This is a genomic window from Shewanella sp. GD04112 (assembly GCF_029835735.1).
Classification (GTDB): domain Bacteria; phylum Pseudomonadota; class Gammaproteobacteria; order Enterobacterales; family Shewanellaceae; genus Shewanella.
In genome coordinates this window covers 4,841,330-4,884,353 of the sequence record NZ_JAOEAL010000001.1, presented here as the reverse complement: position 1 = coordinate 4,884,353, position 43,024 = coordinate 4,841,330, and the positions used below count along the sequence as shown (strand labels likewise).

The window sequence follows — 43,024 nt, the reverse complement described above, 5'->3', positions numbered from 1 at the left end:
TAAGTTATCCCCAAAAGATCATCAAAAAGAGGTGTATTCTATAGCGAGATCTCAATGATCGCTATCCTTAAAAAATAATTATCCCCAACAAGATCATTCTATGGAGATATCCCCGATCATCAAAGATCAAATTCGATCCTTTTATTCAACAAATAGGGCAAATCCCGCTTTATTAAGCGATCCACATTGATCTATAATGGCGCCCCTTTGATCTCTTGATAGATCCCCTTCACTACTACATGTAGTGCCAATACACAGAGTTATCCACATCTTCTGGTGTATGCGGGAAATTGATCAAAGGATATACGGGCAGAAATAAGCCACTTGCTGACTTTCGTTGTTGACGGGGACAGGTAAAGTGATTACAATTCGGCCTCTTTTTTACCCTTACCTCTGTCACCAGAGATAAGGATATGTTCACTTATAACAAAGACGGATTGCCATCATGAGTAAACGTACTTTTCAACCTAGCAACCTGAAGCGCAAGCGTTCTCACGGCTTCCGCGCTCGTATGGCTACTGCAGGCGGCCGTAAGGTGCTTGCACGTCGTCGTGCGAAAGGTCGCGCTCGTTTATCTGCTTAATAAGTTAAGTAGGTAACTAGTTGACTAGCTATACCTTTACGCGGGAGTTACGCTTGCTAACTCCCGCGCAATTTAAATCTGTATTCTCCAATCCCATCAAAGCTTCTTCTGCTGAAATCACTCTGCTTGCCATTCCTAATTCGGAACAACATCCGCGTTTGGGTCTTACTGTAGCTAAACGCTATGTAAAACGCGCCAATCAGCGTAATCGCATTAAGCGAGTTATCAGAGATAGTTTTCGCCTCAATCAACACGACATCCCTCACCTTGATATTGTTGTGCTGGTCAGAAACGGGGTGATGGAAATGGAAAATGCAGAGATCAACAAGTTGATAGAAAAGCTATGGCGCAAACTCAGTCGCCGCTACAATGGCTAGCGACCACGTTTATTCGTGGCTATCAAATCTTCATCAGCCCCCTCTTAGGGCCTCGATGTCGTTTCAATCCCACATGCTCGCATTACGCCATTGAGGCAATAAAAGTGCACGGAACCGCGAAAGGTTGTTGGTTTGCATTGAAACGCATATTAAAATGTCACCCTTTGCATCCCGGCGGTAGTGATCCCGTCCCCCCTAAAAATGACAGGTGTAATAAATAGGCTATGGAATCTCAACGCAATATATTGCTAATAGGACTACTGTTTGTCAGCTTTTTGCTGTGGCAACAGTGGCAAGCAGACAAAGCTCCAAAACCCGTTGCAACCGAATCGTCTGTAGTGGCGAATGCAACCACAAATCACAGTGCTGATGTTCCAGAAGCAGACACAGGTGTCCCAGCAGCCTTAACGGCAACGCAAAATCTGATCACAGTTAAAACCGATCAGCTCGATGTACAAATCAACCCAGTGGGTGGTGACATCGTTTTTGCGGCTCTGGTTTCACACAAACTGGAACAGGGTAAAGACCAGCCATTTGTTTTGCTTGAGCAAACCAAAGATTTCACCTATATCGCTCAGAGTGGTCTGATTGGCCGTGATGGTATCGATAGCAGTGCTAAAGGTCGCGCCGCATTTGCTGCCAGCAAAACTGAATTTACCTTAGCCGATGGCCAAGACACCTTAGAAGTACCACTGACCTATGTGGCTGATAATGGTGTGACTTACACAAAAGTGTTTGTCTTCCATCGTGGCAAGTTTAACGTTGATATCGATTACAAAATCAACAACACCTCAGCTGCTCCATTGCAAGTTCAGATGTACGGTCAGATTAAACAGACCATCAAGCCATCTGAAAGCAGCATGATGATGCCAACTTACCGTGGCGCCGCGTTCTCGACTCAAGATGTACGTTACGAGAAGTACAAATTTGAAGATATGAGCAAGAGCAACCTCAATCAACCGACTCTCGGTGGTTGGGCGGCGATGCTGCAACATTACTTCGTATCAGCTTGGATCCCACCAGCAACCGATAGCAACACCATTTTCTCGAGTGTAAGTGCAGGCGGTTTAGCTAACATTGGTTTCCGTGGCGCGGTATATGATATTGCACCAGGTGCGACTCAAGAGATTAGCTCACAGTTTTATGTTGGTCCTAAGGATCAAAAAGCGCTATCTGCGTTATCTGATACCTTAAACCTGGTTGTTGATTACGGTTTCCTTTGGTGGTTAGCCGTTCCTATCCACTGGTTATTGATGTTCTATCAATCATTTGTGGGTAACTGGGGTGTGGCAATTATCCTGATCACCTTAACCGTTCGTGGTTTACTGTTCCCGCTGACTAAAGCGCAGTACACCTCAATGGCGAAGATGCGTAACCTACAGCCAAAACTGCAGGATCTGAAAGAACGCTTCGGCGATGACCGTCAAAAGATGGGTCAAGCCATGATGGAACTGTACAAGAAGGAAAAAGTGAACCCTATGGGTGGCTGTTTACCTATCCTGCTACAGATGCCAATCTTCATTGCCTTGTACTGGGTATTGTTAGAAAGCTTCGAGCTGCGTCACGCGCCATTTATGTTATGGATCCACGACTTATCTGTACAAGATCCATACTACATTCTGCCGCTGCTGATGGGTGCGTCTATGTTTGTGATGCAAAAAATGCAACCCATCGCACCGACCATGGACCCAATGCAAGTGAAGATGATGCAGTGGATGCCAGTGATCTTTACCGTATTCTTCCTGTGGTTCCCATCGGGTCTGGTACTGTACTGGTTAGTGGGTAACATTGTTGCCATCATCCAGCAGAAGATTATTTATGCAGGTCTAGAGAAAAAAGGCTTAAAATAAGCCCAAGCGCTAGATAAGAGCTAACGGCTCAGCATATGCAAAAAGGCGGCTTAATTAGCCGCCTTTTCCTTTAGATGATTTGATCGAATTAATGGGTATTTCCGTGACAACTGACACTATCGTGGCACAGGCCACCGCGCCCGGACGGGGCGGCGTGGGTATCATTCGTATCTCTGGTGATAAGGCAACCGATGTGGCAATGGCCGTATTGGGTCATTTACCTAAACCCCGTTACGCCGATTACTGCGACTTTAAAAATGCCTCAGGCCAAGTGATAGACCAAGGTATCGCACTGTATTTTAAAGGCCCTAATTCTTTCACTGGTGAAGATGTATTAGAGCTGCAGGGCCACGGTGGTCAAATCGTCCTCGATATGCTGATCAAGCGCGTATTAGAAGTCGAAGGCATTCGTATCGCCAAACCAGGCGAGTTTAGCGAACAAGCCTTTATGAACGACAAGCTGGACTTAACCCAGGCCGAAGCGATTGCCGACCTTATCGATGCCACCAGTGAGCAAGCCGCCAAAAGCGCGCTGCAATCACTGCAAGGTGAATTTTCGAAGGAAGTCCATGAGTTGGTGGATCAAGTCACCCATCTGCGTTTATACGTCGAAGCCGCGATTGATTTCCCCGATGAAGAAGTCGACTTTTTAAGTGATGGCAAAATTGCCAACGCACTCTACAAAATTATCGACAAACTCAGCGCCGTTCAAGCCAGTGCCAAGCAAGGCTCGATTATCCGTGAAGGCATGAAAGTGGTGATTGCCGGTCGCCCCAATGCCGGAAAATCCAGTCTACTTAATGCGCTCGCGGGTAAAGAATCGGCGATTGTCACCGAAATTGCCGGCACCACCCGCGACGTATTACGCGAGCATATCCATTTAGATGGGATGCCACTGCATATTATCGACACCGCAGGCCTGCGTGACACCACTGATACGGTTGAACAAATCGGTATCGAGCGCGCGTGGAACGAAATCAACAGCGCCGATCGCGTGTTATTTATGGTCGATGGCACCACCACGGATGCGGTCGATCCCCACGATATTTGGCCCGATTTTATCAATCGCCTCCCCGCCAATTTAGGCGTGACTGTTGTCCGCAATAAGGCCGATCTCACCGGTGAGAACCTCGCTATGACCGAAGAAAAAGGTTACAGCGTGTATCGGATCTCGGCCAAAACCGGTCTTGGCGTCGAGGAATTAAAGCAACACCTTAAATCCTTGATGGGTTACCAGAGTAATCTCGAAGGTGGCTTTATCGCCCGTCGTCGTCACCTCGAAGCATTAGATGTTGCCGCAAGCCATCTGCAACTCGGTAAAGAACAATTAGAGATTTACCTCGCAGGTGAACTGTTAGCGGAAGAACTAAGAATGGCGCAATTAGCCTTGTCCGAAATAACTGGCCGCTTCACCTCAGACGATCTGCTGGGCAAAATTTTCAGCTCATTCTGTATCGGTAAATAATTTCGCGTTAGCGGTTAGTTAAACTATCCATAAAAAAATCAGCCCACTAAGTTCACTTAGGGGCTGATTTTTTATTTAAAGGCGCTTTGTCTTAAATGGTTAACCTAGACTTGGCGATAATGGTCTTGCATCTGATAAGACCTAGCATAGAGCGCGAAGATGACTGCTGCCAAGATCGCAAATCCCGCGAAGAAGAACATTTGGAATGCCGTCACACTCATCCCAGTTTGAACAATTTGTTCCGTCACCGCAGGGCTTTTTACGCTCACATTGGCCAGTAATACCCAAAGGTTACCGACGGTAACCGATAAGGTCCAAAAGCTCATAATCGTGCCCTTCATCGCTTTAGGTGCTTGGCTGTAGGCAAATTCTAAACCCGTCGCCGAAACTAATACTTCACCAAAGGTCAATAACGCGTAGGGTAAGATCTGCCAGAAGATAGACAGCGCCGAACCACCGTCCATCATCAACTGAATCGTCCCAACTACAATCCAGCTTAAGCCAGTTATCGCGATCCCCGCCCCCATTTTACGCAGCGCGGTTAATTTCACGCCCATACGCTCAATCGCAGGATATAAAACGAAGTTATTAAATGGGATCAACAGCATCACTAACAGCGGGTTTAATGCCTGCATCATCGCGGGTTCAAACCACGAAGGTTTAACCATATCGTTAGCCTGCAAAATCCAGGTCGACGCCTTTTGATCGAATAAGGACCAAAATGGCGTCACTAAGGCGAACAACACTAAAATACGCAGCACTGAACGTACACCATCCACGGCCGCATCAGGATGAATCCCTCGCGCGCGCTCAAGCTGTAATGAAGCTCCAAGGCCAACAAATCCCATCAGCAGCACCATAGCGCTACATAAACCTGCCACAATCCCGAGCGTCGGAATATTCACCAGCGCATAAGCCGCTGAAACACCACCAATTAAGGCTAACACTAAACCGATATTAGCCTTGCCTTCGACCTTAGTAAGCAAGGCAATGCGGATCACGGGTAAAAATCCATGGGGATCCTTTGGTTCTGGTGGCATATGCACATAACGTTTGCGACCCAACCAGAAAAATACCGTGGCGATAAACATCAACACACCGGGGATCCCGAAAGCCACTGCAGCGCCAAAGTTTTTGAGTAACAATGGCATAGATAAGGATGCGAAGAAGGAACCAAAGTTGATCGTAAAATAGAACATATCGAAGGCTTTTTGCGCCAAAGACTTGTTGCTCTGATCAAACTGATCGCCCATAAACGAAGAAACTAAAGGCTTAATCCCGCCCGAACCTAAGGCAATTAAAAATAAGCCAGTGTAAAAGCCTTGCACGCTGTGCTCAAAAATCGCCAAGAACGCATGGCCCACACAGTAAAGTAAGCTTAGCCACAGAATCGTGTTGTACTTACCAAAGAATCTATCTGCAATCCAACCACCGAGTAAGGGGAAAAAATACACCCCAATCACGAACGAGTGGAACACATCCTTGGCCACAGCTCCGCGAAGATCTTCGGGAATAGAGAGCAAAAGTGCCGTCATCAAGAATGGTGTTAGAATGTTACGCATGCCATAAAAACTGAAACGCTCACACGCTTCACTGGCAATAATATAGGGTATTTGGCGTGGCCACTTTGGCGCATCAGCAGGAGTAGTCATCAGTTATCCTATTATAATTGTTATAAAAACCTTACGGCCTATGTATAAAACAAGGATTGCAGCCAAGGATACTAGCAGACTGCAAATCAATAGTGAGTAAATTTATACAGCAAAACACTGTAAGTAGATGTAAGCCCCAAAAATGATAGAAATTAACGACCACAGAGAGCAGTAACAATGACCAAGATCGCGATATTAGTCGGAACCACCCTCGGCAGCAGTGAATATATAGCGGATGAAATGCAGGCCCAGCTCACTCCATTAGGCCATGAAGTCGATACCTTTTTGAGCCCAACTTTGGATGAATTGCAATCATATCCCCTTTGGATCATCGTTTCGTCGACCCATGGTGCCGGCGATCTGCCCGACAATTTACAGCCATTTTGTAAAGAACTGCTGCTAAACACACCGGATCTAACCCAAGTTCAGTTAGCCTTATGCGCGATTGGCGATTCGAGTTATGACACCTTTTGCCAAGGTCCAGAAAAGTTAGTTGTAGCGCTGGAATATAGCGGTGCAAAAGTCATTGTGGATAAGATCCAGATCGATGTTCAACAGGATCCTGTGCCAGAAGACCCAGCTTTAGCGTGGTTGGCACAATGGCAAGATCAAATTTAAGATCCTCTCTTGGAAAACATACCAAACCACCCACAGTTTAGATCTTATTTATCCACAAAAAGCTACTTAGATGTATATTTTTGTGGATAAACTATTATTTAGATCTGATCAACCTCTGTGCTATTCACAACCTGATCTGCTTAAAGATCCCCCTTGTGGATAAATAGCCGATCTATCCCCACCTTTTCTGGCAGTAGATCTCGGCTAGATCACAAGAATAAAAGCTCATTACTTCTTGATATAAATAAGAAAATAAGCTTACCCACAGGAAAGTGCGATCCTAATAGTAAACATAGTAAGAAGATCTATATAAAGATCTTAAGATCTATTAGTTCCGATCCTATGGATCCATTTTCTAAAAATGATCATTCACCTCATTCAAAGCAAATGCTAAAATGATCGGCTCACGTTGGGTCTCTTAAGTTACTAAAGGTAGGGTCATGCATTTTCATGAACGGTTTGATGTTATTGTTGTAGGTGGTGGTCATGCCGGAACTGAAGCCGCATTGGCTGCAGCAAGAATGGGCTCTAAGACATTATTGCTGACGCATAATCTTGATACTTTAGGGCAAATGTCATGTAACCCTGCGATCGGCGGTATTGGCAAAGGTCATCTGGTAAAAGAAATCGATGCGTTAGGCGGTGCAATGGCGATCGCAACCGACTATGCTGGGATCCAATTTAGAACCCTAAACTCAAGCAAAGGCCCAGCAGTAAGAGCGACTCGTGCTCAGGCTGATCGCGCTTTGTATCGTCAGAAGATCCAAAATATTCTGCAAAACCAAGCCAACTTACGTATTTTCCAACAAGCCGTAGATGATCTGGTTGTTGAGAACGATCGCGTAGTCGGCGTAGTGACCCAAATGGGCTTAGCCTTCGAAGCGCCTGCAGTGGTCTTAACCGCGGGGACTTTCCTCAGTGGTAAAATTCACATTGGTTTAGAAAACTATAGTGGTGGTCGTGCTGGCGATCCGCCATCTATCGCACTCGCACACCGTTTACGCGAGTTACCAATCCGTGTTGGCCGCTTAAAAACCGGTACGCCACCGCGTATCGATGCCAACACCATCGATTTTACCCAGATGACAGAGCAGAAAGGCGATACGCCATTACCTGTGATGTCGTTTATGGGCGATGTGAGCCATCACCCGAAACAAATTTCTTGTTGGATCACCCATACCAATGAAAAGACACACGATATTATTCGTGGTGGCTTAGATCGCAGCCCTATGTATTCAGGCGTGATCGAGGGGATTGGTCCACGTTACTGCCCTTCTATCGAAGACAAGATCCATCGTTTTTCAGATAAATCATCACACCAGATCTTTATCGAACCCGAAGGCTTAAACACCAACGAGATCTACCCTAACGGTATTTCCACCAGCTTGCCTTTCGATGTACAGTTAAATCTGGTTCGTTCGATCCAAGGTATGGAAAATGCTGAGATTGTTCGCCCAGGTTATGCGATTGAGTACGACTATTTCGATCCAAGGGATCTCAAAAACTCGTTAGAAACCAAAACTATTAATGGTTTATTCTTCGCGGGCCAAATCAACGGTACCACGGGTTACGAAGAAGCTGGTGCCCAAGGTTTACTCGCGGGGATGAATGCTGCATTGCAGGTTCAGGGCAAAGAAGCTTGGTGCCCTCGCCGTGATGAAGCCTACATCGGTGTATTGGTTGACGATTTATCAACCTTAGGGACTAAAGAACCCTACCGTATGTTTACCAGCCGCGCCGAATACCGCCTCTTGCTGCGTGAAGACAACGCCGATCTGCGTTTAACGGCAAAAGGTCGTGAACTGGGTCTGGTGGATGATGCGCGCTGGGCCTCTTTCAGCGAAAAAATGGAATCGATCGAGTTAGAACTGCAGCGTCTACGTAGCCAATGGATCCATCCAAATTCTCCATTGGTGCCAGTGTTAAATCCGCATTTAAACACGCCGATCTCCCGTGAAGCGTCGTTTGAAGAGTTGCTGCGTCGTCCAGAAATGGATTACAGCAAGTTGATGCAGATTGAAGGTTTTGGTCCTGGACTTGCCGATCCACTCGCTGCCGAGCAAGTGCAGATCCAAGTTAAATACTCTGGCTATATCCAACGTCAGCAGGAAGAGATCAACAAAGCGGTACGCAATGAGAACACAGGTTTGCCATTGAACCTTGATTACAAAGAGGTTCCAGGGCTTTCAAATGAGGTTATTGCTAAATTAAATAGCCATAAGCCCGAAACTATTGGCCAAGCATCGCGTATCTCAGGTATCACTCCGGCAGCGATTTCAATTCTGCTGGTGCATCTGAAAAAACGCGGTTTATTACGCAAGAGCGCGTAAAAGCTAGCTTAATCGCCAGTTTGGTCGCAGAAGGGAAGCATTCAGGCTTCCCTTCGACGTTTCAGGGCTTCATAATAGCCAGCGAGTTTATAATCGTATCTTTATTGAGGTTGTTCAGTGTTATCTGCCCAGTTAGAGGCCTATTTAGCCGAAATTAATCTGCCCGCCACGGCTGAGCAGAAAAAACAACTGCTTGATTTTGTTGGTATGCTCAACAAATGGAATAAAGCCTATAACTTAACCTCGGTCAGAGATCCTGAGGCGATGCTTGTCCGCCATATCATGGACAGCTTAGTGGTGTCGCCCCATTTGCAGGGCGAGCGCTTTATCGATGTAGGCACTGGTCCAGGGCTTCCCGGCATTCCCTTAGCGATTATGAATCCAGATAAAACCTTTGTGCTGCTCGATAGCTTAGGCAAGCGTATCCGTTTTCAAAAGCAAGTGGCCTTTGAACTCGGGATCCACAATATTAGTTCGATAGAGAGCCGAGTCGAGGCCTATCAACCCGAGCAAAAGTTCGATGGAGTGCTCAGCCGCGCCTTTGCCTCAATCCATGATATGTTGACATGGTGCCATCATTTGCCTGCCGAGCATGGACAATTTTATGCGCTCAAGGGACTACTGAGTGATGAAGAGATGCAACAAATCCCCGCTGGATTTGTGGTGACCGAAACCATCGAACTCCAAGTGCCTAGACTCGATGAGCAAAGACATTTACTCAAAATAATCAAAGAATAACAGGCTTAAAGCTCCTCATTTAGCATGGATTTTTAAGTAGGCAATAAACCAGAATTTACATACAGGGTGACATTGTGGGTAAAGTAATTGCCGTGGCCAACCAGAAAGGTGGCGTAGGGAAAACAACAACTTGTGTCAACTTAGCCGCCTCTTTAGCCGCGACTAAGCGTAAAGTGCTGCTGATCGATCTCGATCCTCAGGGCAATGCCACCATGGGCAGCGGTGTCGATAAATACGAAGTCGAAAATACGGCTTACGAACTGCTGGTTGAAGAAAAGCCCTTCGATGAGATTGTGGTTAAAGACACCACGGGGAAATACGATCTGATTGCCAGTAACGGCGATGTGACCGCGGCAGAAATTAAACTCATGGAGTTTTTTGCCCGTGAAGTGCGGTTACGTAATGCGCTCGCACCGATAAAAGATCAATACGATTATATCTTTATCGATTGCCCGCCTTCGCTCAACATGTTGACGGTGAATGCCATGTCGGCAGCGGATTCCGTACTGGTGCCAATGCAGTGTGAGTACTTTGCATTGGAAGGCTTAACCGCCTTGATTGATACCATCACTAAATTAGCGGCGGTGGTGAATCCTGGTTTGGGGATTGAAGGGATTTTGCGAACCATGTATGACCCGCGTAATCGCCTGTCTAATGATGTGTCCGATCAGCTAAAACAGCATTTTGGTGATAAGGTTTATCGCACAGTGATCCCACGTAATGTGCGTTTGGCCGAGGCGCCGAGCTTTGGTGCACCCGCCATGTACTACGACAAATCGAGTGCGGGGGCTAAGGCATATTTAGCGTTAGCGGGCGAGATGATCCGCCGTTCCGAACAGAAAACTCAGGCTAAGCGAGCGTAAAGGATAACCATGACGTTAAAGAAAAGAGGGTTAGGCAAAGGCTTAGATGCGTTACTGAGTAACAGCCACGCCGCGAGTAAAAAACACACGGAAGAAGTGGTTGTTGTCGATAAAAAAGAAGAACTTATTCATCTGGATCTCGACCTGCTACAACCGGGTAAATACCAACCTCGTAAGGACATGTCTCCCGAGGCGTTAGAAGAACTCGCCCATTCCATCCGCAATCAAGGCATTATTCAGCCGATTGTGGTGCGTCCTGTCAGCGATAGCCAGTATGAAATCATCGCCGGTGAGCGCCGTTGGCGTGCTTCCCAATTGGCGGGTGTCGAAAAAATCCCTTGTATCGTTAAACCAGTTCCCGATGAAGCGGCGGTTGCCATTGCGTTGATTGAAAACATTCAACGTGAAGACTTAAATGCCATGGAAGAAGCCATTGCATTACAACGTTTGATGCAAGAATTTGAGCTGACTCACCAACAGGTTGCCGATGTTGTGGGAAAATCTCGCGCGAGTGTATCTAACTTGTTACGGTTAAACGGGTTAAATGAACCGGTTAAGCGTTTACTCGAGTATGGCGACATTGATATGGGCCATGCACGCGCTTTGCTCGCAATTGAGGGTGAAGAACAAACAAATCTGGCGAGATTAGTGGCTGCCAAGGAATTAACCGTTCGCGAAACTGAACGATTGATTAATCAAACCTTAAATCCGCCCAAACCCGTCGAAACTACGACTAAAGATCAAGATGTTTGTCGTTTAGAGCAACAGTTAATTGAAAGATTAGGTGCTAAGGTTTCGATCGCTCATAGCAGTAAGGGTAAGGGTAAAATTGTAATTAACTATCAGAATCTGGCTGAATTAGACGGAATTCTTAGCAAAATTCGTTAATGTCTGTAGATTAACAGTTTTTAATGTAAATTTGTGACATATGTTAATTTTGGATTTTGACTGTTTTGGCGCTATATCACGTTAAAAGTGCTGTTTTTCCTTATCTCAAAGTTGCAATGAAGGCGTGAAAAGGTATACTTTCGCAAGCTTTTTGTGCATCGACAAAAATACGGATATTTGTCATCCGGTCATCGAAACAAAAAGTATGAATGCGGAGAGGATGAGTTGAGTAAGGTTTTAGCGCGTCGTGGCCGGTGGTCAGCCTATAAATTGGTGATGATGCAGGCGGCGGTGGCTGGGGGTGCTTCAATTCTCTTTTTCGTCGTGTGGGGAGTTCAGTTTGGCTATTCTGCGTTAGCAGGTGGTTCAATTGCTGTGCTCCCTAATTTTGTATTCGCAACCCTCGCTTTCTCTCATACGGGAGCAAGTTCAGCAGCAAAAGTGATTAAAACTTTTTACTGGGGGGAAGCGGTAAAGTTGCTGTTAACCATCGCAATGTTTTCATTGGTGTTTAGCAAGCTTGAGGTGGCATTTATGCCGCTTTTTGTTTGTTATGTGCTGACGTTAATAGTGCATTGGACAGCTCCTTTATACTTCAAGCAAAGTTAAGTGGGATGAATCATGGCTGCACCTGGTGAAGCGTTAACACCGCAGGGCTATATCCAGCATCACCTTACCAACTTACATGTTGGTGAAGGTTTCTGGACATGGCACATTGATTCGTTGTTCTTTTCGGTTGGTCTTGGTGTTCTGTTCCTGTGGATTTTCCGTAGTGTTGGTAAAAAAGCGACTTCAGGGGTTCCCGGTAAGCTGCAATGCTTTATCGAGATGATCGTTGAGTTCGTTGATAACAGCGTGAAAGAAAGTTTTCATGGCCGCAATGCCCTGATCGCGCCTTTAGCTCTGACCATTTTTGTATGGGTATTCATGATGAACTTCATGGATATGCTTCCTGTTGACTGGCTGCCTTGGTTAGCAAGTTTAGCGGGCGTTCCATACTTGAAAGTGGTTCCGACAACTGACGTAAACATCACCTTCAGCTTAGCTATCGGTGTGTTTGTGCTGATTATTTACTACAGCATTAAGGTCAAAGGCGTGTCTGGTTTTGTTAAAGAACTGACGCTACAGCCCTTTAACCATAAGGCAATGATACCCGTCAACCTCCTATTAGAGACTGTTACTTTAGTTGCTAAGCCAATTTCATTGGCATTGCGTCTATTCGGTAACTTGTACGCAGGTGAGTTGATCTTCATCCTTATTGCGCTGATGTATGGTACCAACTTGTTATTATCTTCCCTGGGTGTGACTCTGCAACTAGGTTGGTTAATTTTCCACATTTTGGTTATCACGCTGCAGGCGTTTATCTTCATGATGTTGACCATTGTTTACTTAAGCATGGCGCATGAAGATCATTAAGGATTGCTGAAGAAATTTTAAACTAAATCATCAACTAATTAGATTTAGATTTTAGATACTGGAGATACAGATGGAAACGATTTTAGGCATGACAGCTATCGCTGTTGCTCTGCTGATTGGTATGGGTGCTCTTGGTACTGCAATCGGTTTCGGCTTATTAGGTGGCAAGTTCCTGGAAGGCGCTGCGCGTCAACCAGAAATGGCTCCTATGCTGCAAGTTAAAATGTTCATCGTAGCGGGTCTGTTAGACGCCGTAACAATGATCGGTGTTGGTATCGCATTATTCATGCTGTTCACCAACCCACTGGGTGCAATGCTGTAAGAAAACGCTTCTGTCTTAACTCTAAATAGGAGGCTGTTGTGAATTTCAACGCTACCCTAATCGGTCAGACGGTCGCCTTTATCATCTTCGTGTGGTTCTGCATGAAGTTTGTATGGCCCCCTTTGATGAATGCCATCGAAGCGCGCCAAAAAAGGATTGCTGACGGTCTAGCTGATGCTGATCGTGCGGTAAAAGACCTAGAGTTGGCTCAAGCGAAAGCGACTGACCAACTAAAAGAAGCCAAGGTGACTGCTAACGAAATTATTGAGCAAGCTAACAAGCGTAAAGCTCAAATAGTTGAAGAAGCTAAAGCCGAAGCAGACGCTGAGCGTGCAAAAATCATCGCTCAGGGTAAAGCAGAAATTGAAGCTGAACGTAATCGCGTGAAAGAGGATCTGCGTAAGCAGGTTGCTACTCTTGCCATCATGGGTGCTGAGAAGATCCTTGAGCGTTCTATTGATCCAGCCGCCCACAGTGACATAGTTAATAAACTAGTCGCTGAAATTTGATAAGGGAGTTTGAGTTATGGCTGAATTAACCACCATCGCTCGCCCTTACGCAAAGGCAGCTTTTGACATTGCTGTTGAACACAATGCAGTGGATACCTGGGCAGAAATGCTCACGTTTGCCGCACTGGTTAGTGAAAACGAAACCATGCAGCCACTGCTAACTGGCTCTTTAGCCAGTACTAAACTTGCCGCACTCTTCATTAGTGTTTGTGGTGAGCAAATCAATGAGCAAGGTCAGAACTTGATAAAGGTAATGGCTGAAAACGGTCGCTTAAAGGTACTACCTGCTGTATCTGAGCTTTTTGCTCAATACCGTAATGAGTGGGCAAAAGAAGTGGAAGCCGATGTGGTTTCTGCAGCTGAGCTCAGCTCTGAACAACAGCAGCAGATCAGTAATTCTTTAGAGAAACGTCTCGCACGCAAAGTTAAGCTGAATTGCAGCACTGACGCCGCGCTCATCGCCGGTGTAATTATTAAGGCAGGTGACTTAGTCATTGATGGCTCTGTCCGCGGTAAGTTATCGCGTCTGTCTGAAAAGCTGCAGTCGTAATTGGGAGTTTGAGCATGCAACTGAATTCCACTGAAATCAGCGATCTGATTAAGCAGCGGATCGAGCAGTTCGAAGTCGTTAGCGAATCTCGTAACGAAGGTACTATCGTTGCGGTAAGTGACGGCATTATCCGCATCCACGGCCTAGCCGATGTGATGCAAGGTGAAATGATCGAACTGCCTGGTAGCCGTTTTGCAATCGCGTTGAACCTTGAACGTGATTCTGTCGGTGCCGTAGTAATGGGTCCTTATGCTGATTTAGCAGAGGGCGTAAAAGTTAAAACTACTGGCCGTATTCTGGAAGTTCCAGTCGGTCGTGGCCTGTTAGGCCGTGTAGTTAACACTCTGGGTGAGCCAATTGACGGAAAAGGCGCTATCGATAACGATGGTTTTTCTCCTGTTGAAGTTATCGCTCCAGGCGTTATCGACCGTAAGTCAGTAGATCAACCAGTTCAAACTGGTTATAAAGCCGTTGACGCTATGATCCCAATCGGTCGTGGCCAACGTGAATTGATCATTGGCGACCGTCAAACTGGTAAAACAGCTATGGCGATCGACGCAATCATCAACCAGCGCGACTCTAGCATCAAGTGTGTGTATGTAGCGGTAGGCCAAAAGGCTTCTACCATCGCTAACGTGGTACGCAAGCTAGAAGAGCACGGTGCATTAGCTAACACTATCGTTGTAGTTGCAACAGCTTCTGAAGCTGCAGCACTGCAATACTTAGCACCATACTCTGGTTGTGCTATGGGTGAATACTTCCGCGACCGCGGTGAAGATGCTCTGATCGTATACGATGACCTGTCTAAGCAAGCAGTTGCTTACCGTCAGATCTCGTTACTGCTGAAGCGTCCACCAGGCCGTGAAGCTTATCCTGGTGACGTATTCTATCTACACTCTCGTTTATTAGAGCGTGCTTCACGCGTAAACGAAGATTATGTAGAGAAGTTCACTAAGGGTGCTGTAACAGGCCAAACCGGTTCTTTAACCGCGCTGCCTATTATTGAAACTCAGGCGGGTGACGTATCTGCATTCGTACCGACCAACGTAATTTCTATTACTGACGGTCAGATCTTCCTTGAGACCGATCTGTTTAACTCTGGCTTACGTCCAGCGGTTAACCCAGGTATTTCTGTTTCTCGTGTTGGTGGTGCGGCTCAGACTAAGATCATCAAGAAACTGTCTGGTGGTATCCGTACCGCTCTAGCACAGTATCGTGAACTTGCTGCGTTCTCACAGTTTGCATCTGACTTAGACGATGCAACTCGTGCTCAACTTGAGCATGGTGTGCGTGTTACCGAACTGATGAAGCAAAAACAATATGCTCCTATGAGCGTAGCCGCTCAAGCTGTGTCAATTTTCGCAGCTGAAAAAGGTTACCTGAAGGGCGTTGAGCTGAACAAAGTCGGTGATTTCGAAGCCGCTCTGCTCTCGTACATGAACAGCGAGCATGCTGCTTTAATCAAGCTTATCAACGAGACTGGCGATTATAACGCCGATATCGAAGCTGAATTAAAAGCTGGCCTCGACAAGTTCGTAGCAACCCAAACCTGGTAACAATGATAGAGGTGTCTTAAGGCACCTCAGGTCCAGATTGGAGAGTAGAGATGGCCGGCGCTAAAGAGATTAAAACCAAGATCGCGAGTGTGAAAAACACTCAGAAGATCACGTCCGCCATGGAAATGGTGGCAGCCAGCAAAATGCGCAGAGCGCAGGACCGCATGGCTGCAAGCCGTCCATACGCGGAAAGCATGCGTAAGGTGATCGGTCACGTAGCGCAAGGTTCTCTCGAGTATAAACACCCCTACTTAGAGGTGAGAGAGGCTAAGCGGGTTGGTTACATTGTTGTAGCAACCGACCGTGGCCTTTGTGGTGGTCTGAACGTCAACCTCTTTAAAAAGGTTGTCGCAGACGTGAAAAGCTGGAAAGAGCAAGGTGCAGAATTTGAATTTTGCCCAATTGGTGCTCGTAGTGTTCAGTTTTTCAAAAGCTTTGGCGGTCATGTATCTGCCCATGCTTCAGGTTTAGGCGATGCGCCAAAGCTCGCTGACCTGATCGGGACAGTACGTGTAATGCTAGATGCTTACAACGAAGGCAAACTGGATCGTCTGTACGTAGTGTTCAACAAGTTTGTAAACACTATGACGCAGACTCCTGTGATCGAGCAGCTGCTACCTTTGCCTAAATCGGAAGAAGATGAGGTTGCTCATCGTTGGGACTATATCTACGAGCCAGATCCAAAAGCCCTTTTGGATACCTTATTGGTTCGTTATGTAGAATCTCAGGTTTACCAAGGTGTTGTTGAAAACATTGCTTCTGAACAGGCTGCCCGTATGGTGGCGATGAAGGCGGCAACAGACAACGCGGGTACACTGATTGACGATTTGCAATTGGTCTATAACAAGGCTCGTCAGGCTGCGATTACGCAGGAACTGTCGGAAATTGTTTCTGGTGCCTCTGCGGTTTAGGTTAGGTAACGAATACAAGTTTTAGAGGATTAATCATGAGCACAGGTACTGTTGTCCAAGTGATTGGCGCGGTTGTGGACGTAGAGTTTCCACAAGATGCCGTACCTCAGGTATATGACGCTCTGAAGATCACAGGTGAAGGCTCCTGTAATGGTTTGGTGCTGGAAGTTCAGCAACAACTAGGTGGTGGTGTAGTTCGTACCATCGCTATGGGTACTTCTGATGGTCTGCGTCGTGGTCTTGAGGTAGTAAACTCAGGTTCACCTATTTCTGTTCCTGTTGGTACCGCCACTCTTGGCCGTATCATGAACGTATTAGGCGACCCTATTGATGAAGCTGGCGCAATTGGCGAAGAAGAACGTTATGTGATTCACCGCAGCGCTCCTTCATACGAAGAGCAATCAAACACGACTGAACTGTTAGAGACTGGTATCAAGGTTATCGACCTTGTATGTCCATTCGCTAAGGGTGGTAAAGTAGGTCTGTTCGGTGGTGCGGGTGTTGGTAAGACAGTTAACATGATGGAACTGATCAACAACATCGCTAAAGCTCACTCAGGTCTTTCTGTATTCGCCGGTGTAGGTGAGCGTACTCGTGAGGGTAACGACTTCTACTACGAGATGAAGGATTCTGGCGTTCTCGACAAAGTAGCCATGGTTTATGGTCAAATGAACGAGCCACCAGGAAACCGTCTGCGTGTAGCACTGACCGGTCTGACTATGGCTGAAAAATTCCGTGACGAAGGTCGTGACGTTCTGTTGTTCGTTGACAACATCTACCGTTACACCCTAGCCGGTACTGAAGTATCAGCACTGTTAGGTCGTATGCCTTCTGCAGTAGGTTACCAACCCACTCTGGCTGAAGAAATGGGCGTTCTGCAAGAGCGTATTACTTCAACTAAGACTGGTTCTATTACCTCTGTACAAGCGGTATACGTACCTGCGGACGACTTGACTGACCCGTCACCAGCAACAACCTTCGCTCACTTAGATGCGACTGTTGTATTGTCACGTCAAATCGCTTCTCTGGGTATTTACCCAGCGGTTGACCCACTGGATTCTACTTCTCGTCAATTAGATCCATTAGTAGTTGGTCAAGAGCACTATGACGTAGCTAACGGTGTACAAACTGTTCTGCAACGCTACAAAGAGCTGAAAGACATCATTGCGATTCTCGGTATGGACGAACTGTCAGACGAAGATAAGATGACCGTTTCCCGTGCACGTAAGATTGAGCGTTTCTTGTCTCAGCCTTTCCACGTAGCAGAAGTCTTTACTGGTTCTCCTGGTAAGTACGTATCTCTGAAAGACACTATCCGTGGCTTCAAGGGAATTCTGAGTGGTGAGTTCGACCACATTCCAGAACAAGCGTTCTACATGGTTGGTTCTATCGACGAAGCTGTCGAGAAAGCTAACAAAAAGAAATAACTAAGTAGTCATACTTAGTTTTTTAAGGAGAACGGGATGGCAGCCATGACAGTACAGCTTGATATAGTAAGCGCAGAGAGCAGCATCTTCTCAGGTCGCGTAGCTAGCCTACAAGTGACCGGTTCTGAAGGTGAGTTGGGCATCATGCATGGCCACGCTCCACTGTTAAGCTATATCAAACCTGGCATGGCGCGCATCGTCAAACAAGACGGCAGCGAAGAAGTGTTTTATCTTTCTGGTGGTTTACTGGAAGTACAACCTTCTTCTGTTTCTGTGTTGGCTGATGTGGTTATGCGTGCCAAAGATATTGATGAGCAGGCAGCATTAGAAGCCAAGCGTCGTGCAGAAGCCCATATGGCGACTGCGGGTGCGGACTTCAATTATGACGCCGCTATGGTTGAGTTAGCGAAAGCAATGGCTCAACTACGTGTTGTTGAAACCATCAAGAAAAACATTGCCAGATAAAGGTTATTGTTTGTGATAAAAGGCGGTTATCGAAAGATACCCGCCTTTTTTGTTGGTTTTTTCGCTGCATTTTGAGTTCTGCCTTTCGCTTTGCTGCGCCTTTCCGTTAAAATTGCGCCATTAAATCGAGCTCAGTTTATCCCTTTGGGATGTTAATCAAGGATATGGCAATGGCATTAAATGTAGTTATCTTAGCGGCAGGAAAAGGAACTCGCATGCGCTCGGATCTTCCCAAGGTATTACATCCTATCGCCCACAAGAGCATGGTGCAGCATGTTATCGATACCGCCCACTGCATCGGCAGCGATGCCATTCAACTAGTGTACGGCTATGGCGCCGACAAATTAAAATCCGCACTGGGTGAGCAGCAGTTAAATTGGATGTTGCAAGCCGAGCAGTTAGGTACAGGCCATGCGGTCGCTCAGGCGATTCCCAATATCGATGATAATGACACTGTGCTGATCCTTTACGGTGATGTGCCGTTAATCCAAGCTTCAACCCTCGAAGCTCTGCTTGCCGCGCGTCCTGATCAGGGCGTGGCGATTTTAACCGTCAATCTAACCAATCCAACTGGCTATGGCCGCATCGTGCGCGAGCAAGGTAAGGTTGTTGGTATCGTCGAGCAAAAGGATGCCAATGCTGAGCAGTTAGCCATCAATGAAATCAATACCGGCATTATGGCGGTGCCTGGTAAGGCATTAAAAACCTGGCTTGGCCGCCTATCGAATAACAATGCTCAGGGCGAATACTACCTGACTGATATTATCGCCATGGCTCACGCCGATGGCGTTGAGATTAATACCGCTCAGCCACAATCAGCCATTGAGGTGGAAGGCGCCAATAACCGCGTGCAGCTTGCACAACTCGAGCGCGCTTATCAGGCCCGTGAAGCCGAAAAATTAATGATTGCTGGGGCTAATCTACGTGACCCAAGCCGTATCGATATCCGTGGCGAAGTGACTGTGGGTATGGATGTGATGGTCGATGTGAACGTTATTTTCGAAGGTAATGTGGTGATTGGCAATAACGTTAGCATCGGCGCTGGCGCGATTCTTATCGATTGTGAAATTGCCGATAACGCTGAGATCAAACCTTACTCTATTATCGAAGGCGCTAAGCTAGGCGTTGCCGCCAGTGCGGGGCCTTTTGCTCGTTTACGCCCAGGAGCAGAGTTAATGCAAGATGCCCATATCGGCAACTTTGTTGAGATGAAAAAAGCTGTTTTAGGTGTGGGTTCTAAGGCGGGTCACTTAGCCTATTTAGGCGATGCGCAAATCGGTGCGGGTGTGAATATTGGTGCTGGCACTATTACCTGTAATTACGATGGTGCCAATAAACACTTAACCGTGATTGAAGATAATGTGTTTGTGGGGAGTGATACTCAGCTGGTGGCGCCAGTGACCATTGGTAAAGGCGCGACGCTCGGTGCGGGGTCAACAATTACCCGTGACGTGGGTGAGGATGAGCTAGTGATCACCCGTGTTAAGCAAAAACATCTAACTGGCTGGCAACGTCCGGTAAAGATTAAGAAATAACGGCGCTGTACCCAGTAAACATAAAGCGGCTTATTGCCGCTTTATGACTTTTTTGTCAAAGCTAAAAATCCCTATCAAATAAAAATCAGCTAAATTAATGTTCAATTAAGACTGTGATGTTATGGCTAATTCATTGTTTTTATTCAAAGTTGATCCAAGTCACGCTAGATTGTAAATTCGTGTAAAGATAGTTAAATAAAAACAATTCTTATTTATATTGCCTGCAATTCTAAGACGAAAGGTCTACTTGAGGTGTTGGCAATGGTATTTAAATATTCAGTGGTTGGTTTGGCCGTAGGGTCTGCATTAATGGCGATGCCTGTTATGGCTGAAGCGCCAAATGATGAGAACATTGAGCGCATTAATGTGACTGGCCGTACGTTTAACGACTATAAAGTCGGCAGTGCATCCGGTGCTATGCGTGGTGATATCGATTTAATGGATACACCACAATCTGTAAATGTTATCCCCGACTTTGTGACCGATGAGCAATTAGCGACTAACCTTGCGGAAGTCTTAGTTAATGACTCGAGCGTAACGGCGGGAACCACTCGCTGGAACCGCCAAGTCTTTAGTATTCGTGGTTTTGAATTAGATTCAGGCAACGGTTATCTGATCAACGGCCACCAGCAATGGTCTCACTACGTTCAACCTATCGAAACTCTGCAACAAGTCGAAGTGCTGAAAGGCCCTTCGAGCATGTTGTATGGCCAATCTGGACCTGGCGGTTTGGTGAATATGGTCACCAAGAAACCCACCTACGATTCTATGCTCAACTTAGGGTTTGATACCGACGGTTACGGCTCTACCCGCGCACAGTTAGATGCTGGTGGCAGCTTAAACGAGGCGCAGAGCATTCGTTACCGCGGTGTGTTAGTCAAACAAGACACTAAATACTGGCGTGAATATTCAACGACCGATGAAAACCAAGAGCGTGATCGTTGGTTAGGTTATTTGAACCTAGAATTTGATATCAGTGATGATTTGTTATTGTCACTGAAATACGACCATACCCAAGATAAAACCGGTATCGATGCTGGCAGTTGGTTAGATAAGCAAGGCAATGTTGTCGGCCAGCGTAAAACCATCTGGGATGCGCCTTGGGCCTTTACCGATAACACGGTTTCAAACTTAGGTGCCGATTTAACTTGGCATATGAATGACGATTGGAAAGTTAAACTGGGTTATAACGATCAACAGTTTAATCGCCAGCGTTTCGATTCTGCACCGCAATATAATGAAGATCCATTCACCTCGGGATACAGTATTAGGCCATTCGATCGTTACGATGATTGGCAGCATAAAACCGCCTATGTCGATTTTACGGGTGAGTTTGCATTGGCGGGTATGGAGCATCAGTTGCTGATCGGCGCTAACTATCTCGATTATTTCTACCAGCAACAAATCGCTCGTGGCGCAGCTCAAACCGTTATTCCTGGTCAGCCGGTGATTCAGCCGGATCTTGATTACCATACAGGTAAAAAAGGTACTCCAAGTGAATACAAATACTATGGTTTCTATCTGCAAGATTTAATGACCATCAATGAACAATGGAAGTTGCTCGCAGGGGTTCGTTATGACGAACAGAAAAAAGATGGCGAAGGTGAAAACAGTTATGCCGTATCGCCTAAATTTGGGGTGATCTACTCACCTACAGATAACGGCAGTGTTTATGTTAACTACTCAAAAAGCTTCACCCCGCAAGGTGCGGTGAATAATGAATACGATATCAATAATAAACTTAACCTAAAGCCTGAATACGGCATTCAATATGAAGTGGGAACAAAGTGGGAACTGTTTGACGACAGCTTGCTATTAACGGCAGCGGTATTTGATATCACACTTGAAAACATTACTATTTCAGAAAAATTGCCTACACCTATCGGTGATTTCACTGATATCACCACCCAAGGCGGAGAGCAAAAGCACCGCGGCTTTGAAGTAGGTGCCCAAGGTAAGCTAGGCGATAGCTGGTTTGTGACTTCATCTATGATGTACCTCGATGCTGAGTATCAAACGGGTGATGAGCGCGAAGGTAAAACTCCTATCGATGCCCCTGAATGGTCGGCTAATATCTGGACTCGTTATGAAGTAACCGATAACTTTGCAATGAACTTCGGTGCTATCTATGTTGGCGAGCGTTTTGCAAACGTGGATAACACTATCAGTAAAGACGGTTATGTCCGCTTCGATATCGGTGCTGCCTACACTATTGATATTATGGGTAAAGATGTAAGCATCCGCGCGAACGTGAGAAACCTGTTTGATACCGATTATATTGATGGCGGACAATACAATATGGTGACTCTAGGCCAAGACCGTAACTTCAGCGTGGCACTTGAAGCTAAGTTCTAACTTCACTTTCTATGCTTAAGTTTTAGCTCCCTTAAAGCAGTTCACCGATAGGTGGACTGCTTTTTTATTGCTTTTCATTAGGTTAATTTTAAAAACTCATCTATTTCATCACTTTCATTCCAAAAACACCTTTCGAATACTAGTAAAAATGTTTCGTTTCTCTATAATGTAACTTTCGAACCGAAAGTTAACTGAAAGGTTTTATGAATAAACGAAACACACAGCAACGACGCCACAGTATTATCAGCATTCTGAATGAACAGGGTGAAGTGAGTGTCGATGAGTTGTCATTACGTTTCGAAACCTCAGAAGTGACTATTCGTAAAGACTTGGCCGAACTTGAAAAAACCGGATTACTGCTGCGCCGCTATGGCGGTGCTGTGGCTATACCTGATGAAGTCACGCAACAGTTTTCTGCCAAGATTGCCCCTAATAAGTTATCCATTGCTAAAGCAGCGGCGCAGCTGATCAAAGATCACAATCGCATCATCATCGACAGTGGCACCACCACTTCTGGCCTGATCGCCGAGCTGAATCACAAGCGTGGGCTGGTGGTCATGACCAATGCCTTACATTTGGCTAATGCGATTCATGAGCTTGAAAATGAGCCCACCCTATTGATGACTGGCGGAACCTGGGATCCGCATTCAGAGTCGTTCCAGGGGCAAGTGGCCGAGCAAGTATTACGCTCCTATAACTTCGACCAACTCTTTATCGGTGCTGACGGTATCGATTTAGCGCGCGGCACCACCACCTTTAATGAGCTGACGGGGTTAAGTAAGGTGATGGCAGAGGTTTCCCGCGAAGTGATCGTTATGGTGGATTCGGACAAAATTGGTAAGCGGATCCCTAACTTAGAACTACCTTGGTCGCAAATCAGCGTACTAGTTACCGATGCTCGCATCGAAGAGAGCGCCCTTAACCAAATTACCGAGCAAGGCGTGAAAGTCATCTTAGCGCCCTACTCGTCTTAGGCATTTGCCCGTGATAAGCCAAAGCAAATGTCTCAAACAACTTCATTTTTATTTTTCATTTTATAGGTAAAAACTATGTGCGGAATCGTTGGCGCAGTGGCGCAAAGGGATGTGGCCGAAATTCTGGTCGAAGGTTTACGTCGTTTAGAATATCGTGGATATGACTCCGCTGGTGTTGCCGTTATCCACAATGGCGAACTTAATCGTACTCGTCGCGTGGGTAAAGTGCAGGAGCTCTCTGCCGCTCTCGAAACCGACCCGTTAGCGGGGGGCACTGGTATTGCACATACTCGTTGGGCTACCCATGGTGAGCCAAGCGAGCGCAATGCTCACCCACATTTATCTGAAGGCGATATTGCCGTGGTGCACAATGGCATTATCGAAAACCATCATAAACTGCGCGAAATGCTAAAAGAGCTGGGCTATCACTTCAGCTCTGATACCGACACCGAAGTGATTTGCCACTTAGTTCATCACGAATTAAAAACGCACGACACCTTACTGGCCGCTGTGCAAGCCACAGTTAAACAACTCGAAGGCGCTTATGGCACTGTGGTTATCGACCGCCGCGATAGCGAGCGTATGGTCGTTGCGCGCTCAGGCAGCCCATTAGTGATTGGTTTTGGTTTAGGTGAAAACTTCGTTGCATCTGACCAATTGGCGCTGCTGCCTGTGACCCGTTCTTTCGCGTTTTTAGAAGAAGGTGACGTGGCAGAAGTGACTCGTCGCACCGTGAGCATTTTCGATGTGCATGGCAATAAAGTTGAGCGCGAAGTTAAAGAATCAGAAATCACCCATGATGCCGGCGACAAAGGTGAATATCGCCACTATATGCTCAAAGAGATTTATGAGCAGCCATTGGCACTGACGCGCACTATCGAAGGTCGCATTGCTAACAAGCAAGTGCTCGACACGGCTTTTGGTGATAACGCCGCAGAGTTTTTAAAAGATATTAAACACGTACAGATTATTGCCTGTGGTACTAGTTATCATGCGGGGATGGCGGCGCGTTATTGGTTAGAGGATTGGGCTGGCGTTTCATGTAATGTCGAAATCGCCTCCGAATTCCGCTACCGCAAGTCGCATTTGTTCCCTAACAGCCTGTTGGTGACCATTTCTCAATCCGGCGAGACTGCCGATACGCTGGCGGCGATGCGCCTAGCCAAAGAAATGGGCTACAAGGCGACGCTAACTATCTGTAACGCACCTGGCTCTTCCTTAGTCCGTGAGTCTGACATGGCATACATGATGAAAGCGGGTGCTGAGATTGGCGTTGCCTCTACCAAAGCCTTTACTGTGCAGTTGGCTGGTTTGTTAATGCTGACGGCGGTGATCGGTCGCCATAATGGCATGTCGGAGCAAATGCAGGCGGAGATCACTCAAAGCCTACAGTCTATGCCAGCCAAAGTGGAACAAGCATTGAGCTTAGATGATGCGATTGCTGAATTGGCGGAAGATTTTGCCGACAAACACCATGCGCTATTCCTTGGCCGTGGCGATCAGTATCCGATTGCGATGGAAGGTGCGCTGAAACTTAAAGAGATCTCTTATATCCATGCTGAGGCGTATGCCTCTGGCGAGCTGAAACATGGCCCACTGGCGTTGATTGATGCCGACATGCCCGTCATCGTAGTCGCGCCAAACAACGAACTGTTAGAAAAGCTGAAATCTAACGTTGAAGAAGTGCGTGCCCGTGGTGGTTTAATGTATGTCTTTGCCGATGTGGATGCTGAGTTTGAATCTGACGAGACCATGAAGGTTATCCCAGTTCCACACTGCGATATCTTTATGGCACCGCTGATTTACACTATCCCATTACAGTTGCTGTCGTATCACGTTGCCTTAATTAAGGGCACGGATGTGGATCAACCGCGAAACCTCGCTAAATCGGTGACGGTGGAATAAATCGGAAGTCATAAAAAACCGCCTGAATGGCGGTTTTTTATTGGGGCTTTATTAGAGTATATGCTGGTGGCTAAGTGTGTTAAGCCGTTATAGCATTAAGTGCGTTTTGCTTTTTTTCTTCGAAACGCTTCCACACTTTATCGTGGAAATAAAACACTACCGTGTTTATTGCGGGTTCAACTAAGGCAACGGCACCACCTACCAAAACACTACCGGTTAATAAATAGGTAACGGTGAAGGCGACGCTGAAATGTAATACGGCAAAAGTAAATGTCTTGGTCATGATCTTATCCTCTAATGTAAGCCCCAATTGGGAATGGTTAGATGATAACAGTTCTCATTAAAATTTAAACCCGTATTTTGAGATTAGTTTAAACGGTTTTTTCTATCTATAAGCGCTAAAAAATATAAAGCCCTCAAATGAGGGCTTTATATGACAATCAGCTTCGATTAGTAATGCCAAGGAAACGCTGAAAAGTCCTGATCGCGTTTTTCGAGGAAAGCATCGCGCCCTTCCTGAGCTTCTGCGCTGGCATAGGCTAAGCGTGTCGCTTCACCCGCAAACAGTTGCTGACCGACCATGCCATCGTCTGTCATGTTAAAGCCGTACTTCAACATACGCATCGCTGTTGGCGATTTGGAGTTAATCTCTTTGGCCCATCTTAATGCTTCGACTTCGAGTTCTGCATGGGGAACCGATTTATTGACCATTCCCATGGCAAAGGCTTCATCGGCACTGTAGTTAAAGCCGCAGAAGAAAATTTCTCGCGCGCGCTTTTGGCCAATCATTTTGGCAAGATAAGCACTACCATAGCCAGAATCGAAACTCGCGACATCGGGATCGGTTTGTTTGAAGACGGCGTGTTCCTTCGAGGCTAAGGTTAAGTCGCAGACAACGTGTAAACTATGGCCGCCACCCACCGCCCAACCCGGCACGACGGCGATCACCACCTTAGGCATAAAGCGGATCAATCGTTGGACTTCGAGGATATGTAAACGCCCCATTCTGGCTAAATCGGCTTTGCCTTCTTCTGCGCCTTCATATTTATAACCATCTTTGCCGCGAATACGTTGATCGCCACCGGAGGAAAACGAATATTGTCCTTTGGCGGAGGGGCCATTGCCTGTGAGTAACACACAACCTACATCGGACCATTGGCGAGCGTGATCGAGGGCGATATACAACTCGTCGACCGTCTTTGGGCGGAAGGCATTGAGGCAATCTGGACGGTTGATGGCGATACGCACTGTGCCGTGGGCTTTGGCTCTATGGTAAGTGATATCGTCGAAATTAAATCCGCTGACTTCATCCCACAGTGCGGGATCAAAAATATCTGATACTGGTTTAGTCATGATACAAGGCCTATGTAATTGAAGTTCAAAGGCTAGGCGGAATCATGTCTTTGGTCAATCGCCTAAGCGTCATGCTTAGTGATGGGCTGCAAAATTCCGTTTGCCTGTAAGTGGGATTAGAGGTTATCGCAGATAAAAAACAGGTTATCTCGGCTAAAAATGGGGTGCTCGGGCGCTTTAGTGCCGCAATAGCTGTCTTTAAAATCGGCAATGCCGTCTTCGGTAAGTGGGATTTTATTAAATTCTTCGACTTCAGGAGCCGATAGTCGCTCCAAAATCTCTTTTCGAGCCTTAGTGCGTTTCTGATCGATCTTAATAATTTGGGTGCCCGTCATCGAACCCATTTTATTTTCTATCTTCTGAACCATTTCCTCTGTTTTAGCTATAGGTGCATCTAATTTGTCTGTTTCGGTGTATAAGTAATATAATGCACCACACAGGAGCGCTAATATGATCCAACCTTTCATCTTTTAGTCCAACATAAGTGAATAACCATTAATAATATGGGTATAATAAGCCAGTTTTCGTCCAATATTAAAGCAGTAAAAGGCTGTCACGATGAACGCAGAATCTAATAACAAGGACTATTCGAAAACCAATCGAATTAAGATTCACCAGCCAGATGAAAATAAGGCTGATCGCTTTAACCCCCGCAACCGGATTTATGTCCGGGCAATCGATGGATTATGGAGTAGCGTACGCCGCCGTATGGGTTGGGTCGCAATGCTCTTCTTCCTTATTCTGCCGTGGATCCCTTGGGGAGATCGTCAAGCCGTTTGGTTCAATCTGGGCGAGCAGAAGTTTCATGTCTTTGGCCTCACCATTTGGCCTCAGGATCTCACCTTACTCGCGGCTCTCTTTATGATAGCTGCCTTTGCACTGTTTTTCGTCACAACCTATCTTGGCCGCGTTTGGTGTGGTTATACCTGCCCGCAAACCGTGTGGACGTTTATGTTCATTTGGTTCGAGGAAAAACTCGAAGGTGCACGTAATAAACGCATCAAGCTAGATCAAATGCCATGGAACTTTGACAAACTTTGGCGCAAGACGGCAAAACACACTGCGTGGATTTTATTGTCGCTGCTCACAGCCATGACCTTCGTGTCTTATTTTGTGCCGAGCCGCGAAGTGTATGTCGATGTCTTTACCCTTAACGCATCAGGCGCAATCTACTTCTGGGTGGTGTTTTTTACCTTCGCAACATACGGTAATGCGGGTTGGATGCGTGAAATTATGTGTATCCATATGTGCCCCTATGCCCGTTTCCAATCGGCGATGTTTGATAAAAACACTTATATCGTAGGTTACGATGCAAAACGCGGTGAGACCCGCGGCCCGCGCTCACGCAAAGCCGACCCGAAAGAAATGGGATTAGGCGACTGCATCGACTGCGACCTCTGTGTCCAGGTTTGCCCAACGGGTATCGACATTCGTAACGGCTTGCAATACGAATGTATTAACTGCGGCGCCTGTATCGACGCTTGTGATCAAACCATGGAGCGGATGGGATATCCTCTGGGGCTGATTAGCTATACCACAGAGAATAAACTCGAAGGTATCAAAGAGAAGGTATTGCGTCCTAAGCTGGTGGGCTATGGCGTGGTGTTGGCTGCCATGATCCTGATCTTTATCTACGCGAGCGCGACGATTGCACCCGTGCGTATGGATATCATCCGCGACCGTAACCAACTTTATAGGGAAAACAATCAAGGGCTGATTGAAAACACCTTCACCCTGAAAATTCTCAATAAGACAGAACAAGCCCATGAATACACCATGAGTGTTGAAGGCCTCAACAACTATAAATGGTATGGACCAACCTCAGTGACGATTGCGGGTGGAGAGGTGTTAACTCTACCTATCAGTGTCGGGGTCGATCCGGTCGAACTTTCGCGCTCAGTGACTAACATCGAGATAAAAGTGAAAACCCATATCGATGGTGAAGAAGTCGAAGTCGAGCAAGAATCGCGTTTCTTCAGTCCGTAGTAAGTTTTTTGTTAAGTAAATGCATTCAAAAAGGGGCTGTTTAGCCCCTTTTTTATTCATATTGCTGGATATCTAGGCGTCTAGATGATTAATCGAAACTTTCTGTCAAAAAGCCCTTGCGTAAAAAGTTCTGCTGCCTATAATGCGCATCCACTGACACGGCAGACAGCGAAAGCAAGCGCGGTGACAGTGCGAATCGAATGCAAAATGTGCAGTTGATTCGAAAGCCTCAAGAAGTTTGCAAAAACGCCTTGACGCGACAAGGGAAATGCGTAGAATACGCAGCCCTGACCCGCTGAGCGGTAACGCGAAGTGAATGGTCAAATGCTCTTTAACAATCTAAACAAGAAATCTGTGTGGACACTCACAGGTGTTGAGTTAATCGAAATTACTCTGCCGTTTGGCGAGTAATCAAAATTTACATCAATGAATGAGTGTTCATAGCAATATGTACAACGACTTATTAAGTTAAGTCGATTCAGAATTCATTGAGCCGAATCTTCGGATTCACAAAACTTTTAATTGAAGAGTTTGATCATGGCTCAGATTGAACGCTGGCGGCAGGCCTAACACATGCAAGTCGAGCGGCAGCACAAGGGAGTTTACTCCTGAGGTGGCGAGCGGCGGACGGGTGAGTAATGCCTAGGGATCTGCCCAGTCGAGGGGGATAACAGTTGGAAACGACTGCTAATACCGCATACGCCCTACGGGGGAAAGAGGGGGACTTTCGGGCCTCTCGCGATTGGATGAACCTAGGTGGGATTAGCTAGTTGGTGAGGTAATGGCTCACCAAGGCGACGATCCCTAGCTGTTCTGAGAGGATGATCAGCCACACTGGGACTGAGACACGGCCCAGACTCCTACGGGAGGCAGCAGTGGGGAATATTGCACAATGGGGGAAACCCTGATGCAGCCATGCCGCGTGTGTGAAGAAGGCCTTCGGGTTGTAAAGCACTTTCAGTAGGGAGGAAAGGTTGTAAGTTAATACCTTGCAGCTGTGACGTTACCTACAGAAGAAGGACCGGCTAACTCCGTGCCAGCAGCCGCGGTAATACGGAGGGTCCAAGCGTTAATCGGAATTACTGGGCGTAAAGCGTGCGCAGGCGGTTTGTTAAGCGAGATGTGAAAGCCCCGGGCTCAACCTGGGAATTGCATTTCGAACTGGCAAACTAGAGTCTTGTAGAGGGGGGTAGAATTCCAGGTGTAGCGGTGAAATGCGTAGAGATCTGGAGGAATACCGGTGGCGAAGGCGGCCCCCTGGACAAAGACTGACGCTCAGGCACGAAAGCGTGGGGAGCAAACAGGATTAGATACCCTGGTAGTCCACGCCGTAAACGATGTCTACTCGGAGTTTGGTGTCTTGAACACTGGGCTCTCAAGCTAACGCATTAAGTAGACCGCCTGGGGAGTACGGCCGCAAGGTTAAAACTCAAATGAATTGACGGGGGCCCGCACAAGCGGTGGAGCATGTGGTTTAATTCGATGCAACGCGAAGAACCTTACCTACTCTTGACATCCAGAGAATTCGCTAGAGATAGCTTAGTGCCTTCGGGAACTCTGAGACAGGTGCTGCATGGCTGTCGTCAGCTCGTGTTGTGAAATGTTGGGTTAAGTCCCGCAACGAGCGCAACCCCTATCCTTATTTGCCAGCGCGTAATGGCGGGAACTCTAGGGAGACTGCCGGTGATAAACCGGAGGAAGGTGGGGACGACGTCAAGTCATCATGGCCCTTACGAGTAGGGCTACACACGTGCTACAATGGCGAGTACAGAGGGTTGCAAAGCCGCGAGGTGGAGCTAATCTCACAAAGCTCGTCGTAGTCCGGATTGGAGTCTGCAACTCGACTCCATGAAGTCGGAATCGCTAGTAATCGTGGATCAGAATGCCACGGTGAATACGTTCCCGGGCCTTGTACACACCGCCCGTCACACCATGGGAGTGGGCTGCAAAAGAAGTGGGTAGCTTAACCTTCGGGAGGGCGCTCACCACTTTGTGGTTCATGACTGGGGTGAAGTCGTAACAAGGTAGCCCTAGGGGAACCTGGGGCTGGATCACCTCCTTACCTATACGACTAACTCGATGTTTGTTGAGTGTTCACACAGATGGCTTGTTGAACTTCTCGAAAGAGGAGGGAGAGCGAAATGCACCGCGAGCCGGTAAGCATTGTTCTTTAACAATTTGGAAAGCTGATAGTAATTAACGCAATGATGTCTGTCGTTGTGTTAATACGAAAAAAATTGAGTTCTTAAAACACTTTTTAAGTGTCTTGAATATTCAAGTCTAAGGCGAGTCCATCTTCTTGGTCGAAGATGAGACAAGTAAAACCAGCTGGTCGCAACAGCGCAAGTGATGTGAAACTCATTTGGGTTGTATGGTTAAGCGACTAAGCGTATACGGTGGATGCCTTGGCAGTCAGAGGCGATGAAGGACGTAGTAACTTGCGAAAAGCGTTGGCGAGCTAGTAACAAGCATTTGAGCTAACGATGTCCGAATGGGGGAACCCAGCAGCATAAGCTGTTATCACTGCATGAATACATAGTGTAGTGAGGCAAACGAGGGGAACTGAAACATCTAAGTACCCTTAGGAAAAGAAATCAACCGAGATTCCCCTAGTAGCGGCGAGCGAACGGGGATTAGCCCTTAAGTCAGAGGGGTGTTAGTGGAATGGTCTGGAAAGTCCAGCGGCACAGGGTGATAGCCCCGTACACGAAAACTAACCTTTGATGAAAACGAGTAAGGCGGGACACGTGATATCCTGTTTGAATATGGGGGGACCATCCTCCAAGGCTAAATACTCCTGACTGACCGATAGTGAACCAGTACCGTGAGGGAAAGGCGAAAAGAACCCCTGTGAGGGGAGTGAAATAGAACCTGAAACCGTATACGTACAAGCAGTGGGAGCGGTTCTTGAGACCGTGACTGCGTACCTTTTGTATAATGGGTCAGCGACTTACGTTTTGTAGCGAGGTTAAGCGAATAGCGGAGCCGTAGGGAAACCGAGTGTTAACTGCGCGTTTAGTTGCAAGGCGTAGACCCGAAACCCGGTGATCTAGCCATGGGCAGGTTGAAGGTTGAGTAACATCAACTGGAGGACCGAACCGACTAATGTTGAAAAATTAGCGGATGACTTGTGGCTGGGGGTGAAAGGCCAATCAAACCGGGAGATATCTGGTTCTCCTCGAAAGCTATTTAGGTAGCGCCTCGGACGAACACCTTTGGGGGTAGAGCACTGTTAAGGCTAGGGGGTCATCCCGACTTACCAACCCTTTGCAAACTCCGAATACCAAAGAGTGCTATCCGGGAGACAGACGGCGGGTGCTAACGTCCGTCGTCAAAAGGGAAACAACCCAGACCGTCAGCTAAGGTCCCAAAGTGTATGTTAAGTGGGAAACGATGTGGGAAGGCTTAGACAGCTAGGATGTTGGCTTAGAAGCAGCCATCATTTAAAGAAAGCGTAATAGCTCACTAGTCGAGTCGGCCTGCGCGGAAGATGTAACGGGGCTAAACATACCACCGAAGCTACGGGTGCAATCCATTAGGGTTGCGCGGTAGAGGAGCGTTCTGTAAGCCGTTGAAGGTGAAGGGGTAACCCACGCTGGAGGTATCAGAAGTGCGAATGCTGACATGAGTAACGATAAAGGGGGTGAAAAACCCCCTCGCCGAAAGACCAAGGGTTCCTGTCCAACGTTAATCGGGGCAGGGTGAGTCGACCCCTAAGGCGAGGCCGAAAGGCGTAGTCGATGGGAAACAGATTAATATTTCTGTACTTCCGCTAACTGCGATGGAGAGACGGAGAAGGCTAGGCTAGCGCGGCGTTGGTAGTCCGCGTTTAAGGTGGTAGGTGGGTGACTTAGGCAAATCCGGGTCACTATACACTGAGAGCTGATGACGAGTCCCCAAGGGGATGAAGTAGTTGATGCCATGCTTCCAGGAAAATCTTCTAAGCTTCAGGTTAGCGGGAATCGTACCCCAAACCGACACAGGTGGTCGGGTAGAGAATACCAAGGCGCTTGAGAGAACTCGGCTGAAGGAACTAGGCAAAATGGTACCGTAACTTCGGGAGAAGGTACGCTGCTGTTGGTGATGGGACTTGCTCCCTAAGCTGACGGCAGTCGCAGATACCAGGTGGCTGCAACTGTTTATCAAAAACACAGCACTGTGCAAAATCGCAAGATGACGTATACGGTGTGACGCCTGCCCGGTGCCGGAAGGTTAATTGATTGGGTTATCGCAAGAGAAGCTCATGATCGAAGCCCCGGTAAACGGCGGCCGTAACTATAACGGTCCTAAGGTAGCGAAATTCCTTGTCGGGTAAGTTCCGACCTGCACGAATGGCGTAATGATGGCCACGCTGTCTCCAGCCGAGACTCAGTGAAGTTGAAATTGCGGTGAAGATGCCGTATACCCGCGGCTAGACGGAAAGACCCCGTGAACCTTTACTATAGCTTGGCACTGAACATTGACCCTACATGTGTAGGATAGGTGGGAGACTTTGAAGCGGGAACGCTAGTTCTCGTGGAGTCGTCCTTGAAATACCACCCTTGTAGTGTTGATGTTCTAACTTGGGCCCCTAATCGGGGTTAAGGACAGTGCCTGGTGGGTAGTTTGACTGGGGCGGTCTCCTCCCAAAGAGTAACGGAGGAGCACGAAGGTTGGCTAAGTACGGTCGGACATCGTACGGTTAGTGCAATGGCATAAGCCAGCTTAACTGCGAGACAGACACGTCGAGCAGGTACGAAAGTAGGTCATAGTGATCCGGTGGTTCTGAATGGAAGGGCCATCGCTCAACGGATAAAAGGTACTCCGGGGATAACAGGCTGATACCGCCCAAGAGTTCATATCGACGGCGGTGTTTGGCACCTCGATGTCGGCTCATCACATCCTGGGGCTGAAGTCGGTCCCAAGGGTATGGCTGTTCGCCATTTAAAGTGGTACGCGAGCTGGGTTCAGAACGTCGTGAGACAGTTCGGTCCCTATCTGCCGTGGGCGTTGGATGATTGAGGGGAGTTGCTCCTAGTACGAGAGGACCGGAGTGAACGAACCGCTGGTGTTCGGGTTGTCATGCCAATGGCATTGCCCGGTAGCTATGTTCGGAATCGATAACCGCTGAAAGCATCTAAGCGGGAAGCGAGCCCCAAGATGAGTCATCCCTTGGACTTTAAGTCCACTAAAGAGCCGTTCGAGACTAGGACGTTGATAGGTCAGGTGTGTAAGCGTTGTGAGGCGTTGAGCTAACTGATACTAATGACTCGAGAGGCTTAACCATACAACCCAGATGGGTTTTACTAAGTAATCCTTAGACGAATACAAACACTTAAGAAGTGGAACTCAATCCAGCTTTCCGAATTCATTTACTGCCTGCATGAGATAAGCCGGGTAAGTAAATAGCAAATTTGCTTGGTGACAATAGCATTGTGGTCCCACCTGATCCCATCCCGAACTCAGAAGTGAAACGCAATCGCGCCGATGGTAGTGTGGGGTCTCCCCATGTGAGAGTAGGTCATCGCCAAGCGCCTAATTAAACAATGAAGCCAGCTGAATAAGCTGGCTTTTTTGTTTTTGTTATTTTCTGTTTTATTAACTTATTTTCTATTCTTCACTTTATCGTCTCGTTTGCTAGCGGTTCTTTCAATCGATTAGCGTATTTAGTCTAAAATAACTCCACTTATGTTAAGTCTTTTTGCTTAGTAACGGGTTTCCCGTTAGCATACTGGGCGTCCATCTTTTTATTAAAGACATTTGGCTACCCATGCTTCGTAAACTCTCGCTCGCAGTATTGATACCTGTCTGCATGCTGGCACTTTATTTAGTGTTGGTTACGGCTGAGTATTTCTATGAGAGCGAGCTGGTACGTAATGAACTGGCGGATCGCCAGGTGAACCAGATAAAGCAGCAACTTTTACGTATGCAAACGATAGTGCAGTCGGCACAAGCGTTACAAGATGTTGAACGTATCGAGCAGGAAGTCTCTCTGGCAACCTTAGATATGAATGTCATGGTTTATATCTTGCTGGATGCGAATAGCCGGATTCGATTTGCAAATCATACTGTTTGGCGTGATAGCAATGCCATTGAAGTGATTGATGGTTACGATGTGGTCCGGCATCATGCCGTGGTGCAATCTGGACAGGCGAGTGTTTCAATTAATCCAGACCGATTATCGATTCAAGCCTATTATCCCGTCGATGCTCAATATCCTGGAGCGACAGAGCTTATCTATCTTGAGTCTGATCTCGCGCCGTTAGTGGCTAAAGCTTCAACCGAATTACAACAACGATTTATGCGTGTCTGGGGACTCGGGGCGCTGTTGTTAATCGGTTTTACCTTTGTTCTATATTACCTCTTGATCCGTCCATTCAAGATGTTAAGCGAATCGGCGAAGCATGTAGGCACTCCTGAGTTTTCGACTCAAGTGCCTTGGAGTGCCTCCGAGGTCTTGTCTCTACAAACGACACTGCAGCAGGTTCATGAACATTTAGGACGTGCAGTTAAGCAGCTTAACGATAGTGAGCAACGTTGGTTGTTTGCGGTTGAAGGTTCACGCAATGGGATCTGGGATTGGAATATTCGTTCTGGCGAAGTTTTTTTGTCCGATCGTTGGAAGGAAATGATTGGCTATCAACCCGACGAGCTAGAGGAAGTGTTCCAGACCTGGGAAACGCGTTTGCATCCCGATGATAAGCAAGCCGTGTTGGACTGCCTGCAAGAGTATGTCTGTGGCAAGACTAAAGAATTTGAGAGTGTCCATCGCTTACAACATAGAGATGGGCATTATGTTTGGGTATTTGACCGTGGCATGTTAGTCGACTGGGACCACCTTGGTCGACCGACTCGAATGATCGGCATTCATGTCGATGTTTCGGAGAGTGAGCGAAACCATGCTGCGATCGCCGAATTAGTGAAGCAATCTGTGGCTGGGCCTAAGATGCTCCCCGAAACCTTTATGGCGCAGTTATCCCAATACCTTAATCAGCGAACCAGTGCGGGGCATTGGGGGGCTTTGTTATTACTCAATGTTGAAACCCTTGGGGCGAATAATACTCTTACATCCCATGAGCTTGAGCGATTGTTGTCGCAATTAAGTGCAAGGCTATCGAGTTATTTTGCTGAAAATATTGTCGTTGCTCATCTCGAATTGGGTCGGTTCGCCTTGTTAGCTAAGGAGTTGGCTGCCGATGCGAATATGGCCGGACGTCGAGCCTTGGCGTTGGCTACTGAGCTTAAACAAATCGCCACTCGTCCCTTCCATTATGGTGAACATGATTTTCGTTTAAATGCGAATATTGGGATTTGCTTATTAGATTCTGTGGATACGCTTGCGCCAGAACTCGCAGTGCGACGTGCCGAACTGGCGATGCAGCATGCTCAGTCTAGTGAACACGCAGGTTGCGCTTTCTATCACCCAGATTTAGAACGCTCGCAGGATACTGAGTCGTCTTTATTGAACAGATTAGAGCGTGCAATTGCCGAAAATCAGTTGTCGTTAATGTTCCAGCCAGTGGTGGATATGCAGGGCAAGATAGTGTCGGCCGAGGTTTTATCCCGCTGGCATTTAGCGGATGGGGAAATTGTCCCGGTCGCTAAATTTATTGATTTAGCCGAGCGCCATGGTTTGATTGCATCGCTCGATTTAAATGTGGCTACGCGCGTTTGCCAGTTGATTAAGCAATTGAAACAACAGGGTATTAACCTGCCACGTTTAACTTTGAATATTAGTACCTTATCTTTCTGCCAAGCCGATTTTGTCGAGCAATTGGTTGCGTTAACCCGTCGCTACGAGCTGGATGACAATCAGCTGGGTATTGAGTTAACCGAGAGTGCATTACTAACATCAACCTCCTTTATTCAGCCGAGGATGAGTCTGCTCGCAGAAGCAGGGGTGGCAATAACCCTAGATAACTTTGGTGCGGGACAGGGCGCCTTGAGTTGCTTGCGTCACTATCCCTTGCATGAGGTGAAACTCGATTTACATTGTGCCGCTAACTTAACGAACGATGCGAGCTGGAGCCAAGCGCTGATTCAGTCTGTACAATCCTTTAACTTGCCTATCGTGGCCAAAGGTGTCGAATCACCACAGCAACAGCAACTCTTTAGCCGCTTAGGTTGTACCCGCTTCCAAGGCTACAATATTGCTCGCGCCTTAAGTGTTAATGACTTTAAACAGCTTGTTTGTCCACGTCCCTTGTTGCGTAGCGTTTAAAAAAGTCGAGTGCGTAATTAAGCGCTTGATTACGGTAGCTATCTTTCTCCATAAAAATCTCATGGGCAGCCCCTGCAATCACTTTTAATTGGCAATTTGAGCTTACCGCCAGATTTTGGGCGGCATTGTCGACAATCTTATCCTCACTGGCTTGCAGGATCAGAATGGGCGTACGGATATGTGCCGTGGCCAAGACACAGGCATCGGCCGCATCTAAGGATTCAGTCAACCAGCGGTTAGTCGGTGAGCCTAATTGCAGCTTTGGCGCCGCATCGTACAACTCTCTATAGGCTTGATAACGGCTCTGGCAGTGGGTGAGATCATTGCCCTTAAAGGGAGCGGCCTTATAGTTTTGCCCGCTGAGCACGTAGTTAGGTTCTCCACCATTGAGGCTGGCATCGAGCTTACTCGCAAGCCAACGGACAAACCCTTTTGGCATAGGTAACTTAATGCCATACATGGGGGCTGAGAATGCCGCCGCCGTAAACACATCTGGATGTTGTTTTAGATACAAGGTACCGATGGCGCCGCCCATAGAATGCCCGAGCAAGAATAATGGCGAAGTGGCATGTTTGAGTACAACGGTTTGCATAAACAGGGCAAAGTCGTCGATATAGTCGTTGAACCGCCGCACGTGGCCTTGATGGGGATTGGCCGTCATGCGGCTTGATAATCCCTGGCCGCGGTGATCGATGGCAAACACCGAATAACCTTGCTGATACAAGTCAAATACCAATTCTTGATACTTTAAGTAGGACTCTACTCGACCACTGCTGATTACAATGCTGGCATGGGCCTTGGGATGCTTGACCATCATATAGGCTAAGGTTAATCCATCGGGCGTTTTGAGTGTGTCTTGGACAACGGTCTGCCAGAAGGCTTGCTGTTCAGAAGTATTTAAATCGTGTTCCGTTGAAAAAGCTACCTTGGAAAACTCTTCCCTTGGAAAGTTTAGGGGCGTTTGGCTCATACTCTGTCGCACATCTCGGGCAAAAAGGTTTGCTAGAGTGTATCAGAGAACTGGGGCGGGCAGGAAAGGGAGCTGGAAAATACCCGCTCCCTTGGATGAGCTTAAATCGCGGCTTTTTGCGCTTCGATAAAGTCGTTTATTTGCTGCTCCAGCACCGACATAGGCACAGAACCATTCTCTAATACGGCGTCGTGGAAGGCGCGAATATCAAATTTATCGCCTAAGGCTTGCTCGGCTTTCGCGCGTAGACGTTTAATGGTGAGCTCACCAATCTTGTAGGAGAGCGCTTGCCCTGGCCAAGTAATGTAACGGTCAATTTCAGTGGTCACATTGTGGAGCGATAATGCCGTGTTGCTCGCCATAAACTCGATGGCTTGCTCTCGACTCCAGCCTTGGGCGTGCATCCCCGTATCGACAACGAGGCGCGCGGCGCGCCACATCTCATAGGTTAGGCGCCCAAAGTTACTGTAAGGATCTTGATAGAATCCCGCTTCTAATCCTAAGTATTCGCTATACAATCCCCAACCTTCACCAAAGGCCGAAATATAGCTGTAGCGACGAAAATCAGGCAATGAGCTCAGTTCGGAGTTGAGTGAAATCTGCAGATGATGCCCGGGCACGGCTTCGTGCAGCGTTAGTGCTTCGAGTTCATAGAGCGGACGCTTATCTAAGGCGTAGGTATTAACCCAATAGTAACCCGGCTCGTCATCACGATTTGAGCCTGAATAACGGCCTGAGGTGTATTTGGGGGCGATTTCAGCAGGCACTGGCGCGATACCATAGGGTTTTCGCGGCAATTTACCAAAATATTTGGGCAAAATGGCATCGGCTTTTTTAGCAATAAATGCCGCTTCCTTCAGGAGCTGATCCGCACTAGTAGTATAAAACTGGGGATCGGTTCTTAAGAAATGTAAAAAGTCGGCAAAGCTGCCTTTAAAGCCAACAGACTTAATGACTTGCTCCATTTCCTGGCGGATACGTTTTACTTCTTTTAAACCAAGCTCGTGCACTTCGGCCGAGGTCATATTTAAGGTCGTGTAGTAACGAACGCGGTTCTCATAGAAGGCATCGCCATCGGGTAAGCTGTTGGCGGCAATATTTTCCCGAGTGTTGGGCATATACTCCTGAGTCATAAAATCATAAAAAGCCTGATAGGTCGGGAGCACATTCTGCTCGACCGATGCTCGGCCTTCTTGGGTCAGTTGCGCTTTTTGCGCCTCGGTAAAGTGGCTTGGATATTGAGTAAAAGGCTTAAAATAACTGCTTTTCTCTACTGGTAAGATGTAGGCACTAATGCTGTTTTCAAATCCCTTGAGCGTGGCTTTAGGCGGTGTGATCCCTTCCTTTAAGCCTTGTTTTAACCAATGGGTTTGCTGGGCAAAATAGGTCGGTAGCGCCTTAAGCTTACCTAGGTAGTTTTGGTAATCTTCTAGGGTGTTGAATCGCCCTTGTGCAATGGAGGATATATAGGCGTGGAAGCCGCTCTCTGCGGTGATTGGCAGGTAGTAATCCTTGTATTTATACAGGTCGACCTCGTTCTGGATCTGATCCTCAAGGATTTGGGCGTTGATTTTATCTTCTTTACTCAGCTTGCTGCGATCCAGGGCTTTCAATTGGGCCAGAATGGCAATTTGTCCCTGGTTGAGTTTGGCTAAGGCTTCTGGGGACAGATCTTGCAGTTTACCCGCAGCACTCTTATCCCCCATTCCATAGGCCATTTCAGGGCTGGCACTGAGTTGGAGTTGCCAACTTTGATCCACAATCGCTTGCAAGGCCGGAGCCATAGTCTTGGCTGTGGATTGTGCAACAGCCACGGTTGTCTGTGCGGTTGGTGCAGACGGGGGCTGAGCCGCGCTACAGGCACTCAGGGCGCAAATCAGTAAGCTTGGGGTAAAGAGTTTATGCATGATTTATCTCGGATATTTTCGTTGTTATTGAAGTCATTATGCCTGAGGTTTACCCCAGATGGTTGTACGCATATTAAGCAGAATTGTGACTGAATGTGAATTTAAATCCCGCCCTTAGCTGAGTGCCACCAAAGAATGCGTGTTAAACTTAGGGTCCGCCCTAGACCAAATAACAAAAGCATTGGCTGGGTAGTTCACATAGGGGTTAATTATGATCAATACATCCATTCCATTGGTGGATTTGCATCGTCACTTAGATGGTAACGTGCGAGTGAACACCATTTGGGAACTCGGACACCAACACGGCATTGCTTTGCCTGCCGATTCTTTAGAGAGTCTCGCGCCATTTGTACAAATTCAGGGGAAAGAAACCAGCTTAGTCGCCTTCTTGAAGAAGCTTGACTGGATGGTGGCCGTTCTCGCTGATTTAGATGCGGTAAAACGTGTCGCCTATGAAAACGTGGCGGATGCGGCGTTATCAGGCCTTGATTATGCGGAGCTGCGTTTTAGCCCATATTACATGGCGATGAACCATAAACTACCGATTGAAGGTGTGGTTGAAGCGGTTATCGACGGGGTGAAAGCGGGCCTGAAAGATTACCAAGTTAAAATCAATCTAATCGGGATTATGTCGCGCTCCTTCGGCCAAGCCGCTTGTACTCAGGAGCTTGAAGGCCTGCTCGCACATAAACAACATATAATCGCGATGGATTTAGCCGGCGATGAGCTTGGCTTCCCTGGCGAATTGTTTAACGAGCACTTTAAGCGAGTGCGAGATGCGGGCTTAGCCATTACCGCCCATGCGGGGGAGGCGGCGGGTTCACAAAGTATGTGGCAAGCGATTCAGGAACTGGGGGCGACACGTATCGGCCATGGCGTGAATGCGATTCACGATCCTAAGTTGATGGAATATCTCGCTAAACACCGTATCGGTATCGAATCTTGCCCAACCAGCAACCTGCACACATCGACCGTGTCTTCCTATGCGGAACATCCCTTCAGAACCTTTATGGATGCGGGTGTGTTGATAAGCCTGAACACCGATGATCCGGGTGTGAGTGCGATTGATATCAAGCATGAGTACCGTATTGCTAAGTCTGAACTGGGTCTAAGCGATGCAGAGCTGGCTCAGGTGCAACGCAACGGGGTGGAAATGGCGTTTTTATCCGAGAGTGAGCGCAAGGCGCTGTATGCGGCTAAAGCTTAAGTAAGTAGCTTTATTTCCCAATAAAAAAATCCGACATTTGAGTCGGATTTTTTTATTGGAGATGCGTCAGTGTTAGATCACACGGGAGAACTGTTGTTGACGCGCTTTTTGACGGTAGTAAAGGTCGAAGCACATACAGATATTGCGGATCAACAGGCGGCCTGTGGGGCTGATGGTGATCTTTCTGTCGGTGACGTCGACTAACTTATCGTCGATAAAGGTTTGCAGCAGTTTTAAGTCTTCGGCGAAGTATTCCTCGAACTTAATCCCTAGTTTCTCGTCCATTTTTGCCATATCTAAATCGAAGTGGCAGATCAGTTGTTTGATTACGACGCGGCGGATTTCATCGTCACGGTTCAGGCTACAACCTTTCCACAGTGCATGTCCGTCTTTGTCGATGGCTTCGTAGTAAGGACGAATATCCTTCTGGTTTTGCGCATAACAATCGCCGATTTGGCTGATTGAAGACACGCCAAGACCGAGCAGATCGCATTCTTCTTGGGTGGTATAACCCTGGAAGTTGCGGTGCAGTTTGCCTTCGCGTTGCAGCTTAGCCAGCTCATCGTCAGGCTTAGCGAAGTGGTCCATGCCAATGTACTGATAACCAGCGCCAGTTAAGGTCTCGATCGTTTGATGCAACATCTCGAGTTTTTGTTTCGGCGAAGGTAAGTGCTCATCTTTAATCTTACGCTGCGCGGCAAAACGTGCGGGTAAGTGGGCATAGTTGAACACAGAAAGACGATCGGGCGACAGGTCTAACACGCGCTGCATGGTGGCGGCGAATGTTTCGGGTGTCTGATGTGGCAGCCCGTAAATTAAGTCAATATTGGTTGAGACAAATCCCATGGCCTTGGCTTTGGCCATTAAATCGAAAATAAATTGCTCGTCCTGCTCACGGTTAACCGCGACTTGTACTTCTTTATTGAAGTCCTGCACCCCGATAGAAATGCGGTTAAAGCCCGCTTCTTTTAAGGTGTCGAGCATTGAAAGCTCAATTTCACGCGGGTCAACTTCGATAGAGAACTCACCTTCAGCGGCAAAGTTAAAGTTAGCCTTGATTAAGTCGGTTAACTTCAGAATTTGCTCAGGATTTAAGAAAGTTGGCGTGCCGCCGCCCCAGTGCATTTGGGTGACTGTGTAGTGCTTAAACAGCGGAGCACGCTTAATAATTTCGTGGCTCAAATACTCGATATATTGATCGGCCTTGTGGGCGTGGCGAGTGATAACTTTATTACAACCACAGTAATAGCAAAGTTTGGCGCAGAAGGGGATGTGAATATACAGCGACAGTTTGTCACTCTTACTGTTTTCAATCGCCGTTAACAGGTTTTGTTCAGTGAATGAATCATCGAACTCCAGCGCCGTTGGGTAAGAAGTGTAACGGGGACCGCTGTAGTTATATTTTTCGATCATCGACTGATCCCAGCTTATCTGAGTGGGCTGCTTCAAGGCGTGTCCTCCGAGGGTAAATTAGCAACAAGCGAAGTATGCAAGGTTCTTAGCCAAATAACCTTGATCTAGGTTGTAAAAATGATGTCTGTCCTTTTAGAAGTTACGCAATATCTATGAAAAAGGAGCCAATGTCTGTTGTTTTTTGGAGGTTTTGTGCACAGGCTCACGGGAAGCCGTACTCTGTGTGGGAAAAGAAATGCGGGAGAGATTGGGCCTCAAAGCCAAGGATTTGGCCTTGAGGCTAATATCGTGAGCTTAATGCGGGGCTTTTAACTGATAACTGGAGAGCTTTTTGGCATCGGCGGTAATGTCTTCGGCCAGTTCTGCTTCAGATTTCATGCGGACAAAATCGAGCTTCATCCGTTCTTGCTTCGGCAGGGCTTGGCGAGCTTCCATAATCGGGTGGTCTTTAATCAGCTCAAAGTGTTGGAAGAATGCCGGGAACTCAGGCGCAACCCGCTCGCTTAAGGATAAAATTTCAAATAAACGGCCAATCCTCACCACGCCTTCGGAGATTTCACAGCGGTCATCAATCATGGCGGTGGCGATATAACGAATATCTTCTAGCACTTGGGCGCGCTTCGCGTTAGCGGCCGCTTCACGTTCGGCAGTGAGCGCCTGTTGGCGTTGTTTCTGTTGCTTGAGTTTGAGGAGTAAGAA

34 protein-coding genes and 3 rRNA genes (1 of these 37 only partly in view) are annotated in these 43,024 nt (G+C 47.3%); 29 read left to right on the top strand and 8 right to left on the bottom strand.

Going from position 1 to position 43,024, the window contains the following annotated elements:
- Positions 1 to 445: 445 nt before the first annotated feature.
- The 5 genes from rpmH (at position 446) to mnmE (ending at position 4,275) form a co-directional block, all read left to right on the top strand.
- Positions 446 to 583 (top strand): 50S ribosomal protein L34, encoded by a 138-nt coding sequence (gene rpmH / locus N7386_RS21410; RefSeq protein ID WP_011070423.1) that lies wholly within the window; start codon positions 446 to 448, stop codon positions 581 to 583.
- 20 nt (positions 584 to 603) lie between these two features.
- Entirely contained in the window at positions 604 to 960 is a 357-nt protein-coding gene (gene rnpA, locus N7386_RS21405; protein ID WP_007652336.1) for a ribonuclease P protein component, read from the top strand.
- The gene (yidD, locus tag N7386_RS21400) at positions 927 to 1,181 is read left to right on the top strand and encodes a membrane protein insertion efficiency factor YidD (RefSeq protein ID WP_011624661.1); all 255 of its coding nucleotides are present in this window, start codon (positions 927 to 929) and stop codon (positions 1,179 to 1,181) included. The genes rnpA and yidD overlap by 34 nt, the downstream gene beginning before the upstream one ends.
- 3 nt (positions 1,182 to 1,184) lie before the next feature.
- Positions 1,185 to 2,810 (top strand): membrane protein insertase YidC, encoded by a 1,626-nt coding sequence (yidC, locus tag N7386_RS21395; protein ID WP_086903525.1) that lies wholly within the window; start codon positions 1,185 to 1,187, stop codon positions 2,808 to 2,810.
- A 103-nt stretch (positions 2,811 to 2,913) separates the two neighbouring features.
- Positions 2,914 to 4,275, top strand: a complete 1,362-nt coding sequence (gene mnmE / locus N7386_RS21390; RefSeq protein ID WP_086903536.1) for a tRNA uridine-5-carboxymethylaminomethyl(34) synthesis GTPase MnmE — start codon at positions 2,914 to 2,916, stop codon at positions 4,273 to 4,275.
- Between the two features lie 104 nt (positions 4,276 to 4,379).
- On the opposite strand, the gene N7386_RS21385 is transcribed toward mnmE, so the two are convergent.
- Positions 4,380 to 5,927, bottom strand: a complete 1,548-nt coding sequence (locus tag N7386_RS21385; RefSeq protein WP_279770931.1) for a POT family MFS transporter — start codon at positions 5,925 to 5,927, stop codon at positions 4,380 to 4,382.
- Positions 5,928 to 6,104: 177 nt separating this feature from the next.
- On the opposite strand from N7386_RS21385, the gene mioC reads away from it, so the two are divergent.
- From mioC to glmS, 18 genes are all read left to right on the top strand, one after another.
- Positions 6,105 to 6,545 carry an FMN-binding protein MioC gene (gene mioC / locus N7386_RS21380; RefSeq protein ID WP_279770929.1) on the top strand — a complete coding sequence of 147 codons (441 nt, stop codon included), beginning with the start codon at positions 6,105 to 6,107 and terminating at the stop codon, positions 6,543 to 6,545.
- A gap of 440 nt (positions 6,546 to 6,985) precedes the next feature.
- Positions 6,986 to 8,875 carry a tRNA uridine-5-carboxymethylaminomethyl(34) synthesis enzyme MnmG gene (gene mnmG / locus N7386_RS21375; RefSeq protein ID WP_086903509.1) on the top strand — a complete coding sequence of 630 codons (1,890 nt, stop codon included), beginning with the start codon at positions 6,986 to 6,988 and terminating at the stop codon, positions 8,873 to 8,875.
- A 117-nt stretch (positions 8,876 to 8,992) separates the two neighbouring features.
- Positions 8,993 to 9,613, top strand: a complete 621-nt coding sequence (gene rsmG, locus N7386_RS21370; RefSeq protein ID WP_011715298.1) for a 16S rRNA (guanine(527)-N(7))-methyltransferase RsmG — start codon at positions 8,993 to 8,995, stop codon at positions 9,611 to 9,613.
- Between the two features lie 74 nt (positions 9,614 to 9,687).
- The gene (locus N7386_RS21365; protein WP_011718840.1) at positions 9,688 to 10,476 is read left to right on the top strand and encodes a ParA family protein; all 789 of its coding nucleotides are present in this window, start codon (positions 9,688 to 9,690) and stop codon (positions 10,474 to 10,476) included.
- A 9-nt stretch (positions 10,477 to 10,485) separates the two neighbouring features.
- The gene (locus N7386_RS21360) at positions 10,486 to 11,364 is read left to right on the top strand and encodes a ParB/RepB/Spo0J family partition protein (RefSeq protein ID WP_011718839.1); all 879 of its coding nucleotides are present in this window, start codon (positions 10,486 to 10,488) and stop codon (positions 11,362 to 11,364) included.
- 225 nt (positions 11,365 to 11,589) lie between these two features.
- Entirely contained in the window at positions 11,590 to 11,973 is a 384-nt protein-coding gene (locus tag N7386_RS21355) for an ATP synthase subunit I (protein ID WP_011624652.1), read from the top strand.
- 12 nt (positions 11,974 to 11,985) lie between these two features.
- A complete protein-coding gene (atpB, locus tag N7386_RS21350) occupies positions 11,986 to 12,780 on the top strand; it encodes a F0F1 ATP synthase subunit A (protein ID WP_011718837.1) in 795 nt (264 codons plus the stop codon).
- Positions 12,781 to 12,850: 70 nt separating this feature from the next.
- Positions 12,851 to 13,102 carry a F0F1 ATP synthase subunit C gene (gene atpE / locus N7386_RS21345; RefSeq protein ID WP_006083840.1) on the top strand — a complete coding sequence of 84 codons (252 nt, stop codon included), beginning with the start codon at positions 12,851 to 12,853 and terminating at the stop codon, positions 13,100 to 13,102.
- 38 nt (positions 13,103 to 13,140) lie between these two features.
- Positions 13,141 to 13,611, top strand: a complete 471-nt coding sequence (atpF, locus tag N7386_RS21340; protein ID WP_011624650.1) for a F0F1 ATP synthase subunit B — start codon at positions 13,141 to 13,143, stop codon at positions 13,609 to 13,611.
- A 16-nt stretch (positions 13,612 to 13,627) separates the two neighbouring features.
- The gene (atpH, locus tag N7386_RS21335) at positions 13,628 to 14,161 is read left to right on the top strand and encodes a F0F1 ATP synthase subunit delta (RefSeq protein WP_086903508.1); all 534 of its coding nucleotides are present in this window, start codon (positions 13,628 to 13,630) and stop codon (positions 14,159 to 14,161) included.
- Between the two features lie 14 nt (positions 14,162 to 14,175).
- The gene (atpA, locus tag N7386_RS21330; protein ID WP_086903507.1) at positions 14,176 to 15,717 is read left to right on the top strand and encodes a F0F1 ATP synthase subunit alpha; all 1,542 of its coding nucleotides are present in this window, start codon (positions 14,176 to 14,178) and stop codon (positions 15,715 to 15,717) included.
- Between the two features lie 50 nt (positions 15,718 to 15,767).
- Positions 15,768 to 16,628 carry a F0F1 ATP synthase subunit gamma gene (atpG, locus tag N7386_RS21325; protein WP_086903506.1) on the top strand — a complete coding sequence of 287 codons (861 nt, stop codon included), beginning with the start codon at positions 15,768 to 15,770 and terminating at the stop codon, positions 16,626 to 16,628.
- 35 nt (positions 16,629 to 16,663) lie between these two features.
- Entirely contained in the window at positions 16,664 to 18,055 is a 1,392-nt protein-coding gene (atpD, locus tag N7386_RS21320) for a F0F1 ATP synthase subunit beta (protein ID WP_011718832.1), read from the top strand.
- Between the two features lie 36 nt (positions 18,056 to 18,091).
- On the top strand, positions 18,092 to 18,520 hold the full coding sequence (locus tag N7386_RS21315) for a F0F1 ATP synthase subunit epsilon (protein WP_011624645.1): 429 nt from the start codon (positions 18,092 to 18,094) through the stop codon (positions 18,518 to 18,520).
- A 170-nt stretch (positions 18,521 to 18,690) separates the two neighbouring features.
- A complete protein-coding gene (gene glmU, locus N7386_RS21310) occupies positions 18,691 to 20,055 on the top strand; it encodes a bifunctional UDP-N-acetylglucosamine diphosphorylase/glucosamine-1-phosphate N-acetyltransferase GlmU (protein WP_086903505.1) in 1,365 nt (454 codons plus the stop codon).
- Positions 20,056 to 20,316: 261 nt separating this feature from the next.
- Complete coding sequence (locus N7386_RS21305; RefSeq protein WP_279770922.1) at positions 20,317 to 22,410, top strand: TonB-dependent receptor; 2,094 nt, start codon at positions 20,317 to 20,319, stop codon at positions 22,408 to 22,410.
- A gap of 203 nt (positions 22,411 to 22,613) precedes the next feature.
- Positions 22,614 to 23,384: a DeoR family transcriptional regulator gene (locus N7386_RS21300; protein WP_086903503.1), complete on the top strand. Its 771-nt coding sequence runs from the start codon at positions 22,614 to 22,616 to the stop codon at positions 23,382 to 23,384.
- A 75-nt stretch (positions 23,385 to 23,459) separates the two neighbouring features.
- Entirely contained in the window at positions 23,460 to 25,289 is a 1,830-nt protein-coding gene (gene glmS / locus N7386_RS21295) for a glutamine--fructose-6-phosphate transaminase (isomerizing) (RefSeq protein WP_011624641.1), read from the top strand.
- A gap of 79 nt (positions 25,290 to 25,368) precedes the next feature.
- On the opposite strand, the gene N7386_RS21290 is transcribed toward glmS, so the two are convergent.
- The 3 genes from N7386_RS21290 to N7386_RS21280 all read right to left on the bottom strand — a co-directional run bounded on the left by N7386_RS21290 (position 25,369) and on the right by N7386_RS21280 (position 27,109).
- Positions 25,369 to 25,572 carry a DUF2061 domain-containing protein gene (locus N7386_RS21290; protein WP_011627708.1) on the bottom strand — a complete coding sequence of 68 codons (204 nt, stop codon included), beginning with the start codon at positions 25,570 to 25,572 and terminating at the stop codon, positions 25,369 to 25,371.
- 167 nt (positions 25,573 to 25,739) lie between these two features.
- Complete coding sequence (locus N7386_RS21285) at positions 25,740 to 26,642, bottom strand: 1,4-dihydroxy-2-naphthoyl-CoA synthase (protein WP_011627707.1); 903 nt, start codon at positions 26,640 to 26,642, stop codon at positions 25,740 to 25,742.
- 116 nt (positions 26,643 to 26,758) lie between these two features.
- Positions 26,759 to 27,109 (bottom strand): hypothetical protein, encoded by a 351-nt coding sequence (locus N7386_RS21280; RefSeq protein ID WP_086903502.1) that lies wholly within the window; start codon positions 27,107 to 27,109, stop codon positions 26,759 to 26,761.
- A 91-nt stretch (positions 27,110 to 27,200) separates the two neighbouring features.
- On the opposite strand from N7386_RS21280, the gene ccoG reads away from it, so the two are divergent.
- The 5 genes from ccoG (at position 27,201) to N7386_RS21255 (ending at position 36,828) form a co-directional block, all read left to right on the top strand.
- Positions 27,201 to 28,628 carry a cytochrome c oxidase accessory protein CcoG gene (ccoG, locus tag N7386_RS21275; protein WP_086903501.1) on the top strand — a complete coding sequence of 476 codons (1,428 nt, stop codon included), beginning with the start codon at positions 27,201 to 27,203 and terminating at the stop codon, positions 28,626 to 28,628.
- A 519-nt stretch (positions 28,629 to 29,147) separates the two neighbouring features.
- Positions 29,148 to 30,690, top strand: a 16S ribosomal RNA gene (locus tag N7386_RS21270).
- A gap of 311 nt (positions 30,691 to 31,001) precedes the next feature.
- A 23S ribosomal RNA gene (locus tag N7386_RS21265) occupies positions 31,002 to 33,894 on the top strand.
- Between the two features lie 130 nt (positions 33,895 to 34,024).
- A 5S ribosomal RNA gene (gene rrf, locus N7386_RS21260) occupies positions 34,025 to 34,140 on the top strand.
- The 16S, 23S and 5S rRNA genes sit together here, the layout of an rRNA operon.
- Before the next feature lie 237 nt (positions 34,141 to 34,377).
- Positions 34,378 to 36,828 carry an EAL domain-containing protein gene (locus tag N7386_RS21255; RefSeq protein ID WP_279770917.1) on the top strand — a complete coding sequence of 817 codons (2,451 nt, stop codon included), beginning with the start codon at positions 34,378 to 34,380 and terminating at the stop codon, positions 36,826 to 36,828.
- On the opposite strand, the gene N7386_RS21250 is transcribed toward N7386_RS21255, so the two are convergent.
- Together N7386_RS21250 and N7386_RS21245 are read right to left on the bottom strand one after the other, a co-directional pair.
- Positions 36,785 to 37,798, bottom strand: coding sequence for an alpha/beta fold hydrolase (locus N7386_RS21250; protein WP_011624635.1), 1,014 nt, complete (start codon positions 37,796 to 37,798; stop codon positions 36,785 to 36,787). The genes N7386_RS21255 and N7386_RS21250 overlap by 44 nt on opposite strands.
- Before the next feature lie 101 nt (positions 37,799 to 37,899).
- Positions 37,900 to 39,705: a DUF885 domain-containing protein gene (locus N7386_RS21245; RefSeq protein WP_279770915.1), complete on the bottom strand. Its 1,806-nt coding sequence runs from the start codon at positions 39,703 to 39,705 to the stop codon at positions 37,900 to 37,902.
- A gap of 211 nt (positions 39,706 to 39,916) precedes the next feature.
- Here N7386_RS21245 and add point away from each other — a divergent pair, with 211 nt between their 5' ends.
- Positions 39,917 to 40,912, top strand: coding sequence for an adenosine deaminase (gene add, locus N7386_RS21240; protein ID WP_279770913.1), 996 nt, complete (start codon positions 39,917 to 39,919; stop codon positions 40,910 to 40,912).
- A 72-nt stretch (positions 40,913 to 40,984) separates the two neighbouring features.
- Here the strand turns inward: add and hemN are convergent, their stop codons facing one another.
- Together hemN and N7386_RS21230 are read right to left on the bottom strand one after the other, a co-directional pair.
- A complete protein-coding gene (gene hemN / locus N7386_RS21235) occupies positions 40,985 to 42,361 on the bottom strand; it encodes an oxygen-independent coproporphyrinogen III oxidase (RefSeq protein WP_084796735.1) in 1,377 nt (458 codons plus the stop codon).
- 258 nt (positions 42,362 to 42,619) lie between these two features.
- Positions 42,620 to 43,024 carry the 3' portion of a DUF2489 domain-containing protein gene (locus N7386_RS21230; protein WP_279770910.1) on the bottom strand. 63 nt of this gene lie beyond the right edge of the window, so the window shows 405 of its 468 coding nt (coding positions 64–468); its start codon lies off the right edge, out of view; the stop codon is at positions 42,620 to 42,622.

Bases quoted from the DNA above. Each gene is read 5' to 3' on its own strand.
- N7386_RS21255 (WP_279770917.1), top strand. From the start codon at position 34,378: ATGCTTCGTAAACTCTCGCTCGCAGTATTGATACCTGTCTGCATGCTG.
- atpD (WP_011718832.1), top strand. From the start codon at position 16,664: ATGAGCACAGGTACTGTTGTCCAAGTGATTGGCGCGGTTGTGGACGTA.
- N7386_RS21245 (WP_279770915.1), bottom strand. From the start codon at position 39,705: ATGCATAAACTCTTTACCCCAAGCTTACTGATTTGCGCCCTGAGTGCC.
- yidD (WP_011624661.1), top strand. From the start codon at position 927: ATGGCGCAAACTCAGTCGCCGCTACAATGGCTAGCGACCACGTTTATT.
- N7386_RS21305 (WP_279770922.1), top strand. From the start codon at position 20,317: ATGGTATTTAAATATTCAGTGGTTGGTTTGGCCGTAGGGTCTGCATTA.
- mioC (WP_279770929.1), top strand. From the start codon at position 6,105: ATGACCAAGATCGCGATATTAGTCGGAACCACCCTCGGCAGCAGTGAA.
- N7386_RS21300 (WP_086903503.1), top strand. From the start codon at position 22,614: ATGAATAAACGAAACACACAGCAACGACGCCACAGTATTATCAGCATT.
- glmS (WP_011624641.1), top strand. From the start codon at position 23,460: ATGTGCGGAATCGTTGGCGCAGTGGCGCAAAGGGATGTGGCCGAAATT.
- atpG (WP_086903506.1), top strand. From the start codon at position 15,768: ATGGCCGGCGCTAAAGAGATTAAAACCAAGATCGCGAGTGTGAAAAAC.
- add (WP_279770913.1), top strand. From the start codon at position 39,917: ATGATCAATACATCCATTCCATTGGTGGATTTGCATCGTCACTTAGAT.
- N7386_RS21250 (WP_011624635.1), bottom strand. From the start codon at position 37,798: ATGAGCCAAACGCCCCTAAACTTTCCAAGGGAAGAGTTTTCCAAGGTA.
- N7386_RS21315 (WP_011624645.1), top strand. From the start codon at position 18,092: ATGGCAGCCATGACAGTACAGCTTGATATAGTAAGCGCAGAGAGCAGC.
- N7386_RS21360 (WP_011718839.1), top strand. From the start codon at position 10,486: ATGACGTTAAAGAAAAGAGGGTTAGGCAAAGGCTTAGATGCGTTACTG.
- mnmG (WP_086903509.1), top strand. From the start codon at position 6,986: ATGCATTTTCATGAACGGTTTGATGTTATTGTTGTAGGTGGTGGTCAT.
- ccoG (WP_086903501.1), top strand. From the start codon at position 27,201: ATGAACGCAGAATCTAATAACAAGGACTATTCGAAAACCAATCGAATT.
- N7386_RS21385 (WP_279770931.1), bottom strand. From the start codon at position 5,927: ATGACTACTCCTGCTGATGCGCCAAAGTGGCCACGCCAAATACCCTAT.
- N7386_RS21285 (WP_011627707.1), bottom strand. From the start codon at position 26,642: ATGACTAAACCAGTATCAGATATTTTTGATCCCGCACTGTGGGATGAA.
- N7386_RS21280 (WP_086903502.1), bottom strand. From the start codon at position 27,109: ATGAAAGGTTGGATCATATTAGCGCTCCTGTGTGGTGCATTATATTAC.
- atpB (WP_011718837.1), top strand. From the start codon at position 11,986: ATGGCTGCACCTGGTGAAGCGTTAACACCGCAGGGCTATATCCAGCAT.
- yidC (WP_086903525.1), top strand. From the start codon at position 1,185: ATGGAATCTCAACGCAATATATTGCTAATAGGACTACTGTTTGTCAGC.
- N7386_RS21290 (WP_011627708.1), bottom strand. From the start codon at position 25,572: ATGACCAAGACATTTACTTTTGCCGTATTACATTTCAGCGTCGCCTTC.
- rpmH (WP_011070423.1), top strand. From the start codon at position 446: ATGAGTAAACGTACTTTTCAACCTAGCAACCTGAAGCGCAAGCGTTCT.
- glmU (WP_086903505.1), top strand. From the start codon at position 18,691: ATGGCATTAAATGTAGTTATCTTAGCGGCAGGAAAAGGAACTCGCATG.
- atpA (WP_086903507.1), top strand. From the start codon at position 14,176: ATGCAACTGAATTCCACTGAAATCAGCGATCTGATTAAGCAGCGGATC.
- atpH (WP_086903508.1), top strand. From the start codon at position 13,628: ATGGCTGAATTAACCACCATCGCTCGCCCTTACGCAAAGGCAGCTTTT.
- atpE (WP_006083840.1), top strand. From the start codon at position 12,851: ATGGAAACGATTTTAGGCATGACAGCTATCGCTGTTGCTCTGCTGATT.